This is a genomic window from Nitrospira sp. CMX1, from assembly GCF_054902215.1.
Genome location: NZ_JBUBKD010000010.1, coordinates 57,672 through 115,342 on the forward strand (window position 1 = coordinate 57,672; position 57,671 = coordinate 115,342).

A 57,671-nucleotide genomic window follows, 5' to 3' on the forward strand; every position below is an offset into this window, starting at 1 on the left:
GTGCACATCAGGCACACTCAAGCTCCACCGCAGTCGATCGGCGGACTGATAGGGGTAGAACTGCACATTCGACAACCCTCGACGGGCAACCTCCGAAACAACCCACTCCCGCGCGATCCCGTCGCCGATGAACAAGAAAACGACGTCGTCGAGTCTCTTGACCTTCTCAGCCGCATCGATCATGGTCTTGAACTCGTGGACGCGGCCCATATTTCCCGAGTAGCCTAGGACAAACTTATTCTTGAGACCCCATTCAACGACAAGTGGGTTGTCATGCTTATGAATCGGCCGAATAGCTTCGCCATCCGCCCAATTTTCGATGATCGTGATCCGATCAGGTGGAACTCCTTCGTCGCGCAGTCGCTTCGCCATGATCTCGCCCAATACCACATTGCAACGGCTCTGCCGCAACGATCGGTTGCGAAACTGCTTGAGCATAGGAGCCGCAAAGCGCATGCCGTACACTTCCATTGAGGTAGCGATCTCAGGAAAAAGATCCTGTACCCAATTGACGAGTACGCCACCCCTCAGCTTCACCGCCCAAGCTGCAAGGACGGACATCATCGGCGGATCGGTCTTGGACACCACGACATCTCCGCCACGCACCGATCGAAGCAGCCGCCACGTGGCGCCAACGTAAAATGTCAGGTAGTCAGCCAGGCGTCCCCCTAGTCGACCTCGCCCGAATCGCGAGGTACGCACTCGATGTATGCGAACGCCGCGAATCCATTCATGAGCAGGAAGGGTTGCCTGGGGATTCTCATATAATTGACAGCCGGTAATGACATGAATCTCCTGGCCACGAGACGCGAGGTCAAAAGCCAGGTCGCTAAGGAGTTGGCTCGTCGCCGAGTGATCGGGATAGAAGTACCGGTTGATAAAAATCGTCTTAGCCATATCGATCGACGACAAGCTGAGTCGTCCGCTCCTTTCTCTTACCGTGAGCCTTCTTGTTCCTGCCGCACACGCTCTTGCATTTTGAGTACGATCAGGTATTCATACATGGACAGGAGTCTGCAGTAGGTCAATCCCTCCCAACCGTCCAAAAACCCCATTCGCAACAGATACATGTAGAGAAAGCGCAATGTCGGCCGGAAGGGAAGACGAAACGCCAGCTCTTTCAGCGCTCGACGTCGTCGCGCTCCATCGTGGAGGCTGAACAGACCTTCCCAATCTTCAAACCCATTCCTGATTGTCTTGATTCCCTCATCAGCCTCCTGAGATGAGTACTTATTGTGCTTTTCAAACCAGGCTTCGAGACCTTTATTGAAGCTGTAGTGGTGGAAATGCTGTTCTAACCGCCCCTCGGTCCCCTGCACGACCGGTACCGGGTTGACCAACCGTTCCCACTGAATTTTGTCTGGACGGAAGAGACGAAGAACCCAGACAGGGTAGATTCCACAATGCTTGATCCACCGATCACAAAAGAAGTTCTTGTACCGCACACGGTACGCGACATGTTCAGCTTCGGGATCGCCCGTCACCGCAAGCATCTCGTGGCACAATTCCATCGGTACAATTTCATCCGCATCGGAGTAGTAGACCCATGGATGTTTGAAGCGAATATTTCGCACCGCCCAATTCTGATGTGCCGACCAATTATCAAATCGACGTTGGATGACTTGCGCTCCCATCTCCTCTGCTATTTTGACGGTCCGATCCGTGCTGAACGAATCGAGTACGACAATGTCGTTCGACCACTTCACCGACTGAAGGCACTTCTGAAGATTGTCTTCTTCGTTGAGCGTCAGAATGAGGACCGAGATACTCATCGGCTCTCCCGATCAGCCGTATGGGTATAGTTCTTCAAGATGCGAGCAGGATTTCCTGCAACGATCGTCCAGGGCTCAACATCCCTGTACACGCTCGATCTGGCTCCCACCACCGCGCCTTCTCCGATGGTCACACCCGGCCCAATGAACGCATCGGCTGCAACCCAAGCCCGTTCCCTGATCACGATGGGTGAGGTCACCACCGGTCTAGAGGCGACGCGATAGTCGTGCGTGGCGGTGCACAAGAAGCTGTATTGGCTGACAACCGCTCTGGGAGCGATCACGATTCTGTCGACGGAGTAACAATCGACGTCAGGCCCCAGGCAGCTAAGAGAGCCCATTTCGAGGTTCCACGGCGCCCAGATCTTGACCGAAGGGTGGGTGTAGGCATCTTTGGCAATTTTGGCGCCGAACCCGCGCAGCAAAAACCGTCTCCACCCGTGGAACACTTTTGGACTCGGACGATACGCCAAGAGCCACACAATTCGCCAAACAAGTCGCAAGCCTTGATTCAGACGAGAATGCGGACTCGGATAATTTCGAGGCTCTGATGCCTCTTTGAAAAATCGATCCGATCTGCCGCCGCTCCGGTCTCCATCATGGTCTTGCACGATACCTGTGACATCTGAAAGATGTTCATTGGTTGACGTTGGCATCCCCATCATTCACCCACCGGCAGGTACCCTTTTAGAGAAGAACGCATTCCGGTTTGTCTCTCTCTCCGCTCATCCAGGAGTACACAGAGGACATGCGTTCTGCATGTGAGGCCCACGAAAATTCGTCCTCCACGAGTCGCCTCCCTCGGGACCCCATTATTGATCGCTCTCCGCTCGACATCGCCATAAGCGACCTCAGACCTTGCATGATTCCCGATGCTGTCGTATCGATACACAAGGCGGCTCCGGCTTCAAACCCTTGAGGGAGATTGCAGGCTTTCGTCATCATGACCGGTAACCCATAGGACCACGCCTCCAGCACACTGACGGGCAACCCCTCGCTGTAGGACGGCAGCACAAAGGCCGCCGCCGACCGAAGGACGGATTCCTTCTCATGCCCGAACTTCGGGCCGAGGAATCGGACTGAGGCCTGCAGTCTCTGATCGACGCAATACCGCCGCAAGTCCGCCTCATGATTTCCTTGATCCCATCCGGCAATCCAGAGCGCCCACTCCGCAGCAGTGGAACGAGCCTCCTGCCGCAGCTCCCGCCACGCTGCCAATAAGTTGATAAGCCCCTTCTTGGGATGCAGGCGCCCGAGAAAAAGCAGAACTCTTTCCCTCTGTGCGGAGGGGCTCACGCTCAACAACGGCAGGTCGACACCGCACGGAATCACGCATACCGGAGTCGCGAGCCCATAGCGACGAATCGCATCCGCTTCCGGTGCACAGAGTGCATGAAGGCACGCAGCGTTCTCGAGATGACGATGTTCATACATCACACCGGCGATCCGCTTCTTCCAGTACGAGTGCCCGATCGCCCAGGAGTCCAGCATCCCATGCGTGCTGACGATGTACGGCTTCTTGGTGAGCTTCGCCCACTTGACCGAGGCCACCGAGGGGTACATCCACAAGCCATGATTGTGCAAGATGTCAGGAGCCGCAGTGCGGAGCGCCGGAAGCAGATCCGGCGCGTACCCGAACGGTTTGTATCCCCTGTGACGAAACACGTTGATATTGAGGGGACTCCACGTCTCACGATCTTCTTCGAAACACTCGTCGGTCAACCCGAATACGCTGACACAATTTCCTCGCCGATGCAGTTCCAGTGCACTCCGACGCACGACTTCATAAATCCCCCCCCCGGTTCGAGAGACGGAGGCAGCCACCATTCCCACATTCATGAGTTCCCCACGTTTCGCGCACTTGCACGGCGGTGGATGAATGTTGTGTTCCACCCATCAATGTAGGTCAATCGATAGCCACCGGATTTGACTCGAACCACCATTGTCTGGATACGGGACAAGTAGTCGTCGTCTAAAGGGCGATATCCTTCATCGAATTCGACGCAGAGCACAGACGGTCGGACGTCACTCGCCAGCATGGAGGCCAGAATTTCATATTCCGCACCTTCAACATCGAGCTTGAGCAGGGCTAACTCCGAATGGCCGAGCATCTGCATCACGGTTCGGAGCGTTCTGCAGCTGGCTTCAAAATAGTCGCTCGTGCGCTGCAAGTTGACGATCGAGTGCGATACATGCGCCGGATCCTCCGGCACATAGAAACGCATCGTACGGTCTTCGCTCCACAAACCGAGAGGATGGAACCGCAATCGATCCATGCACGCCACATCGGTCTTGTAAAATATGCCCGCTTCATTGTTGATGGCAGTTGGAACACGATCAGCCGTATTGGCCCGTAGAAGTTCCACATGCCGTTGCGCCCTCGGCGTCGGGTCGAAACTGTGAACTTCACACCCGTACCGATTGATGAGATCGATCTCGAAACTGATGTCTTCACCCGCACCGACCCCATAGCACAGCGACTCAGGACCCAAGAGTCCACAGGGCACGAACCATCCGCCATAGCCAGTTCCGATCTTTTCATGTGTCGGCGCGGCCGCATCCCTGAGTCGGCCTAACTTGCTCTGCGCGACATGTTGCCCGACCCGTCTGTACAGTGCCTGTGCCTGTTTGAGAAGGAGCATCGCCTGTTTACCTTACGGAATGTTCAAGTTGTACCGACCGTGAAACAGTTTCCGAGCACGCTTGCTCGGTTTCGCCGGGAGATGGAAGAGGGCAATATTTGGCAATGGCATCGATGAACAACGCGGCGTGCGTGCCTGAGTTGTATCGACGAGTGATCATCGCCCGACAGGCCGAGACCATCGTCGGTTTTTGCGGTTTCGGAAATAACGCGTCGACGATCTTCCGCGCACAATCCGACAGATCGCCGTTCCGATAAAACCATCCGGTTTCTCCATCTTGTACCGCCTCCCACTCCGGAAAATGTTCCTCAACGTGATCATGAAGCAACACGGGCGTGCCGTACGCGAGCGCGTGCATGACCGAGAGACCGGCACCCGATGGAACAACCGCGAGATCGCTGGCGGAGAGGACGAGACCGAGTCGAGACTCGTCGTACATTGCTCCCAGAAAATGGACCAATCTGTTGAGTCCTAACTCGTTCGCGAGAGATTCCAATTGCGGACGATCGCTTCCCTCTCCAACCAACAGGAGATGAACGTTCTTGCCTTCACTCCCGACGAGGTTCAGCGCTTGCAGGAGCCATGGCAAGCGCTTCACCGGCTGGAGCCGACCGGTAAAGGAGATCGCCCGCTCATCGGCTCCGATGCCGAGCGAACGACGGAATCGCTCACAATCCGCGGACGTGATGCGTTCAGACACCGCTGATTGTTCTGCATTGTCCAAGGAGTTATAGATCACGTGCAATCGATCCGCAGCGAGTCCCTTGGAAATCAAGAGCTGCTTCGCGTGATCGCCATAAAGCAATAGGCCGCGCGATAGTCTGTACAACAGTGCCCGAACCGTCCACTTCACCCCCGACTCATCTCCCTGAAGTCCATGCGTCCAGAGCAGGACGGGTACCCCCATGATTCTACCGGCTATTGTCAACATCCAAGCAGTCAGGTCGTAAGGACTCCCCTGCGCGACGATGAGATCCGGACGTCTCCGCAGCACCGCAGACAACACAGTCGGTTGCCACGATAGTGAGAAGCCATAGGGAAGTCTGATAACGTATTGCGTGGCGGCCTGGAATTCACACTGTCTCGGTGCTTCAGCGAGCGGAAGAAAAGGGACAACCGCACCTGGGTCAGCTAACAGCTGAAACTGAAATCGAGGATCAGTCCCCAGCGCGTCATAGAGGTGCCGCCGGTAATGTGGAATGCAGGCTTGCTGGAGCATGACGAGAGGCCTTCTATCTTTTTTGACGTCACTCATCATGGAAGTCGCATCAGATTCGTGCCTGAAGTAAATCGTCATCTGCAAATCCGGGGCTGTCTGTTTCTGCTCCGACCTCGTCATCTTCACCGATGACCTGCTCTGATGCCGATTCGTTATATGAATATGTTGGACCAAGAATGCTCAGCAGGAACAATAACGATGTCGGGTTTCCCGTATTGATGAAGTACCGTTCGAACATCGCGAGTACGAAGTATCCGCATGCCAGCCCTAGAAGGACGCTGTAGCTGAACGTCTGAGAATGGTCTTGATTTCTCCGCCAGATGTTCCTCATTCCTGAAACCGTTGCGAATAGGACGGACACAAACCCGATCAACCCGATTTCCGCCAGCAGCGCCAGGTACCCGTTATGCGCCGACGTGTTGACCTTCAACACCGTTTCATGAGCTCGAAACCCTACGCCGAGAATCGGATTGGCCAGAAACAGATTCCACGTGGCTTTCCAAGTCTCAAGGCGGCCGGAGCCGCCCGATTCGAGACCGCGGTGGCGGTCCTGAATCGCAAAGAAGTCGGAGACGCCCCTCAGCACTGCGTCACCGTAATACGCTGCTAACGCCCCTCCAACGAAGATGCACAAGAACAAGACCGTATACCCACTCGCTTGAGCAATCCGTCGACGCGCAACGAGCGTGACTGCAAGCCCGATCAGCACAGCCACAGCCGAAGCCCTGGCGCCGGTCAGATAGATCACGGTGCCCATCGCGATGAGAATCGGAATCCGTACGATCATCCGCCTGATGATCATGGCGGTGAGAAAGACGGATGCCGTGATCAGCGCAAAGGCCGCCGGATTGAGGATCCCCTTACCGCCTCCGAGTCGAACGCCGGGAGCATGGTCGTACAGCGCAAATCCGCAGACCAGGACACTCCCAAGCAGGGCATAGACCTTCATCCCCGTCTCATATTGTGCCGCGTTCAAGCTGGTATTGAATTGCAAGACCACCACAATGGTCAGAATCGTAAGAACGGTATACTGCACTGATTCGAGGGGCGCGTGACTGACGAACGACGAGAGCCCGCAGAAGAGGCCGAACAGGATGAGCGACGCGATGGTTCCTGGGTTGAACCCCCCGGGAACAAAGCGACTTCGGCTGAACAAAAAATACCCGGACGGCCACAAGATCGATGCGAGCATGATCGCCTCATAAGTGTGGTTTCGACGACCTTCGACGTTTCCGAACAGCGATCCGACAAAGACTCCGGTCAGCCAAAGACCCAAGACGAGGCCGACCCACGTGTGCCGATCACCCTCAACAAACAGCTCGTCTCTCTCGGCCAACGCAGTCATGTTGCCTCGGAGAGTGCGACAAGGCGACAGAGCAACAACCAGCCGAGCATGCTTGTATCCGTCACTTGAGCCGCGACGCACGACATAGCCAGTCCCTCGACTCCGAAGAGAGGAATCAGCGAGCCTCCCCAGAGAATCAGCGTCACCCACCGGATCCCATGTCCCGCAATCGGCGTTCGATAGTCGGATAGTGAATAAAATGAGTTCCGAATCACTCCGTACAAACTCGCGAACGGAAGTCCCCAGACCAGTATCGACAAGATATGGGCCGTCAACCTGGCGTCGGCCGTGGAAAACTTCCCCCTCACCAACGCCAGCTTGATCAAGGGTTCTGAGACGAGAACCATGAACATACTGCACAGCAGCGTCACTCCGAACAGTACCGCTCCATATCGGATCAAGACTTGACGTCCCTCACGGAAACCGGCGTGAAACGCCCGCGCCAGCTTGGGGAACAGCGTCGTGTTGACCGGCGCCGTGAACAGCGCCAAGGGCACCGCTACAACCGATCCTGCGTAAAAGAATGCGGCGATCTTGCCGGTACCTAAGCTCGAGGCAAAACTCCGCTCCGTCATCGCAACCGCCTGAAAGAGGAGTTCCCCAACCAGCACGATAAGCACCGGCCTCCACAACTCGTTGATTCCGACCGCGCGAGGCTCTGCGACAATCGTGGGGGCCGAAATAGAAACTCTGTTGAACGCTGCGATGAACCACAGCAGCACGAGGAAATGCCCTGCGGCGAAGCCCCAGACCATGGCATCGATCCCCCAGCGATCGGCAAACAGCAGCACTGAGGCAACCGTAGAGAGCGACACGACCGCCCCACTGAGAAAGACAGGCAGAAAGCTTCCCCTCACCGAGAGTCCACCGCGCATAAGTCCGGCTAATCCGGCACAGACGATCGGAAACAGCAGGATTCTGATCAGCCGCACCCCTGATTCGCATTGTTCAACGGTGAAGTCAGGAAACACAGCCTGGAGCACTGATCTCGACCCGAACAGGAGCAGTGTGAGAGCGACCACATTCATCGAGATCAAAACAAGGGAGGTCCGTGTAATCAATGACCTCACATGGCCCCGATGTTCGGACGCCATCTTCGAGACAAAGACGTGTTCGATGGCGTTCCCCACCTGGACACCGAATAGTAGGTGAAACCCCATGACTGCGACCAACACGTCCAGATCGCCGCTTAGTCCGAACGTCGATGCGATGACGATTTCACGTACCAAACCAGCCAGAATCACGACCCCGGACGCGACCGAGTAGATCGGAATCTGTCGGAGTAGGCTCAGCTCTTTCAGATTGGCCTTCAGATTTCCCCACCAGGGCCGCCAGATGGTTGCACTCAGCATCGTGACACCAATCGGCTAGGCGTGACGGACCGGAAGACAGATTCCGGTCGGTGGCCGGTCTGGGCCGCACACCAGTACTCGAGCACCAGTGCGGTAAAGGTGAGCTGTGCCAAAGGGCCATGTTGAGCCTGGTTCGCCATTACGTGGGCCGTTTCCGGCTTGAGAATGGAATGCTGAACGAGCAGCCCATCTTCAAGAGCATGGCCATAACGAGCCCAGGTACCCTGCATCCATTCACGCCCGGGCGGTTGAAACCCACGCTTTCGCCGATGGAGAAGCCACTCCGGAACCAGCTCTTTCACCGCTGCTTTGAACCAGGCTTTTGGCGGAAGATCATGATCCGGACAGGCTTTGCGCAGGCCGATCACCGTCTCCACCAACCTAAAGTCCACCAGTGGCAGTCTGAGTTCGACCGAGGACGCCATACTGAGTCGATCGTTCTGAGCGATTCCGTTTTCAGCCAGATACGTCTCGCAAAGCAGTCGAGTAAAGAGAATGTCCGGCCTCGACCAAGGATGCGGGACGGTATAGGGTTTCCACAGGGCCAACTCATAGACGGAATCAAGGAACTCCTCCGTCAAGATCGACGGAACCGAATCACGGATTGTCCGAAATAAGGGTGATTGTTCGTGGAAGATGATGCGTTCACGAGGACTCTGTAAATCCCGCAGATATTCGAGATACGAGGATCGCAGTCCCGCTCCCGATCGGCACCAGTCGAACAAATCCCACCGTGACCTCACCGATGGGCACTTCAGGCTGACATACTGACCGAACTTCGGTCGTACCTCCGACTGCCAACAGGCCTTTCTCATTGTCTGTCCGAGCGCATCGGTCACCCATGGATACCCCCAAAAGAGCTCGTCCCCCCCCTGCCCCGAGAGCATAACTGGAACACCATGTTGGTGAGCAGTACTCATAACGGCGCTGTACCCGTAGCCGGCAATGTCGGCGATCGGATCATCGGTCTGCCAGACCAGCGAAGGAAAGGCATTGACCATGTCCTCCGTCTTGATCTCAACCTCATGGACAGGAATCGATAGATAGTCCGCTATGGCCTTGGCCTCCCGGCGCTCGTCAAACCTCGGACGCCCCTCGTATCCGACCGTGAACGCAGTCAGCCGTCCCGGGTACGCTCTGGCAACCAATGCCGCCAAGGCGCTTGAATCCAACCCTCCGCTAAGGGCCACACCCACCGGCACATCGGACCGCATGATCAGTTCGCTCACCCGCTCTAATTCGGTTCGAATGGTCGAGACCGGGTCGTCGTCCAGCCGAGGTGCATCGTCCATGCTCCAATACCGGGACTCTCTCAACGACCACGGATGTATGGAGATCGTCAGTGCCGTCCCGGCAGAAAGCTTGCGGACCCCTTTGATCATGGTCATCGGCTCGGGTACATACTGAAAGTGGAAATATTGGTAGACCGCCTCACGATCGAGTTGAAAGTCGACGACACCCGCGCGAAGCAGGGCTTTCAGTTCCGAAGCAAAGTAGAGCGCGTCGCCCTGTTCGAAGAGATACAGGGGCTTTTCACCCATCCGATCCCGGGCAAGGAATACGTTCTTTCGACGTTCATCCCACAAAGCAAAGGCGAACATGCCACGAAGATAATCGACGCACCGTTCGCCGTATTCTTCATACAGATGAACGATCACCTCGACATCACTGCGTGACCGGAAGCGATGCCCTTGTGATTCCAACTGAGACCGGAGTTCCACAAAATTGTAGATTTCTCCGTTCGCGATCAATGCGAGTGATTTGTCCTCGTTGTACAAGGGCTGCCAGCCACCGGACAGATCGATGATGCTCAAGCGACGCATGGCCAGCGAGACGTGAGATCCAAGTAAAGATCCGGCCCCGTCCGGCCCTCGGTGAACCATCGCGTCGCTCATGTACAACAGCCGCTCCTGCTGCAGCGACGTCATGGGTTGTGCGCTGACGATACCGGCGACTCCGCACATGACAGGACCAACCTCCACTCGGATAGCGTGCACTGTACCCTGTACCGTTCACGTCCTGGATACAGGCTGCTCAAATCTGTGTTAACAAATCGTTAATGCTGGGCTGCTTGGAAGATTTTTGGTTAGTCATGTGATACGAAAAACGATGGTTGATCATCTGGGGCTGAAAATCCTGTCAGTGAGGTAGGTCATGCACGGGTACGGAACTAAGCGACATACGACCCAGCGGATAGCTGTTGCCTCTCTGATCATCAGTAGTCTCCTCTCTTGCAGTGGACAGGAGAATCTGACACCGACCGCTCAACCGGCGAGTGGTGGCCAATCGGCCAACTCCTTCGTCACCCCCCATCAAGTCCTCTGGCGGTCTGACGGGTCGAGCCCAACCCAAGGGCGTGAATCGATCAATAATTGGCCGAGACTCACGAGCGACACGGCGAGCTGTGATCTGAGTCAGGTAAATGACCACAACACATTGCCTCCGCATGCACCGTTTGGAGGAAGCACGACCGTCCACTATATCAAGGCGGTTTGCACCGGCGGAGCTAGCGGCGGGAAAATCCAGATCGTGGTCGATATGGAAGACCGTCCGCTTCAGGGACTCGGCAATTTCGGGTTCTTCTGGTATCAGCCGTCAATCGACGTTTCGACGGCCATGACCTTGGAAGTCGCGACAAACCCCAGCTTCTCTCGATATTTCATCTTCCACTGGTGGAGAAACCTCATCGGACAACGAATGATGGACGGATGGAATCCCATCACGTGGCAAGCAGGCGACCAGGTCAACAATGTCGGCGAGGCAGCGATGACCCAGGTTTTTACGACCTTCCGAATTGTCATCGATGTCTTGCCCAATAAGTCAGGAACGTACTACTTCAGCGATCTTATGTATGGCTATTATGCAAAACCCCATATCAATATCTGGGGCGAGAACAACTTCGCCAGTGTTTATACCCACCTGTTCCCCGAAGCCAAAAAGCGAAACCTCATCGGCTCCTATTGCCCGGTCACGGAAAGTCTCAAGGATCCCGGGCGCGTAGTATTGGAAGGAGGATTCACCAATACGCAGTTGCAGGAGATGGTGACGGCCGGATGGACCATTGGGGGGGAGTCGACGGAGGGGCTCAACTACATAGATTTCCACACACTTGAAAGTGCCGCCGCCGATATGGATAGGCACCTCGCTGACCTACAGAAATTGGGCTACCAACGCCCGATCTTCTGGTGCTACGAAGACGCCAAGCACAACGCCGCGCTCGATGCCGAGCTGGCGAAACGCAACATAGTGGCCGCCTACAGCGGCAACAGTTTTTCGGACAATACCGGACGGTCACTCTATGGTGGTCTCACTAATCCCTACAACCTCTGGTCTGTCTCTGGTGACGCTCGTTCAGTAGAAGAAGTCATCGCGGCAATCGATCATGCCGTGAAATACGGTGAGCAACTTGGGTTAGAGTGGCAACGGTATGATCAGGACTTCCCTGCGATTGCCGACTATCTCGTCAAGCTACGAAATGAAGGGAAGATCGAGATCGTCACAGTCGAGGAAATGATCGCGCGGCATGGAAAGAAAAACGGGTCACAAACCGGATCACCGCCGGGTGTCCCTCCCCCGACGCCCTCGTCGCCGACCACACTCTTACCTTTTGACCAAGTCGAACACTCCTACACCCAATCACCGGCTCGGTTCTCCGGCCTTTGGGCACAGGCACAGACGCGCACCGTTCGGCTTGCCTTGATAGGCGATTCGCAAGAGACATCCCCGGAAGGGAGAGGCGATGTCTATGTGCCACGCCTCCAATACGAAGCCTGGAAGCGATACCACAATGTGCCTGAAACCGTCATGAGCGGCTATTTTTCTTATGGTGATGGCCAGCCCTATGGAGATTGGCTGCTTAGAGGAAGTGCGGCCAGCCCTGGGGCTTCGCCGACTCGCATTGCCATGGACCATCTCTTACCCGGAATCTATGCCGCTGCCCACGCTGCACCGGCCGGCCCTCAATCAGTGAACGGACAGTGGTATGGCCAACTCATGGTACTTGAGCCCGATGCCAGCAGCGTCAACCCGTCGACAGAAATTCCGACCACGACTCAGTATTTTTGTACGCAGGGCGCAGTACGGGCGGAGATTTTTGCCGCAACGCATCCGCAGTCCGGTGGTATTCTCTATAAGGCTCGGCCGTCGGATTCTGTGCCTAGTTATTCCGCGACGGCCACTCTTGAAGAAACGGCGCCTCTCTCGCTGGCCGATGCAACATTTATCGTCAAGTCGTTCACAACGGCCCCACTGCCGTTCAACGGCAAACGACACCTCCAACTGGAACTACTCGGCACTCTGACTTCGGCGGTAACGGACATTATCGGTGCCCGCTTGAAGAGCGACCAGTGCCCGCAGGGCCTCGTCATTCAGGATCTCAGTACCGGCGGATTGTCAACTAAGGAGTTTCTCAACACTTACCGCGCAGCGGCGCAATTGTTTCGTGCCATGGGGTTCGACGCGGTGATCCTTCATTTAGGCGCCAATGATGCCGGCGAGGGCGCCACCGCAGAAATGTACCGGATTGACACAGAACAGATGATCGCTCGACTCCGTTCATGGGCTGGCCGCCCGGACCTTCCTGTCATTCTCATGAGCGATCCCTATCGCCAAGGATTAAGTCCGGCGCAGGAAGCGGAATATGCTCGATATCCTGGGGCATTGCGCGCCATCGCCGCTGTGGACCCCGCCGTGCTGGTAATTAATTCTCGACGATTGATGAATGAACGAGGATGGAACGGCGTGCCGTCCAACCGATTGTCAGAACTGCTCCTCGATGGCCTCCACTACACGCCTCGCGGGGCCATTGAATTGGCCGAAGCCGAGATGAAAACCCTATTGGGTCCGTAAATGTGAATACTCGAGCCGACCAACTCCTTCACGAATGTCGGCTCATAGACGAGAGCTCCCGGCGTCAACGAAGGCAACTTGGTCCGACTGTTCGACCAACCGTCGTGCTCCTTTCCCGTTACGGCAATCGAATACAAGTGTCCTTCAACGACCAACAGTCGAACAAACCCATCTTCAATCGCCTGCTCTGGGATATTCACCAACTTTTCCGATCGAGACCGCACGCAAGGTTGCGCTTCTCGGGAGTATGCATGGAACAGAGGCAGTTGCGACGACCCTTCTTGAAGACCTTACCCCAAAGGCACAAAATATTTATCGTATAGGCGTGGAGATCCCGAATGTTGGGATCCTCCAATCGGCTGAAAAGGATCGGGCTCTATTCAAGAGCAGTCCTTCGAAAGAATGGCTTCCATTGACCGCCCTGAGTCCACAGACGAGCAAGACCGGAACGACCTTATCCTCCTCAACTGGTCCAGGCTCGGGGTACCCCGACACGGCAGGTTCGTGGGCGGAGGAGCATTTTACTTCAACAGCTCTGGTACCATCAGAGGACATCAAGTCGTCCCGGACCTAAATGCCTTTGGCGGGATGAAAGTCTTGATCCTCGATGACGTGGGCTTGTTCGTGGAAGGAAAATTCAATCGCGCGACGATCACGAATTTTGATGGCATGTTCGGGCTGAGCGGGGAGTATAGGGCGTTTACGCCCTAACCGGACTCGTCTATCACTTCTAACGTACTCCTGCGATCACGGCACCATTTAAGTCCGGCTCCTACGTGATCAGTCGGGGTTTCCTCATGCCCCACGGTTGAGCCTTTCTGCCTGAATTCAGTTGAAACTCAGACAGATTTAAGCGGAAACTCATCGGAGCACTTCTTCCTGCAGGTCTGCCATGTCTTCGGCCGCCTCACCGCATTCCCGCTCGATCAATGCCATGCGGGAACAAGAGATCAAACTCTCCGTCGACCGGTCGTTTCGCTGGCCGGAACAATACGGTACGCCTCTCCCACGGCGACACCTGATTTCCACCTATTACGACACCGCCGCCTATGACTTGGCCCATGCTCGGATCACTCTTCGCCACCGAATCGAACGCGGGAAACAGTCCTGGCAGCTCAAGATCCCGTTGGGCGATGATCGGCAGGAGGTGGAAGCGTCCGGTACACAGGGTAATCCTCCAGCCGCGCTCCGCACGTTATTGATTCTTCACCTAGGACATCGCCGCCTGACGCCGGTCGTCACCCTGCGCGTCCGGCGAGCCGGTCTCCTGGTACGCCAGGGCCGCATACCCATCGCGGAACTTGCGCTCGACCACGTCGCGGTCGTTACACACGGTGCTGTGATCCAACACTTTCGCGAACTCGAAATTGAACAGCGCCAGGGCGATAAGAATTCCCTTCGTGCCCTCGAACGGCAGTTGCGAAACGCCGGGGCATCCGATCATGACGGGCGGCCAAAACTCTTTCGTGCCCTCTCGCTCCAGATCTCCGCTCCACCCCTGCAGCCTGAGGCAAACGCGCCGGTGATCGAACATCTGAAGTGGGCACTGACCCAGCATGTTGAATGGCTCCTCGCTCATGATCCCGGGACGAGGCTCGGTACCGAGAGCGAGAGTGTGCATCAATTCCGCGTCGCTATCAGACGACTGCGCGCGGTGCTCCGCGCGGCACGACCGACCCTGCTTCCGGCCTGGGTCAGATCCCTGGAACAGGAGCTCACGTGGCTCAGCGAACTGCTGGGACCAGCCCGCGATCTCGACGTCCAAATCGCCTACTTCATCCAGGAATCAACCGAATTGAATGCCCGAGATCGCAAGCTGTTGGCACAATTTATCTCCCACCTCCGCGCGCAACGAGCGGTCGTTCAGCAGATGCTGCTTAGCGAATTAACGAGCGCTCGATACTTCGAACTCATTCGGCGGCTGCAACAAGCTGCCCGGGATCCCTCGATCATTGATTCTCCCTTGACGATCCGCGAGCTTGCTAACCGGCAATTCAAGAAGTTGCGCGAGACAATCCGACACCTTCGATCCTCGCCCTCGGCTGTCGCCCTGCACAAGGTCCGTATCAAGGTAAAACGCGCCCGCTACGCTGCGGAGCTTGCGCGTTGCTCTGTGGGCAAACCCGCCAGCCGCTTCATGAAATCCGCTCGTAGGGTTCAAGAGGTGTTAGGAAGCCATCAGGATGCAATCCAAGCGGAGCGCTACATCCAGCAGTTTGTGAAGTACTCGACAAGTGTTCGGGCCGGCTTTCTTGCCGGGCGTATGGCCGAGCGGCAACGTCACCGACGAGACACGATCCGCAAAGAATTGAACCCGCTGTTTAAGGCCATGCTAAAGCAGGGGAAGAAGACATGGGGATGAACCACATCCAGTTTGCCTTAGAGAACCCGATCGTAGATCCCACAATCAGACATGTCAGACTTGCAACTCCTTGGCCTTCACCAACATCACGCCCAACTCGTCTGAGTGCACCCGGTAAGGATCCACTATAGTCCTTATCAGTTTGGATCGCGCTTGGACACGGACTTTCATGGGAGCCTTTTGTTCTACCGAGTCCCTTATTCATTCGTCGTTCCCCACGTCATCCTGGTTTAATCGACGACTAGCCTGATGACGAGTAAAGAACCCCGCCCTTCCTGGCGAGGCATCCAAATGCGAGTTTTGTGACGCCCCCCCAAAGCGGCGAGAGCCTCCGCGATGATATGTCTCAAGGATTGCCCCAAATACTTGGTGCGCCCGGCAGGAATTGAACCTGCGACCTACGGGTTCGAAGGGGCCTGAGCTGTTCCACTGGCTCCAACCCAGTCCAAAAGATTCCAAACCGTCGCTAAATCAACTCACTTCGAAGCCCCTGAAGTCTCTGAACTCCATCTTTTTCTCGTTCTGGAAGTTTTTGGATTGCGTTCACGGACGCGAACACGGACAGATCACGGACAATGATTATCTCGAATTTGATAGGGCAAGGTGGAACAAGATGCAACCGCTCGTCATTGTTCTACTTTGTATAGCTGTATTTGTCTCCTCCGAATGGAACGAAGTTTTTGCTCGTCTTATCGAACCGCCAACAAAAAGCGCTTTCATGGCCTGTAGTGATTGGTCCGTTATAACGGATAATCACCTGAAAGAACACTTCCCGTGTTTCTCTGGTGACCGAGATCCCGCCGGGAGGAAATTCGCGCAGTTCTCGGTCTTCACTTGGGAGAAAAACGGATGATGACACAACAGAGTGGTCAAAAGTAGCGGAAATGGGTGGATCGTCCGGCTCAGCACCTTGACTTGTGGAAATTCCAACTTGCAGTTTCTCGATGATCGCAGGCAGTTCTCCGTAGTTGACGATCGTATATTGAGTATATGAATCAAGAATTTCGTGTTCAACGTGACTAACTTTGACGACATAAATGTAGGGACGTTGAGAGGAGACCAGTGTTCTAGCGGTGGCGCTTGCAGCATCAGCGGACTGCTTAGCAATACCCAAGGATACCTGCATGTCCTTGGCCTGCTGGTCGGCGGTTTTCTTAGTAACTCTGGCCTGGATAAAAGTAGCGACCCAGAGAAGAGCTGTAAAGAAGGCCAAAATTGCAGTAACTCTGACAAGGCTCTCAGTCGAATTCCTCAACTCCTCAGTGGCATCTACCAATTTCTGGTCCTGCACCACTTTTTCTTTTTTATACTGCTCCTCTCTTGCGGCATTGGATTCAGCGTCTTGGCTGGGCAGTATCTTTATCGTGAGAGGATTACTATCACTGCCACGCTGTTCGGCCTCGGAATTCTGACCGCTCTCAGCGGCCTTGGTATTTGGATGCTCTTTTGAATATGAAACACCACAAAGTAACACCATACCCAGTAAGACAACTGTTCGCCACACGGTCAGCACACCCAGATCTCCGCGTTAAAGATGTTTATGTCGAGGCAATTCATGTCAGCATCCTAGCGATAGAGCGAGCACGTGTCCAATCGTCTCCGCTGCGGTACAATCTTAAACTCTACGGTCAGATACAAATCCTTTACCGCTGTCGGACTCGTTGGAGGAAAGAAGGGCTATACGCCGTATGACTGACGAAGAACCGCTTGCCGGAACCTAATTCGGTCCGGAGTCGAGGAATCAACGGCCATGAAGATCAGCGGCCATCGGACCAGGAGTACCTTCGACCGCTATAACATTACCTTGGAGAACGACATTCAGGAGGCCATGGTGAAGATGACGGAGTACATCTCAACCTTGCCGGTCGAGAGCGAAGTCGTGCGCCTGACAGAGGTCAAGTCATGTTCGTGAAGACACGAGGACAAACGCCAAAGCCAACGTGACTACTGAAATCGACTCCCTACAAGTCCGAGAAACTTCGACTACCAACCCTTGACCTCAAAGTGCCAGTTGACGGCTAAGATATCTTTCGTCAAGTATTCTGGATCTCGAATCAGGACGATGATGTCTACAGGAGTTCTTACTTTGCCTTATTTGGGAATGCTGGACTGACTCCATTGAATCAAGGGAAAAGAAACGAGGGTTCCCAAGACCCAAAAAGCATTATTCAGGTATCTGTACGATTCTAATTCTGAACGGCTGGCAGTTATGAGCTTCCTAAGTAGCAGCGTTCTGAAGCGGATTTCGGTGGCTCTATGGGTGTGTGTCATCCTTATGATTCGGTTTCTGCCTCATAGCGTATTGGCGGAAACCGTTCGGGACATGCTGACCGTCGCAGTAGCCATGGTCGCTACTTGGCTCTATCGCTTAGGAAACAGACGCCGGGTGCAAGAAAGAAGAGTTACGGCAGCTAGAGCCGAATTGAACATTAATCAGCTGTCTTCTGAACGGATCATTCTATACTTGCGTTCTTTTAAAGACGATAAGAAGGCCGCCATATTACCTTCGACTACAAGAACTGATTCAGATGGCTTTCCCACTGAAGTTGTAACCTTGGACTACACTGAAGAGGAACAACTGAATGCAGTTATGGGAGAATTCGGCCATTTTATAACGATATGCAGACCAGACGAGGCCCTTCCACATTCTGGTGCTTCACGCCTGCGAGTAGGACACGAATGGCAGAAGCATGTTCAAGAGTTGATGGTAAAATCGCTTTTCGTCGTTATCAGGCTAGGAGCTACGGACGGGCTTTTGTGGGAACTTACAACGGCCGTACGATATCTGGAACCATGCCGCCTACTTTTATTGGTTCCCTTTGGCGAAAGGGAATACAACAAATTCTGCAAGAAGCATCAGGATATGTTTCCCAAGTCTCTACCCAGTTATGACGAGAGAGAAAAGGTAGGCACGTTGCGAGGAATAATCTGTTTCCAAGAAGACTGGACGCCGGAACTTCTCACTCTCAAAACAAGCGCCCTTTATCCACCAACGCATTCGCTTCAATCAGCGCTAAGAGTTGCTCTATTGCCATTTATCGATAGGTCAAACGTTCCGTATCAGCCTTTGCACCTCTCGACAGCAGTGATCTTTCAATGGTTATTATTAGGCTCTATGGCGTGTTGGTCTTGGTTCGTCACAATTTCCGAATTCCCCAATTTATCCCCTTGGGCAATCGGTTTGGCAAGTGCGGTCTCTTTGACCTTTATTTGGATCATATGTGCTGGCATGCATGCCTATTACTGCCTTAGGAGTAAGTTTCCCGGACGATCCTGACCACACCGCTTGGAGCTACATAACAGGAGGAAGGCGATGAATACCGAAGTATGTTCTAATGCTGCTAGTAGGAAACCAGAGAATAGGCTTGCACGACGCGAAGGTAATGATTTTGCCAGAACACGGACAAAAACACGGACAATTGGCACCTACGCGATAACTTCCATATCGCAAGTGTTTGAATCTATGGTGCGCCCGGCAGGAATTGAACCTGCGACCTACGGGTTCGAAGCCCGGCGCTCTATCCAACTGAGCTACGGGCGCAACCAGACTCAACATGAATCATGTTCGGGCAAGGCTTGTCAAGGTTGAGCGACGTAGATAGAACAGCTACATACTCGCCAGAATTTCATCGGCAACCTGAGTAACAGACTTTCCCTCCGTCTCAATCACATGATCAGCCGCTGCTTGATACTTCGGAGTACGCTCCCGCAGCACCTCTTGAATCTCATCCACAAACGACTTGGTGCCGGTCAGCGAGGGCCGTTGCGTGTCGGACCCGATTCGGGTGGCAATGGTCGCAACGGAGGCGGTCAGCCAGAACAGCGTCCCAGTGCGCTTCAACACTTCGACATTTTGGGGCCTAAGGATGGCTCCCCCGCCGGTATCGAGCACCAACCCGTCCTTCCCGGCCAGATCCTGGCAAATTTTGCTTTCCAGATCACGAAAGAACTCCCACCCATGTTGTTCAACGATCTGAGGAATGGTTTGTCCCGCCGACTTTACAATCTCGGCATCGGTGGAGAGCAATTCGCGACCGAGGCGGGTCGCCACAATTTTCCCGACCGTGCTCTTCCCCGTACCACGATAACCGATCAGCACCACGTTCATTGGAAATGCGACTCCAAGACCGCGCGCATCACGGCAACCGGCGCGGATTGATTGGTCCAGAGCTCAAATTGCGTGACGGCCTGATTGAGAAACATTTCCAAGCCGGGAATCGTCTTGCACCCGACGCGCTTGGCATCTTTGAGCAACTGCGTCTCCCGTGGGTTATAGACGATGTCCATAACAGCTAGTCCTTGATGGAGGAGCGATGCAGGGACACAGGTCGCCTCGGCGTTGGGAGACATACCGACCGGGGTACAATGAATCAGGACATGCGAGTCTGGAAGCACCTGGCGAAGAGCGGCCTCATCTAAAGGAGAATCTTCTACCGTGACTGCCCCCACAGACCGAACATCTTGAGCCAAGCGAGTTCGCTCCAAATCCTCAATGCCTAATAACGTCAATTTCTCCACGCCGGACTCAGCAGCCAGCGCAACAGCGATCGCTCTCGCGGCCCCTCCGGATCCAAGCACCACGACGCGTCGCCCCTTCAGCTCGACTCCACCTTCACGTAACGCCCGCAATGCACCAGTCGCATCGGTGTTGTATCCGGTCAGCTCGCCATTTTCAGCGACAATGGTATTGATCGCTCCAATCCGCTTCGCCGTGGGCTCCACCCGGTCAAGGAACTGTATCGCAGCCACCTTGTGCGGGATCGTCACACTCGCCCCTCGGAAGTTGCCCAGGGCCCGAAGCCCTTTGACGGCATCGCCGATGGCCTCCACCTGCCACGCAAGATAGACGAAATTGAGCCCTACTGTTCTAAACGCCGCATTGTGAATGGCCGGCGAGAGCGAGTGGCCAACCGGCTTGCCGATCACCCCGCAGAATTGTGTCTTTGTATCGATTTCCATTATGCGATCCACGTGAGTGCCTTCCCCATTACTCCATGCAATCATTAACTCTTGTTGACAGTCATGCCCCCGTCAATGGGGAAGGTTCCCCCGGTCACCCACGCCGCCTCATCCGACGCGAGATAGAGCACCATATTCGCCACTTCTTCAGGCGTCCCAACCCGTCGAATCGCATACTGCGCCAGAATGGGTTGCAACCGATCCGGGTCGGCCATCAAGGAGGCCGCCATCGGTGTATGAATAAGACCGGGATTCACGACATTGCACCGGATACCCTCCTTCGCGTACTCGATCGCCAGGGCACGCGTCAACGCGTCGAGCGCACCTTTGGATGCCGTATAGGCGGCCAGCCCGAAGAGCCCAACGAGACTGGCAATGGACGAAATATTCACGATCGCGCCTCGTCCTTGCCTCTGCATAGAGGGAAGGACGGCTCGCGTCATGCGAAACACTCCGGTGATATTGATGTCCAACACCTTCGCCCAGGTTGCATCGTCGGTTTCATGGAGTCGTTTCCCAAAATCTCCGATTCCTGCGTTGTTGACGAGTACATCAATCCGCCCAAAACTATCGAGGGTTCGCTTGACCACGTCCAGCACATGCATCTCATCTGTCACGGAGCCGGCAACCCCGAGTACCTTGCCCTTGTTCAATCGGATCACGCTGGCGACACGATCTAACTCCTGCTGCCGACGTCCTGTGATGACGATCGAGGCGCCCTCGTCGGCAAACCGTTTTGCGATGGCTTCACCGATCCCGGCATTTCCTCCGGTCACGACGGCCACCTTGCCTTCCATCCTGTTCATGACTCCTGCTCCTCTTCCATTTCGTCAGAAGTATCCTCTGACGCTTCGACGGTGGGCCTCAATTTGTTCATCATTGGACCCAACAAGCCCGGCTCCACCTTGCGCGCCACGGTGATGAATCCCGAATGGGCAACCATTCGATGATCCGGCCTCACACTCCGACCTTGGATCGACCAGGTCCGCAGCAGCGTCTCAAAGGTTTCAATCATCCCGAACACAGTCGCCCGTTCAAGCGCTTCGACGGTTTGCATCACTTGCGGAATCGTTGGAACAAAACTCAGATAGATGCCGCCTGACCGAAGGGCGTTGGCGGCATGCGGAATCACCTGCCAGGGTTCCGGAAGATCAAGCACGACTCGATCAAACGGCACCTGATCGTCCAGGAGGTCGATGCCCTCATACGCGCTCTTCCGGAAACAGCGCAAATTCGCAGGGTTCATATAGCGAGTAATATTGGTCTGCGCCGTCTGGGAAAAGTCTTCCCTGATTTCATAGGTCACGACCAAACCGCTTGGCCCCACCGCGCGCAAGAGCGCCATGGTCATGGCTCCTGACCCAGTCCCCGCCTCGAAGACTCGCGCCCCGGGATAGACGTCCGCCCACATCGGAATGATCGCCAGATCCTTGGGATAGAGGACCTGAGCCCCACGAGGCATTTTGAGCACATAGTCACCGAAGGTCGGCTTGAGCGCCACCATCTTCTTCCCGCCGGAGAGCGTCACGATGGACCCGTCCGGACGGCCGATGAGCGCATCATGGGCGATCCGTTGTCCGCTGAATTGGTACGTTTCTCCTGCCTTCAAAGTGAGGGCATACTGCCGTCTTTTTTGATCGACAAGATGGATACGGTCGCCACTGGCAAGCTGAGACATGGCGCGCATTCTAGGAGGTTCCTTCCTCGGTTTGCAACCGATGGCCCTTCCTTGACAGGGTACTGAGGGGCTCGTAAGATCTTCTTATCCTTAGATACTTCCGACAATGCTTCTTCAGAGTCGGCACAGGAGCTGTTCACATCGGCATGGCCTCACAACAGCGATTGTGAGCCTCGGAGTAGCCTTCTGCCTGATTCTCCCTCTGGGTCCTGCTCATGGCGCGGAGATCGTGGTGGCAACCTATGAAGGGGTTATTAACCCTGTCGCGGCGGAATATCTGCACGATGCCCTCACATTCGCACAGTCGTCTGGTGCCCAGGCCCTCGTCCTGAAACTGGACACACCAGGAGGGTTAGACACCTCCATGCGCCTGATGATCAAAGAGATGACCGCCTCCACCACTCCCGTCATCGTCTTCATTGCGCCTTCTGGAGGCCGTGCCGCCTCTGCCGGCGTCTTTCTCACGATGGCTGCCCATGTGGCCGCCATGGCGCCCGGAACGAACATCGGAGCGGCCCACCCGGTGGCCATGGGCGGCAGTGAGATGGATAGCACGATGAAGGAGAAAGTCGAGAACGACGCCGTGGCCTATATCAAGAGTATTGCAGACCAACATGGTCGCAACGTCTCCTGGGCTGAAGAGGCAGTTCGAAAGAGTGTCTCTGTCACGGAGCAAGAAGCCATCAAGCTCAAGATCATCGACATCGTGGCTGAGAACATGCCTGCGCTATTGAAACAATTGAACGGCCGAAAGGTCAGTCTTCCCAACGGTCCGATCACGCTCGCCACCGATGCCGCGACGCTTCACGACTTTCCCATGGGGACACGCCTCGAATGGCTCAAGATCCTGAGTGATCCCAACATCGCCTATCTTCTGATGTCGATCGGGACAATCGGGATCATGGCCGAACTCTATAGTCCCGGAGCGATCCTCCCTGGAATTATCGGCGCTATCAGTTTGATTCTGGCGTTCTATTCACTCCAGTCGCTTCCCGTAAACTATGCCGGGGCCCTGCTGGTCATCCTCGGCGCCGTCTTCCTATTACTAGAGATTTCGATCACCAGCTATGGGCTGCTGGCATTGGGTGGCTTGGCCGCGATGACCTTGGGCGGCCTCCTGCTCATCAAGGGTGATGCGCCCTACCTCCAAGTGTCCTTGTCATTTTTATTGCCGACGGTCCTGACCCTCGGCGGCTTCATCGGAGTCATAGCGTGGATGGCCGTAAAGAGTGGTCGCGGCAAACCGGTCACCGGAACAGAGGGCATGATCGGCTCGCTCGCCATCGCCAAGACAGACTTGAACCCACATGGTCAAATCACGGTCCACGGTGAAATTTGGGATGCGATCAGTCAACGTCCGATTCGACAAGGGGAGACGGCTGAGGTGGTGTCGGTCGAGGGACTGACGGTGACCGTGGCCCCGCCTCACCGATAACCGCTCCCAAGATAAGGAGTTGCGATGTCACTGCTGCTGCCGTTCGTCTTATTAGGCCTTCTGCTCTACGCAAGTTTTAAACGCGTCATGGAATATGAACGGCTCGTGGTGTTTGTTCTCGGCAAGTTCCACACGGTCAAAGGCCCCGGAATCAGATTGGTGATTCCGGGACTGCAGCAAATGGTCCGAGTCAATCTCCAAACCGTCACCATGGAAGTCCCCTCGCAGGATGTGATCACGCGCGACAATATCTCGGTGAAGGTCAACGCCGTCATTTTTCTTAGAGTCGTAGATCCGCAACGCGCCGTCCTGGCCGTTCAGGACTACCTGTACTCCACCTCACAAGTCGCTCAAACCACTTTGCGTAGCGTGCTAGGGCAGAGCCAATTCGATGACTTACTGTCGAAGCGTGACGACATCAACGCCGAACTGCAGCGCATCATCGATCAGCAGACTGAACCATGGGGTGTGAAAGTCGCCGCCGTTGAGGTGAAGAATGTCGATATCCCACAGGACATGCAACGGGCCATTGCCAGACAGGCCGAGGCCGAACGGGAACGCCGTGCCAAAATCATCCATGCGGAAGGAGAGTTTCAAGCTGCACAGAAACTCGCTGAAGCCGCCAACGTAATCGGACAGAACCCTGCTGCCCTTCAACTCCGTTATCTTCAAACGCTCGTGGAAATCGCAGCCGAGAAAAACTCCACGACGATCTTTCCGATCCCCATCGATACCCTGGCCCCGTTCATTAAAGGTCTCTTATCAAAATAGTGTGGCGTATTGGTACGGAACTGATGCGAATTCCACATAGATGCCGCATTCTTGCGACAGTCGCCTCTGATTCTTCTCATTAACCTACGCTAATCTTTTCGATTTATCGGGCTGATCCCCAGACTCATTTCTCATATTTCATCCAGCATCCCTTTTGCTTCTTTGAGCCACTGCATACAAACATACATGGGTGAATCTTCTCAGCTGAACCGGGCTCCAACTATTACAAGACGATGTTCAACCTCATAGGAAGGGTGACACCATGAAAGAGGAATTGCGAGTCGAAGAAGAGATAGACGTGCAACAGAAGCTGGCCTCTGACGTCGATGCCGATGACGCCAGAGCAAGCGGAATGCTGGGTCGAATCGGTCGCGGCGAGGGTGAGGGGTCCGGGCCGAAGGGAAAATCCCGACCGGCCATGCGGACGAGCCAGGCAGCCAGTCCATTTCTTCTAGAGTCGTTATACTTTCGCTCGTTCGGCGCGCGGGGACTCCTGTCGCGTGAGGAAGAAATCCTGATCGCCAAGCGGGTGGATCAGGGAACCAGACGCATTCGAGCCGCTTTGCGGCAAGCCATCAGAACGTTGCTCAAGGTTCGACGGATCCCGGCTTGTGAGGAAAATGCAAGCGTGCTCCAATCGGTTCGACGATTAAGTGGCCTGTCTGCCACAGCCTTAGACAATGCGGAGAAAGCCTTGAATGCCGTTCTACATCCGTCTGATCCTACTCTTCATCCCACGGCCTCCGTTGCGAAGCCATTACAGGCCATGCTCGATGAAATACGCGCTGCGCGAATGATCCTGGAACAGGGCAAGGATGAACTTGTGCGGTGCAATCTTCGGTTGGTCGTCGACGTCGCCAAACATTACACGGGTCGTGGGTTGACCTTGCTGGACCTTGTACAAGAAGGCAACATCGGGTTGATGAAAGCAGCGGAACGGTACCAATACCGAAAAGGGTTCAAGTTCAGTACCTACGCGACCTGGTGGATCCGCCAAGGTATCACTCGGTCGCTTGCAGACCAATCTCGAACGATCCGTGTTCCGGTTCATCAAACCGAAGCCTCGCACCGTATTCTTCGGGTGATGCGGAGGCTCTGCCAGCAATTGGGACGACCGGCACGCTTGGAAGAGGTCGCTCACGTGCTGCGCATGCGGCCTGAACGACTTCGGGAGACGGTACAGGCCTTCCAGGAACCGATGGCTTTGGAGACGCCGATCGGCGATGGCGATACCCAGTTCGGTGACATGATTCCGGATCACCAAGCCGTCCCACCCGATGCCAATGTCCACCGGAGTGAACTGACGGAACAGCTCGATCGTATCTTAGGCACACTCACCCCTCGTGAGCAGACAGTGATCAGGCTGCGTTTCGGCATCGGGTATGACGAAGGGAGTACCCTTGAGCAGGTCGGGCAAAGTCTATCCGTCACACGAGAGCGCATCCGCCAGATTGAGGCGAAAGCCTTAAAGAAACTGAAGACCCCTGCGATTAAGGAACTGTTCGCAGCGATCAGGTAGGCTCTTGACTGTGTAGGGTTTCAAGAACGGTTCGATTCAAGACGCACCATGACTTCCCTCCGCATGGTGAGTTATGCCAGAATAACTCACCATGCGGAGTCCCGGACACTCACCCTCCTACTGGTACTACCTGACAGTGGCATCTGAGGGATGTGACTGTCTTTCAAACACGAACTGGTTCTTCGGATCTGCCATCCTATGATCCACACCACTCCTGAGGCGACCTCCTTGGCGAGCGGTCGTCAGACACAGGAAAGAACCGTTCGTGTCTTCTCAGAACCAGTCCCCTATCTCGCAGGCTGGGACCTGCAATGTCGCTTGCATGAGGAGCGGCTCCTCGGACTCCAACCTGATACCGTTCTCATCCTTGAACATCAGCCAGTCTATACATTAGGGAGAAGGACCCGAGTCGGTGATTGGGGTGGAGATGAAGGAACATTATGTCAAACTGGCGCTGAGCTGCACCGAGTGAATCGTGGCGGATCCGTGACATTCCACGGTCCTGGGCAAGTTGTGGCCTACCCTATTCTCAAGGTCGATCGCTATGCGACAGGGCCGAGGCAGCTTGTCCGACTGTTCGAAGACGTTGTTATTCGAGTGCTCAGTTCCTGGAATATCACCGGTAATCGTCTCGAGGGCAAGCCGGGTGTTTGGGTGATGACTCCGGAACCCCAGAAGATTGCGTTCATCGGAATACGAATCGAACGTGGGGTCACGTTGCATGGCCTGGCCGTCAACGTCGATCTCGACCTGACTCCATTTCACCGAATCCATCCCTGTGGACTGAATGACTGTCTGGTCACCTCAATGACAGCACTATGTCACACCCCAATCTCGGTTGCTGCCGTCAAGCAGGTACTGGCTCAGACCTTTACAGAAGTGTTTTCTCTTTCTGAAACCAAGGCGGAATGATACACCGGTCTACGAGCGCGGAGGGATTGCCCGCAAAGGAGGCACATGCAGGAGCTTGATACACCAACGTTCCGTCTAGCGGTGGCGCAGTTCGATCAAGCCGCGGAGGCCATGGGGCTTGATACGAACCTCCGTGAACGACTGAAACTCCCTCAACGCTCCCTCGTTGTCAGTCTCCCAGTGCGCATGGACGATGGACGTGTCGAGGTCTTCACCGGCTACCGCGTTCAACATGATTCCTCACGAGGGCCTTCGAAAGGAGGCGTGCGTTACCATCCGGATGTGAGTCTCGGCGAAGTGGCCGCCCTGGCCATGTGGATGACATGGAAATGTGCGCTCGCCGGTCTTCCCTATGGTGGGGCAAAAGGCGGGGTGCAAGTGGCTCCACGGAGCCTCTCACCCGGCGAACTTCAACGGTTGACGAGACGTTATGCCGCAGAAATTTTTCCACTGATTGGGCCGGATAAGGACGTCCCGGCTCCGGATGTCGGCACCGATGCGCAGATCATGGCCTGGATGATGGATACCTATAGCCAGCAGGTCGGCTACGCGGTTCCAGGAGTCGTGACCGGCAAACCACTCTCTATTGGTGGCAGCCTTGGTCGTGAGGAAGCCACCGGCCGAGGAGTGGTGTATGTCACACTGGAGGCCTTACGCCATCTAAAGCTGTCGGTCGAGGCCGCAACTGTGGTCGTGCAAGGGTTTGGTAATGTCGGTTCGCACACGGCGCGCATCGTGCGAGAACAGGGGGCACGTGTGGTAGCCGTGAGCGATGTCTCAGGTGGAATCTATAATCCAAAGGGATTGGACATCGCACAGTTGATACGGCGCGACCCCGGTCAACCACTGCATCAGACCAAGCTCGGGGACGCCATCACAAACGAGGAATTGCTACAACTGGAATGTACCGTGCTGATTCCAGCCGCCCTGTCTGAACAAATCACGGGGAAGAATGCCGATCGCCTGAAGTGCCGTATCCTTTCCGAAGGCGCAAACGGTCCGACGACGCTGGAGGCCGACCGTATCCTGGCCGACAAGGGGATCTTTGTGATCCCGGATATTCTTGCCAATTCGGGCGGCGTCATCGTCTCGTACTTTGAGTGGGTGCAGGACCTCCAGCGCTTTTTCTGGAGCGCCGCCGATATTCAAAACCGCCTGCAAAATATCATTACCTCTGCCTTTCACCGCACCCTGCGGTTCTCCAGCGAACGTCACGTTTCGATGAGGATGGCAGCGCTCATGAGCGGAATTGACCAGGTCGCCCAAGCACATCTCCAACGGGGGCTCTACCCCTGAGTCACTCAACTGGTGGGGACATGCCTTTTCCTCTCCTCACGTGAGGGTTGCTCCCCAGCCTCACTGTGCGTTAGGGTGTGGACCTACGGTGAGCTGATCGACCAAGGAGCCGCTCATGGATCGTGACATGATTGTCACTGCGTGGGAGCACCATTGCGCCGATGGCTGGCCCCAGTTTTCAAGCCCACATCAAGGGCCATTGATGACCATCGACACCGTAATCGGTGGTTGTGTTGTCTTCTATCTCGACAGTCCTGATGGTCTCGATGATCAACGACGTGCCATTCTCAAGGACTGCTTGCATGATTTGGAAGACTTGACCGACGAGATCGATCTTGAGTGCCGACCCTACTTTCTCCGACTTGGACGCCTTGGAAGTATGTTGCTGGACACAAAACCACCTCTAGCTTGACCCACAGCGCCAGTAGGATGCCCCCCCTATCAATTGAGTAGAGACTTCGCACTGTACCTTGAGGCTTTCTTGCAGGTCCGACAGATGATTCGCTACAATTCATCAGAGAGATTTCGCCAATCTATCTTCTGACGACGGTTGACAGTGCATTCAGAATAGACCACCTAATTCCACGATAGAGAGTGATGCCACCATGCACAGGACTCCCCTTCACGTCGCATTCGTCGTACTCATCAGCCTTCTCTCCATTTCCAGCTTCACTTCGGCTGAACCTTATGAATTAAGCGAGCACGACGTCACGGAACCGAAGGCCATTTCCAGCAGCACCGTGTCCCTCTTTGGGGTCAAACTCGGTGATCCAGAAAACAAAGCCGTCGAAACCCTTGAGACGCTGGTGAATCGAAAAGCACTTGGCATTAAAGTCGAACAGGAAGCCACGTTCATCTTCCTGCTTGATCAGCGGAAACCAACTGGGCCAATGGCCGGTGTACGGATCCAAGACGGCAAGGTCGACCTACTATTCATCAATAACCGATTTGCCCATCGAACAAGGGGAATCTTCCGCAATGTTCTCAATAGCGAAAGCCCTGATGACATTAGGAAATTACTGGGCAAAGAAGAATACGGCGATGAAAACGTGATGGGAGCCGTCATGGCCTACGACTCGCAGGGTTTCCAAGTAAACTACCTCGGCAAAGACATCAACATCGAGTTTGCCGCCCCACGCTAACTCCCACTGTGCGGTTCGGCTTCCTCCGCTCCAGGCCTAGAGACACCCTTCTTCCTATTCGCGTACAGATTGCCGTCGCCGCCTGTAGAGGCTATTAGATCGGATTGGTGAGACGAAGGCCGTAATCAATCAAACTCTTTGCGGTCGTCCACCGACGATTGGAATTCAGAATAACCAGCAACAGATCGCTGCCGTTTTGTGAAACCTTTGCTATGAGACACCGACCTGCCTTCGAGGTAAAGCCTGTCTTCACGCCTTCCACACCGGGGATTCGACCGAGCAGTCGATTGGTATTGTGCAAGACATAGGCGCGATAGCCACTGACCGGCGTGATGAGCTCCCGTTCGGCTTTGACCAGGTTTCGGAAGGTTGCATTTCGCATGGCCACTTCACTGAGTTTGGCGAGATCTTCGGCCGTTGAGTAGTGATCGGGACTATCGAATCCACATCCGTTACTAAAATGTGTATCTGCCAATCCAAGCGCCGTGGCCTTGGCATTCATTAACGTGACAAATTGTGCTTCGTCACCGCCGACATGCTCGACAGCCGCTAAGCATGCGTCGTTCGCCGAGACCATCATCATGGCCTTCAGCAGATCGCCCAAGCGGAATACCTCACCGACTTTGATCCGCAAATGCGTCTTCGGCGCCCGTGCGGCATTTTTGCTCACGGTTGCCAGTTCATCAAGCCGGGCTTTTTCCAGAATCACCAATGCCGACATGATCTTGGTCAAACTGGCGGGGGAAAGACGCTTCTCAGTGTCATGTTCAAAGAGTACGCGTCCCGATCGTAGTTCTTTGAGAAGAATGCTGTGGGCAGGGATGCGCTTCCAGTGAAGCACGTGAGGAACATAGTTGACGGATCGAACTGCATCCTGAGGGTTATGTGGAGTTCTTGCCGATACTGGGAGCGCGTCAATGGCATTCCATAGGAATGCGTACGCTACCAGGAGAATGACATGGTACAGGTTCCGTCTGCCGTTCCACAGACGATGAAGAGGCCGGATATGATCCGCTGTTACCAAATACCACCGCCTCGCTAGAACATGAAGGATTCCCGAACCTTGCCACCTTTGCTCCCGCTATCGATGACTTTGTGAAAGAAACGAAGAAGGTCGGCCAGATCAATCCAGAATCCACAGTTGAGGCATCGGGCATAGATTCGGCGATTCAGGAGGGTGTAATGGCGTTCGACCATCATAAACCCTCTGCACTTGAGGCATTGCATACACGTCCTGCTCTCTCTAACAAACTGGAGAACAACTACTTCGACCTGCCTGAAATGGGCGACGATAGAGCGCCATCAATCGATTCACGCATACCCTCAAGATGGTCAAAAAGGCCGTCCCGCAAGGCGCCATAGCGAGTGAAGAGGCGAGAAGGTACATACCATACTTTGCTTGACCCGCTTACCCATGATCGACGCAAACGGATCAACACCTTACGTCCCCTCTTCCGCATTGAGCCTCTGTGCGATGCGAGAACACTGCTGATGGACTTTTTCCGCATCCTTCTTAATTATCGAATACGATTCATGATTAATGCGACACAGCCGGCGAGTAGCCCCCCACCGATGAGCGTTGTACCAAAATAGACAAACACATTCGTCCCCCCGGAAGGCTGGGTCCCCTCCCATAAGTCACGAACCCCACCCTGGACCATCAGGACTGAGAGGGTCAGCAGAGCCCCTATCATGAACCACCAGGTGAAGGATCGAAACGCCATTCTTCTGCTCGTAAATCCTGCTCTTTCCAGCTTTTTTAACTCTAGCGAAGGGGGCCTAAGCTGTCAAGAAATAGCCTGGGATCACTCGTGGTTATCCCTTTGGAGTTATCCCTTCGGATCAGACCGTGCAAGGGACTTAAGCCCACGGTGAAGAAAGATAGAGACGCTGCCGCTTCCATTGTCTGCAATAGCAAGTCCCGGCTCTTCTCCTCCTGTCGTGGTGACACGGAACGAGGAGAGCGCAAACGGACCGGACTTTGTTCGATAGTTCCTCGGGGGATAGTGAAAGGTCCCATCACCTTTCCCAAACAGAATCGATAGGTCGCTCGATTGGAGATTCACGATCGCCACATCAACGAGCTGATCGCCATTAAAATCTCGGGCCAGGCCGAAATTGGGGCCGGCATCCGCACCGGCGTCTTTCCCTGGCCGAAACGTCGCATTGCCGTTTCCTAAAAAGGTCGTAAAGCTATCCTTTTCCCCATTGATAACCAGCAGATCGCTATTGTGGTCGTTGTTGAAATCTCCGAAACTCACACCCAAGGGTCGCCGGCCAGTAGGATAGTCCTTGGGATCGCGAAAGGTCCCATCCCCGTTGCCGAGCCAGATCGATACGGCATTGGACATCGGCCCTCCGTTGGTGACGACAAGATCGACCTTGCCATCGCCATTGAGGTCGGACAGAGCCACAGACGTTGGCGTGTCTCCATGTTCATATTGCACACCGTGTTGTAACTCACCCTTCCCATTTCCAAGAAATACCTTGACCTTATCGTTCCGAAGAGCTACGGCCAGATCGACGTGATGATCGCCATTCACATCTTCGGCCGCCAGTGACACTGGACTTCGATGGACGGGATAGCGGGGCCCTTCTTCAAACTTTCCGTTCCCGCGGCCAACCAGGAGGGCCACTTCATCTCCGCCAGAGCAAGCTAGAACGACATCAGCATGTCCGTCCTCATTAAAATCATTCATGGCAAGGGCACGAGGCTCCTGGCAGACATGAAGCTGCGTTTGTGCCTTAAATGTCCCGTCGCCATTGCCGAGTAGGATAGAAACGGTGTTACTTGAAATATTCGTCGTAATGAGATCGGTAAACGAATCGTGATTAAAATCACCGGTGGTAATGGTCGTCGGGTTCTTGCCGACCGGATAACTGGCAAAATAATAAAACGGATCAGGTGGTAGATAGGGCTCTGTCTTGGAACAGGCCAATACACCCGGTCCAAGGAGGAGACCGAACCCCACCATACCGCAGATAAACCTACTCCAATCACATGTCATTTTCGTGCAGAGCGTGTGACGAACATCGTGTCGGACCGTTCAGAACTCCAAGGAGATTGACGATAAGCTATTTCGCCCCTTTAGTTATCAGTGCTCCCAAACTCTCAGAAACAGCACTCCTCGTTCTCTCCTGATCGTCAGCAAGGCTATCGCGTCTCCTCAGCCCACCGGCTTCGTTGCACAGGCCAAGCATCCACAAGGAACCCCTGTTGTGCATCTCTCCTCAACTGGCGATCCACGGCTTCCTGCTCAGGCAGGGAAAAGGTAACGCATACCGATTCCCGTCCTCGTGAAACTGCTCACAGGGATCTGGGACAAGTAGAAGACGCGCTTGCCTTCTCTGCACAACAACCATGAGAGCAAAGGCAGATGAACCGCGGGAAAATCTGTTCACCAACCAGGCACCCGGCCAGAAGACCTAGTATACAGATGCCCTATTCAGACCCGCAATCGACAATGCACCGTCATCAGGGCTTTGAATTTCAGCAGCGGTTTACGTTATGATCCATGGATATTCTTTGGAGGATCTTATGAGCAAGATGGTGAATGTCGATATCACAATGTATGGAATTGCTGAAATTCTGAACTGGTGCCATGATCGAAACAAGGGGCGAGTTCCTGGCGTTGATACAGCTGGCTTTAAGAAAATGCAAGAGTTATTAGCCCAGAAACCTCAATCAGCCGACTATTTCACTCTCGACCAATTCTGGAAAAAGAAGGTCAGCTTGCCCTTGACTGAAGACGAAGTGGCGACGATTGATCGGTGTCTCTACGACATTCCTAATTTGGACAATGAGCCGCTACCTCAAATCCGTCATAAATTCTGGCCCCAGGAAACGGCGGCACACTAAGAGCTTCAGGGTCATCGAGTGAATCAGGGCGCCACTCCTGTGGCGCCTATCCTCAACAATCTGCCCCCTGACTGGATAACGTAGCTGCCGACGCTCCCCTTATTCAGCGGGCTGGTTCATCGAGAGCCTCAAAGATCCTCCTTGTCGGCTATCACTCCCCTCCTGTTCATTCAAGAAAACCATCCGGTACGGATGGAAATCCCAACGACTTAAATACAGGCTCTTCACTGACCTGAAATCTACCATAGGCGAGCGAAGGGGACCCGACAAGCCGTCTTGGGGAAGTTACGGTGAGGAAAATAGGCGCAGCCTATTCTTAGCGGGATACTCAGCATGAAAAGATTGGAAGGCCAAGGAAGGTATCTATTTGAAATATCCCGCAGGCTAGAGAGTACCTTCCCCTTTGAGATATCTCCGAAACCGATCCATGAGCTCAGCTCCCAGCGTGCCTCCCTCAGGCTTCTTGGTTGCGGGATCGGCAAAGTGATTGCGGATCTCCTGAAGACGCTTTTCGGCTTGGTCGTTGCTCTGTAGACGTTTCGTTTTCTTCAGTGCCGTCTCAAAAGCATCAAATGTCAGCTCTTGATAACCGAATGAGCGGATACGTTTCACAGCTTTCATCATCGCCTGGTTTCGAAACGTCGTCAAATGGTCGGAGTCGATCTCCTTCAATCCCAGCCTCCGAGCCCGCCGTTCCGCCGCCTTCCTGATTCCACTCCTGACAAAGTCCGGAGATGTTTGCAGCCGTTTCCATGCCTCATCCGTCCAGCCGATGTTCGCCTGAGGGGTATCCCAGACAGCGCGTAGGGTTGATTCATCGATATGCGTCAGCTGTTTCTCTCTGGCCAGCTCCTCGGTATCCCGCTTGAGCATATCCGTCACGAAGTCTACCGCAATTGGTGGAGACTCCTTGATCTTGTCTTGAAGTAAGGCCAAGGCTCCTTCCGTCCACTCCATCGAAGGCCGGTCCTCTTCACGCGGGTCCCCGAGGGCCTCCACCTTTTCAAATAACTCGACGTTCACTTCAAGATGCCCACGCTCCTTGGCAACCTCCTCCGCAATCTGTTTGATCATAGCCTGCATGAATCCTGGTACGGTGGCCAACCGCTCTTTTGCTGCAGCCGTCCATGGAAGCTGCCCTTTCATCATCTCTTCAGCGACAGCTGCCATCCCAGATTCACCGCCCATTCCTCCCATCATCTGTCCCTTAAACCGATCAAGGATTTCCTCAGTAATTTCCTCATATCCCAGTTCCCGTGCTTTTTTTTCAGCCAACCGACGCACCATGCCACGGAGAAAGATGGGAGCGCGCTCCATGCGCCTCAGCGCGCCGTCGCTCCACCGAATATCGGTTGCTGCAAACTGAGATGAGTCTGACATGGATCTGGGTCCTTGTAAAAACACTGCGTCGTTATTGATTCAGTAACTCTTTGAGCTCTTTGCCGGCCTTAAAAAATGGGACCCGCTTGGCCGGGACTGCAACGGTCTCTCCGGTTTTGGGGTTCCGCCCTTCTTTCATGCGACGAGCTCGTAAACGAAAACTGCCGAACCCTCGAATTTCTGTCTTGTCTCCGTTTTTCAGCGAGTCTCGCACGCAATCAAAGATCGTATTGACGACGACCTCCGCCTGCCTCTTGGTCAATGTAGTCACTTGTTCCGAGACTTTCTCGATGATTTGTGCTTTCGTCATAGGCCCTTCCCTCCGTTCGATGATCACCGCATCGTTGATGACGTCGTTAAAACGCCATCAGATATTTCAGGCTGACACCTGGGTGCATATCCAATTTCGGGAACATCATGCTCAATTTCGAGTCCAGCATTTCACGAAGGGAAAACCGGCGGCGCGGCTCAACGATTTTTGGCTCTCCCTGGATCCCTACCACATCCGCAGCCAGTTGGATGGCATCGTCCAGGTCTCCAAGTTCATCAACGAGCTTCGCGTCTTTGGCCTGACGACCGGTGAAGATCCGCCCATCCGCCAGCGCTTGAGCCGTTCGCAGTTCCAGTGAGCGGCCTTCTGCCACAGCTTCGATAAATTGTCTGTGGACGTCATCCATCACCCCTTGCAGTAAGCCTCTCTCCTCGGAGCTCATCTTGCGAAGCGGAGACCCCACATCCTTAAATTTCCCGCTTTTGATGACAACCCCTTCCACACCGATTTTCTGAAGCAACCCCTCCACATTCGCGGTTTCCATGATGACACCGATACTGCCGGTCAATGTCCCAGGATTTGCCACGATCCGATCCGTCGCGGCAGCAATGTAATAGCCCCCTGACGCCGCCACACTCCCCATCGAAGCAATCACCGCCTTATTGGCCTTATTCCGCACTCGTTTGACCGCATCATGGATTTCCTGCGACGGCACCACCCCGCCCCCTGGCGTATCAATCCGAAGGACGATCGCCTTGATGGAAGGATTTTCGCTGAAACGTTTCAGTTCTCCGACCGTGGTTTGGGAGTCCATGATGACGCCCTCAACACGGATCACGGCGATCCGGTCCTCACTCGACAAGTCAAGGTCGGGATAGAATAGATTCATCAGGACCATCGCACCCACCCCTGCCGCAAAGAGCCAAAAGACTTTGCGAAGCAGATGGCGTTTGGGTGGGCGCACGTCCTGTGTTATATCATCCGCCATAGTACCCACCGGCCAGGTTTAGTGAACGTCTATTCTTGATCGTCAGTTTGTGCCCGCTTTCGGCTCTGCTTCGCCGCACGACCAAGGCTCTGATCAATCACGCCCTGCGACGAGTGGTAATCGTCAACCTGCTTACGTTCCCAGTCAAGTTGATGATCGCGAAGGCTGAGTGCGATCTTGCGCTCTTCCCGATCGACTTTAATTATCTTCGCGGTCACGTCCTCCTGCAACTTAAACTTTTCTTCCAGCTTCTGGGACGAATCAAGGCCGGATTCGCTGACATGGATCAACCCTTCCACGCCGCCGTCCAATTCAACGAAGATGCCGAAGTCCGCGACCTTGGATACTTTACCGGTCACCGAATCACCGACATGATACCGTGCTGGAATCGCCTCATCCCATGGGTCACGTGTCAACTGCTTATATCCGAGTGAGAGTCGTTCCTTCTCCTTGTCGATCCGTAAGACGATCGCCTCGACTTTCTGCGCTTTCTTAAAGAGCTCGGACGGATGCTTGATATGCTTCGTCCAGGACATATCCGAAATATGGATCAGCCCATCGATGCCTTCTTCTAGTCCAACGAAGACTCCAAAATCCGTCAGACTCTTTACTTTTCCTTCGATGCGGGTCCCAATCGGGTACTTGCCCTCGATCATGTCCCAGGGATTCGGAGCGGTTTGTTTCATACCCAAGGAGATCTTCCGGCTTGCCGGATCGACGTTGAGCACGGCGGCTTCCACTTGGTCTCCCACCGCCACCACGCGCGACGGATGTCGAACTTCATGGGTCCAAGACATCTCAGAGACGTGCACCAATCCTTCTACACCTGGTTCAAGTTCGACAAATGCGCCGTAGTCAGTCAAACTGACGACCCGACCACGGACCCTGGTCCCGATAGGATACTTGCCGGCCACGTTCGTCCAGGGATCAGCGCTCTTCTGCTTGAGCCCCAGAGAAATACGTCCGGTCTCCCGATCGTACTTCAATACCGTCACCTCAACTTTGTCACCGACGGTAAACAGCTCCGAAGGATGTCCGACTCTGCCCCACGACATATCGGTAATGTGAAGCAACCCATCGATTCCGCCCAGGTCGATAAATGATCCATAGTCGGTGATGTTCTTCACGGTTCCCTGGATCAACTGACCTTCCTTGAGAGTGGCCAGCGTCGTCTGCCGTTTCTTATCCCGAGTTTCTTCCAACAGCACGCGGCGCGATACGACCACATTCCCTCGTCGATGGTTGATCTTGATGATTTTGAGGGGGAAGGTCTTTCCAACGAGTCCGTCTAAGTCTCGTACCGGATGAAGATCGATCTGCGAGCCCGGCAAGAACGCTTTCACGCCGATGTCGACCATCATACCGCCCTTAATGCGGGATACGATCTTGCCCTCGATACTCTTTTCTTCCTTATACATATTCTCGAGCTCTTCCCAAATCTTCATCTTGTCGGCTTTTTCTTTGGAAAGTACGAGATTGCCGTCAGCATCCTCACATTCTTCAATATAGACTTGGAGCCGGTCTCCGATCTTGAGGTTCGCCAAGTCGTCCGACGAGAATTGATCGCTTGGGATCATCCCTTCCGACTTGTACCCAATATCAACGATGACTTTGTCCTTGGTCAGAGCCACCACCCGACCTTCGGTGATGGTCCCTTCCTCCAGGTTCCGGAAGGTTTCTTCATACAATGCCGCCAAGGCATTGCGGTCTAACTGTTCGTCGCTACTGTTGGATACTGTGCCCATATGAACATCCTACTCTTCCGACTTGCGTCGGGTGCTGATGGTGAAGTCGCCGGGCTCACTCAGCGTTGTGAGCGTCGGCGGTCGGCCTGCCCGGTGCGTCGACGACCAGGTCACCCTTCCTTGTTGGAACGGGAACTTGACCTAAGGCTGCGATATGCTCAATCACCGTACGGCTGACCAGTTGATAAAACTGCTTTGTCTCCGTTCGTTCTTTCTGTTTTTCCACATCAAATGTAATCGGAGCCCCAAGCCGTACCGTCACTCGACGCCATCGAGGCCAAGAGGCGCCAGGAGGAAGTACGTCAAAGGTTCCTTTCAAATAGGCCGGAACGACCGGACATCCGGTCTGCGACACGATCACTCCAATACCTGCCTTGGGCTGTCTGAGATGACCATCCTGAGTGCGTCCTCCCTCCGGGAAAATCACCACAATATGGCCGGCTCGAATCAGGTTAATGGCCTTCCCGAACGCTTCCCGATCCAGACGGCCCAGCTTCACCGGAATCCAGCCCAATGATTGCAACAGGCCGTTTAACACCGGGACTGGAAACAGGTCATGGCGCCCTAAATACCAGGCCCGACGATTCATCCCGCAACCGAGAAGCGGAATGTCAAGGTAGCTGGCATGGTTGGCGGCAACCAGCAGACCTCCGGTTCGAGGAACCTGGCCCTCGACACGGTAGCGAAAACAGAGCCGGGCAACGCCACGCGCCAGGACCCATAACAGCCCATAGATGATCCCGCTCACAACCCAGTCGACACAGCCGCGATCATCTGCTCTACAACCTGATCGGGATTCAGAGTAGACGTATCGATAAATCGTGCATCCATTGCCGGAGCCAATGGGTCGATGGAACGAGTCCGATCTCGTTGATCGCGAGCCGATAGATCTCGGGACGTGGTTTCAAGCGATCCTCCCCGCCCTGCCGCGACCAACTCACGGTGCCGCCGTGCCACTCGAACTTCAGCATCAGCGTCCAAGAAGAACTTGAACGAGGCAGCAGGAAAGACCTTGGTGCCGATATCACGACCTTCTGCCACCACAGATCCTCCCTGGCCGATCTGTCGTTGGATCGGCAGCAGCCATTCACGAACGGCTGGAATGGCGGAGACAAGAGAAGCGGCGGCCGTCACTTCTGGCGCACGCAGTTGACCCGTGACATCGGAACCATCGACCAGCACCTGCATCGCGCCCTGATGAAACTGCATTTGAATGGAGATGGTCGGCAGGAGAGTGGCGACTTGTGTATGGTCCGTGGGATGAATCCTTGACTGCAAGGTTTTCCATGCGACAGCCCGATAGAGTGCCCCTGTATCAAGATAGAGATACCCGAGTCGAGCCGCCAGCAATTTGGCGACCGTACTCTTCCCCACGCCAGCTGGCCCATCAATCGCAATAATCACACTTCCCTCTTCGCATTGAACCGTCACGCCGAGTGGGCCAAGAGATCGGTCAGCACCGCCTCAAAATTGGGGAATGACGTCTCGACACACCCGGTGTCCGCAATGGTCATACCCTGTTCCGCCGTCAATCCACCAATGGCCAATGACATGGCCACCCGATGGTCTCCATGGCTCCGTGCATTGCTGGCAGCCTGCAACCGTCCGTTCTCTCCGCTTCGCCCTAAGCCTCGAATCACCATGCCATCCGGTCGCTCCTCAACCAGCGCCCCCATGGCCTTCAGTTCCCCGCTCATGGTCGCAATCCGATCACTCTCTTTGACTCGCAACTCTTCCGCGCCTGAAATGACGGTGTCCCCTTCCGCGACCGCAGCTGCTACGCACAAGACCGGGAATTCATCGATGGTCTTGGGAATAAGCTCATGGCCGATCGTCACTCCCTTCAGGACAGCAGACTGCACACGCAGATCCCCAACGGGCTCTCCAGCCGCCTCGCGCAAGCCTAATACCTGAATATCAGCCCCCATCTTTCTCATGACGTCGATGAGGCCTGTTCTGGTTGGGTTCATCCCGACATTGCGAATCGTGACGTCGGATCCTGGCACGATCGTGGCGCCGACCAGAAAGAAGGCGGCAGCCGAAAAATCACCGGGAACCGTCACATCCACGCCTCGCCATCCAACCGGCGGCCTCCCGTCTAAGACCAGCGTTCCCTCTTCCTGCCTGAGAGGAATGCCGAAGAACTGAAACATCCGTTCCGTATGGTCCCGTGATAACCGTGGTTCTCGATACCGAGTCTGCCCTTGAGCAAAGAGGCCGGCGAGAAGAATCGACGATTTAATCTGAGCGCTCGCCACGGAGGAGTGATAATCGATCCCATGAAGGCCCGCACCGGTAATCGCTAAGGGAGCCAATTCTCCTCCCTTGCGGCCGGCAATGATCGCCCCCATCTCGCGTAGCGGCTTGACCACCCGCCCCATAGGACGCCGCCTGATCGATTCATCCCCGGTCAGGACAGAAAAGAAATCCTGACCGGCCAACAGGCCGGTCAGCAGTCGAATCCCCGTTCCGGAATTTCCGCAATCGATCGGTCCCTGTGGTTCGGTCAGCCCCCAGAACCCTTTCCCGGACACGGTCAATTCGGTCGGCATCTCCACGATGGGAATACCAAGGGCCTGAAATGCCCTCATCGTGTTCAGGCAATCTTCACCGCGACAATAGCCGGAGACGGTGCTCGTTCCTTCCGCCAAGGCCGTGAGGATGATCACCCGATGAGTGAGAGACTTGTCGCCGGGAACGGTCGTGGTTCCCCTGAGTGGACGGCCAGGACTGATGGTTAATGTGGTCATGAGTGACGCACGGTCGAGCTCGCAAGTTTTTCGCGCTCGCCTTTTGCCCGTTCGAGAGCTTTTTCGATACCGGCCGCATCTCCGGCTTGAATCAGATGTTTCAGTTCTCCCAAGGCCCCTGTGTACCGGTCGATATACGCCACCACATTATCGCGATTCCACAGAAAAATATCTCGCCACATTTCCGGAGAACTCGCGGCAATCCTCGTCGTATCCCGCAATCCTCCTCCGGAATGGGCGGCAAGATCCAAGAACGGCAACTCCTGGTCACGAAGCTCTGACAATGCATTCATGAGTGCAAAGGCCGCCACGTGGGGCAAATGACTGACGGCCCCGAGGACTTGATCGTGGAGGTGTGGGTCCATCGTCAACATGACCGAACCGGTTTCTTCCCATAACTGTCTCACCCGTTCGAGCGCAGTAGCATCGGTCCGTTTCGTGGGAGTCAGAATACAACGTGCTCCTTTGAATAGCTGATCGGAGCCGGCGGCAACTCCCGTCTTCTCTTTCCCTGCGATGGGGTGGGCCCCGACAAAATGAACCCCGGCAGGCATGGCGGCCTCCGACCGTTCGACCAACGTCCCTTTCACACTCCCTACGTCACTGACGATCGATCCGGGAGCAAGGCAATGGGCCCATTCCCGTAGATGTCGCTCGTACGTATCGACAGGCGTTGCCAGAACGATCAAATCTGCGCCACGCACACCCTCTTGGGGATCAGCCACATATCGATCAATCGCACCCAACGCCACGGCGGTTTTCAGATTTTCCACTCGACGGCCAATACCCACCACGTGGTCGGCCAATGCCCTGCGGCGGAGGATCATACCGAGCGAGCCACCGATCAGCCCGACCCCGACAATTGCGACTTGCTTAAAATGGACCGACATCGAGATGTTACAACTCTCTTCCTACGGCTTTCGCGATATTCTTCAGATCCCCCATCAGTATCTTGAATTTTGACGGCTTGATCGATTCTTCGCCGTCACAGAGCGCGCATTCGGGATTTGAATGAACCTCAATAAGCAGCCCATCCGCCCCGGCCGCGACCGCCGCTTTGGACATCGGTGCCACAAGATCCCACTTGCCTGTGGCATGGCTGGGATCCACGATGACCGGGAGATGAGAGAGCTCTTTCAACGTTGGAATGGCCGCCAGATCCAGGGTGTTGCGGTACTGAGTCTCGAACGTACGAATACCCCGCTCGCACAGCATCACATTCTGATTTCCGCGTGACATGATGTACTCGGCAGACAGAAGAAACTCTTTGATCGTGGCCGACAATCCTCGTTTAAGGAGCACGGGCTTGTCATAGGCGCCGACTTCCTTCAACAGCTCGAAGTTCTGCATGTTCCGAGCACCAACCTGAATAATATCCGCCTTTTCCAAAAACAGTTCGATATCACGAGTATCCAAGATTTCACTGACCACAGGTAAACCCGTTTGCTTTCTCGCCTCGACGAGATAGTCCAGCCCTTCCCGGCCCAGTCCTTGAAATGAATAGGGCGACGTTCGCGGTTTATAAGCTCCACCACGCAGAATCGTGGCCCCCGAAGCTTTGACTTCATGGGCAATCCCGACCGTCAGCTCAAGTCGCTCCACTGCACAAGGACCAGCCATGATCGCGAGTTTCTTGGCGCCGATTTTGACACCCCCGACATCGATGATCGTGGGCTCTTTTTTGAACTCGCGACTGACCAGCTTCCAAGGTGCCAGGATGGGCAGTACGCTTTCGACACCTGGAAGGGCCGTTAAGGGCTGATTGTGCAGGATACGATCGTCGCCGATGACCCCGATGATGGTGCGCTCCTGACCCGTCGAGATTTGTGATTTGAGGCCAAGATCCCGAAGTCGGTCGATAATGTGGTCGACTTCGCTTTCCGATGCTTCCGGTTTCAATACGATGATCATAAGTCCCTCTTACGACTCTTCTCTACCGTCACCTAAGACCTTGCCAAGCGCCTGAAGGAAGGCGGTATTTTCGTCGGGTTGGCCGATGGTGACTCGCAGCATGGTACCCTCGATATGCCGTACAATAATGCCTTCTCGCAAAAGTGCGTCAAATATCCCGCGTCCGTCCCGTTTGGCGTCAAAGTAGAGAAAATTGGTTTCCGTTGGGATCGGTATGAGTCCGAGCGTCCGCAGCCCCTGCTCCACCTGTTCGATTCCGGCGGCATTGACCGCCCGACTCTTCGCCACATGCTCGTCATCACCCAAGGCAGCCAGCGCGGCTTTCTGGGCAAGGCTATTAGCATTGAACGGAGGCCGAACTCGATTCAAGTAGTCGATGACCTCCGGCGTGCTGACGCCGTACCCGATTCGCAATCCGGCCAGCCCATAAATCTTCGAGAAGGTCCTCAGGACGATCGCGTTCCGCCCTTGCTTCACGTAGGCCATGGCATCTGGAAATTGAGGATGGCGGACATATTCAAAATAGGCCTCATCGAACACCACAATCACATCGTCCGGCACTCGTGCCATCAGCCGGTCGACCGCATCCGCCGGCACCATTGTCCCGGTAGGGTTGTTGGGATTACAGAGAAACAGCAATCGCGTTCGTGGCGTGATGGCCTGGGCCATTGACTCAAGGTCGTGAGTCCAGTTGACGAGAGGGACGATCACCGGCCTTCCATGGACGGCCGTCACCTCCATCTTGTAGATCACGAACGTGTGATCCGCCATAACGGCTTCATCGCCGGGAGCTAAAAATGTTCTGGCGAGCAAGCCGATGACCTCATCAGACCCGTTCCCGAGGATAATGTGCTCTCGTGTGACTTTCCAACGATCGGCAAGGGCCTGTCGCAGTTGGTAAGCTCCCCCATCTGGATAGCGATGGAGCGTATCCTGCACTCCGTTCAGAGCCGCCACAGCTTTTGGCGAAGGCCCGAGTGGATTCTCGTTGGAGGCCAGCTTCACGACCCGAGTCAGCCCGAACTCCCGCTGGAGCTCATCTATCGGCTTCCCCGGCACGTAAGGACTGAGCGATCGGATATCAGGGTGAACTTGGAGTGCCATAATCAGCCATGAGCCGGATAAGAACCCAAAATCTTCATGAAGAGACAACGCGCCTTCACTTCTTCTACGGCCTTGTTAACCCGATCGTCACTGATGTGTCCCTCGACATCCACAAAGAAGATATATTCCCACGCCTTGCGTTGCGAGGGGCGCGACTCGATCTTTGTCATGCTAATGCCATAGGAGGCGAACGGACGAAGCAGATCGTAGAGGGCCCCGACTTTATCCTTCACCGACAACATCAACGACGTCTTATCTTTCCCCGTCTGTTCCGACGGTTTTTGCGAAAGCACCAGGAAACGGGTAAAGTTATTCAGGTTGTCTTCGATTCTGGCCCTAATTACTTTTAGACCATAGAGCTGACCGGCCAACTCGGACGCGATGGCGGCGGATGCCGGGTCATCGACGCACATCTCGGCTGCTCGGGCCGTACTCGCCACCTCCACCGTTGGAACATGGGGCAGATTGGTCTCCAGCCAGTTCCGACACTGCGCCAGCGCATGCGGATGTGACTGAATCTTCTTCACCTCTTCCATAAGTCCCGACTTTGACAACAGATGGTGGGAGACCTCTTGGAGAATCTCTCCGTAAATCAGCAGGTTGGAATCGATAAACATGTCAAGAGTGTGATTCACCACCCCTTCTGTCGTGTTCTCGATCGGCACCACCCCAAAATTAGCCCGACCCCGCTCCACTTCGTTGAAGACCTCTTTAATACTCTGGACGGGTACATACTGGACGGACGAACCGAATTTCTGCATGCAGGCCATATGGGTAAAGGTCGCCCTCGGCCCGAGATAGGCCACCTTCTGCGGAGCTTCAAGCGACAGGGAGGCCGACATGATTTCTCGATAGACAGACCGAATAGCCTCGCTGGGGAACGGACCGGTATTGAGCTTGGTAAGCCGTTGGATGATTTCAGCTTCTCGACCGGCGGTGTGGAGGTTGGCGGCGGCATCCTTCTCTTTTTTGAGCCGTCCGATTTCGATGACGCTCTTTGAGCGTTCATTGAGAAGCCGAATGATTTCGTCATCGATCCTATCGATTTCCTTACGGTATTCTGACATGTCCTTGGGCATACGGCGTCTCGTTTCAAACACCCGTTTACAGGAGGGCTTCATCCCGTTGAGGGACGGGGACCATCAGGAGACAAGTGGGGAATTCTACAGGATCGGTGGAAACTATTGCAAGAACAGCTCGTGTCTGCGGGCAGCGCCCGACAGAGTGAAATGTGCAGGCCTACATCAGCAAGTGGGAATGCCGCTTGAAATGGTCGTACGCCAACTTCGTCACCTGACGACCACGTCCGGTACGATCTAGGAACCCTGCCTGGATGAGATAGGGCTCATACACATCCTCGATTGTACCCTTATCCTCTTGGACAGCGGCGGCTAGAGACTCAACTCCAACCGGTCCACCGTTAAATTTCTCGATAATAGTCAGGAGCACTTTGCGATCCATGTCGTCGAACCCTGCCTCGTCGATCCCGAGCCAAGCCAACCCTTCCTGAGCAACCTGCTGAGTGATATGCCCATCGGCCTTGATCTGGGCGTAGTCTCTGATGCGTTTGATGAGCCGATTGACAATCCGTGGCGTCCCTCGCGCCCGTCGTGAGATTTCCGTCGCCCCACCGCGATTGATCCCGACCCCCAGGACACCCGCTGATCTCACGACAATAGCCTCCAACTCGGACGGTTCGTAGAACTCCAGCCGATAGACCAAGCCAAAGCGATCGCGGAGCGGGGAGGTGAGAGATCCGGCCCTCGTCGTCGCTCCCACCAGCGTAAACGGCGGCAGATCGAGTTTCACGGTCCTGGTCGCTGGTCCTTGCCCGACAACCAGGTCCAGCTGGAAATCCTCCATCGCCGGATAGAGCGCCTCCTCCACGGAGGCAGGAAGTCGATGGATTTCATCGATGAACAACACATCATGTTCTTGAAGATTCGTGAGCACTGCGGCAAGATCGCCGGCATGAGCAAGGACCAATCCCGAGGTTGACCTCAATGCCGCGCCCATTTCTCGTGCAATGATATGTGCAATAGTCGTTTTGCCAAGACCAGGTGGGCCGTAAAAGATGGCGTGGTCAAGCGATTCTCCTCGCTGCCTCGCCGCCTCGATACAAATCCGAAGCGACTCCTTCATCTTTTCTTGACCGATATACTCCTCAAGCGTCTGGGGCCGGAGAACATGCTCCAGGCCTCGCTCCTCGTCCGTTGCGTGGTTGGTGACAAGGCGTTCAGTCATAGCCGAATATCGATTGCTACTTGGGACTTGGCATCTGTTGGTACTGTGGGGGTGGCGGCAGAGCCCCCTGACCAGGTTGGGCTGTACTGCCACAATCCGGAGGGCATGTTTTGTATCCCTGAGAGGCGTCCGGGAACGTCGTCTCCATTTTCCGCAACTGGCACTGGGTCAGCCGCCCCCCATCACTACTCCCACAACGCGCGGGAACCGAGGAACTGCCGATCTGTGCATACCCTTCAGGGCACGTCCCACACACCCCCAGCATATTCGCCCCGAGTGGCACGCATTGCACAAGCGTCCCATCGTTATCTTTGCAAATGTCTTGCGATTGCGTCACACCGGTCGTCGCATAGCCTTCCGGACATTTTCCGCAGGTCATCCGGATGCTTTTCGGCTCCGAGGATTCCTCCGCCAGGCTCACAGATGGAGAGAGGGAACTGAACAACGTCCCCATCGCCGCACAGTACAAGATGAGCCTGGCAGTACTCCCCGCACAAACTGATACCATGTATGCTACCCCCTTGCTAGTTCTTTGAGCCCTTCTCGAATAAGCTCCTTCAGCGCCAGAGAGCCTGAGGCAGCCTTTGTCACCCGCTTGAGGGCTTCTTTGGCATCTTGAGCGCGATAGCCCAAGTGTACCAGAGCGGACAACGCATCCTCGAAGAGATTATCGAATTCCGCAGGTTCTGCTGCGGCCGAATGGGGGTGGATACCTTGGATCTTGCCGACCTTGTCTTTGAGCTCAAGTGCAAGACGACCGGCCGACTTCTTGCCGATTCCTGGCACCGTCTCCAGCTTCTCGACATCCGTAGTCTGAATCGCATGAACCAAGTCTGTGACCGATAAACTCGACAGCACGCTGAGTGCCAGCTTGGGTCCGATTCCGGAGACGCTGGTCAACAGCAAAAACGCCTCTTTCTCGTTCTTCGAGAAAAAGCCGAATAGCTGGATCGCATCCTCCCGCAGATGCGTGTGGATGTGCAGCGCCGTATTGTCATCGAGGTTCGGAAGCGAATAATAGGTACTGAGGGGGATATGAACTTCGTACCCGACCCCCTGCACATCAATCGTCAGATGGGTAGGCGCTTTGACGGCCAACCGCCCCGTGAGAAAGGCGATCATCTCATCTTGCTATCCGAGGACAAGGACCATATGAGCATTCCTGGAGAATCAGCCTGCCGCCGTCGCGGCCACTTTCTCCATGACGTCATCCGGAATATCGAAGTTGGCATGAACCTTTTGCACGTCGTCATGCTCGTCCAAGATTTCCATGAGCTTCAGCATCTGCTCGGCGGCCTTTTCTTCCAATCGAATGGTATTCTGCGGAACATATGTGACTTCCGCCAGTGTGGTCTCAATTTTCGCGTCGGCCAGCGCTTTTTTGACGGCTTCAAATTCTTGCGGCCCGGTGATGATCTCGATCGCTTTCTCACCGGTTTTCACGTCTTCTGCTCCGGCATCTAAGGCCAAGGACAACAACGTATCCTCATCAATTTTCCCCGGTTCGATCGTCAGGAGCCCTTTCTTGTGAAACTGCCAGGCGACAGCACCAGCCTCAGCCATGTTGCCATGATTCTTGGTCAACAGACTCCGGATCTCCGCAACGGTCCGATTCCGATTATCGCTCGTAATGTCCAGGAGAAGCGCTGTTCCTCCAGGCCCATAGCCTTCCAGCGAAAACTCTTCATAGGTCACGCCGGGCAACTCCCCTGTACCACGCTGAATCGCTTTCTTCAAGGTATCACCGGGCATGTTGGCTTCTTTCGCCTTGGCGATGGCCAGGCGAAGCCGTGGATTCCCATCCGGATCCCCCCCCGAACGGGCGGCGATCGTCACCTCACGAATAATTCGGGTAAAAATCTTTCCACGCTTGGCGTCCTGAGCCCCTTTGTGCCGCTTGATCGTAGCCCAATGACTATGTCCACCCATGTGTGTCCTCCTCTATCCAGCCATGCGCTCAAGGCCGGTTAGAGATCTATGATAGAGCACGAATGACTTGTGAACGGCTACAGGTAGCACAGGCTTCGGAAAGGTGTCAAATCGCACAGATCTCTGAGGAAGGACGAGCAGTCGCTATTCAGAATCCACACGCGGCGGGAGGTTGGGCAGAGGAGAGGACCACTACATATGGCTACACCACATGGTGGTCATTCAAAATACAAAAGCAGTTGAATTCCGATGACAATGACACATCCAGCCCATGCCGCTTCCCAGCGTTTCATCGTCTGCGCCGAGGTGCCGGAAACCCATGCGACCATGGCACTTGAAATCGCTGCGCCGATACTGACCGTGCCGAGAAGAGCATGGTGTAATTCGATAGTGTGATTCGCTGGATGGTTCCCATGGGAGTGGACAAAGAGGAGCACGGCTCCTGCGAGGCCGAGAAACACCAGGGGGACAGCCCAAGCCGGGTGCCGTGCCAACCCGATACGGCGAATCGTCTCACTGACTGCGGCAGTCGCACTAAACACCCCATAGAATTTATGTTGAATGATCTCTGGATCTTGTCCGGAGAAGGTTTGGATAAAGCTGAGCGACCCGATCGGCCAGGCCTCATGGTCGCTCCAAATCAGTAAATAGGTCCCGAGGACTCCAAGCGCACCTGGCAGCACCAGACGGGTCCAGACAGGCAACTGGTACCGCAGCGCATGCCCTAACTCCGCCAGGCCAAACAGCAGGACGAACAACCCGGCGAATCTATGATTGAACTCGGAATAGGCGATCCCTTGGTCTGATCCCTCCCAACTGCCACCACCAGCGTCACGATGGGTTTCGTGGCGCTGCTCTGCTGGAGCGAGGATCGGATGATGTTCAGAAGAGAGTTGGGTGCGCACGTCGGCACCCAAGAAAGACGGTGTACTCACCAGTACCAGAACAGATAGCAGAGCAGCCCACCACTTCATGCCATCGAACCGTCGACCGAGTGACCGCGCATAGGGGAAAGGCCCACCCAGATGGCCGGATAGGCCTTTCGCTTCCCAAGAGAACGAGACCGTGCTTACATAAACTTCATAAACTTGTCTTTGGCATCATCCATCACCTGTGCCGTGATGGTCGCCAACCCACGTTCCTTGGCCATCCGCTCCACTTCTTTGCGGGCCATGGGACGGATGAAATCAGGGATGTTCTCCAACCGCTGTTCGGCTTCGCGTGACCAGGTCATACCTTCAGGGGAATAATTCTTGGAGTCATCCATGACCTGCAACGTGATGCTCTTAAAGCCCTGCTTGCGTGCATAGCCCTCGACACTCGCTTGCACCATCGGCTTCACGAACGCAGGCAACCGATCCAGTTTCTCCTTCGCATCAGACGTCCAGGTGAACTCAGAGGGCCCGCCGTTCGCAGGCTTACCGGAGTTGGTCAGGCCCATTTCCGCTACCATCGCGGAGAATGGACAGCCACTCGCTTTCTCAGGAGCCTTCGTTGGCGAAGCCGCCGTAGCAGCGACCGCTGGCTCTGCAGAACTGGGCTTTGGAGCGGGAGCCCCTTGGCCATTTCCTGCCAGACTCTGCAACCCTTCCATGGAAGCCGCCGGCTCAGCCTTCGCGCCGAGCTTCAGGCCGAGGGAATTCATCATGTTCGTCTCGCCGGCGTTCGTCACCATCGAGAACTTCGCGTTGCACGACGGGCAGGCAAAGAAGACACCGAGGGAACCTTCCTGCGGTTTCTCGACCTTCTCGAGACTCATATAAGTTTCACAGTTCAGACAGACGAATTTCATACAAACTCCTCACCACCTTGATTAAGTGGTTGTGACAGCGTTTCGAATCTCTCACACACAGGAATCTTACGCTATCACAAGGGTTTTCGGGGAGTCAAACCGACCGACCGGCAGTGTGACGAGGCAACGTAGCCATGACACACATTGGGCGTGTAGACGCCCTTTATCCTGCACACTCAAATTATGAGCACTCGCTCGAATCCCTCTGATCTTCACGCAGCAAGAATGGGATGATTGAGCCGACTGCTGGCGAACTTCCGGCAGGCTGAAATATCTTCAGCCTCGAGATCAGGTAATTCTTCAAGGACTTGTTGTTGTGAGAGGCCGGCGGCGAGCAAATCCAATACGTCGTCGACGCGGATACGCATCCCCCGAACACGGGAGCGTCCACCACATTGCTTGAGGTTGACTGTGATACGTTCGACGAGTCCAGCCACGGTGGAGTCTGCTGAAACGTCTGATTATTATCAACCGACGTGTGGAACTGCTGTACGAACCAACTTCACGTGACTCCCTCGGTGAGGAGACCGACAGGTGGGACTGCTAGTGCATCTCCGGCGTGGTACTTGGGGGCTCGCCGTCACCGAGCCACTGCTGATACTTCCTGTAGTACTCTACCTGCGCGCTGCACACCCAGTTTTCCCATTGGATGCGCCCGCCAAAGTTGGGGAGAAGGAACTCGAATTTGTCGATGTCCGCCTGGTTCCAGGTCGCCACCTGACTGAACCAGAAAACGCCCCGTTTGTGAAGAAACCGTTCTAACGCCGGCCCAACCCTGCGGATGTGTTTCAAATCATCGAGCGATACTCTGCCGGCTTGTCACTGATCCAACTGCTTAACAGCACCAGCACGGTTGAGGTCTACCGTAGGTTCACTCACCCTGTTGATTGATGTCTCTCTCTGTGTTTCGGCGGGAGTCTCAATACATTCCTCGGCGACCTGTTCCTTGGCCTGTGAAGACGCAGTTTCGGATTCTGCAATCTGCATAGAAAGATCGAGGCTCTCACGCGGGGGTTCGCCCTCGCCAAGCCACTGCTGATACTTCTTGTAGTACTCAACCTGCGCACTGCGCACCCAGTTTTCTCGTTGGATACGGCCCCCGAAGTTGGGGAGGAGAAATTCGAACTTGTCGATGTCCGCCTGGTTCCAGGTCGCCACCTGACTGAACCAGAAAACGCCCCGTTTGTGAAGAAACCGTTCTAACGCCGGCCCGACCCCGCGGATATGCTTCAGGTCGTCAGGTGACTCATTACTCGCTTGTTCCTCCTCCAACAGACCATTCGTCCTCTCGATCCGCACCTCCTCATTCGATACAGCAGAAGTTTCGACCCGTCCCTCGACGACTTGCTCCTCAGGCTGTAAAGATGTGGCTTGGAGCGCATCACTCTTCACGGGAAACTCGAGGCTCGCACGCGGAGGCTCGCCGTTGCCAAGCCACTGCTGATACTTCTTGTAGTGTTCGACCTGCGCACTGCGTACCCAGTTTTCTCGTTGGATACGCCCCGAAAAGTTGGGCAGGAGAAACTCAAATTTGTCGATGTCCGCCTCGCTCCAGGTCGCCACCTGCTTGAACCAGAAGACGCCGCGTTTGTGCAGGAACCGTTCTAATGCCTGCCCGACCCCCCGGATCTGTTTCAGATCATCGGGCGACTCGGTGTCTGCTGATCCCTCTTCCGACTCTACCGCCCCGGCATGATCTAGGCCCCTTCTGCATTCACTCACCTGGACAACCCGTACATCACTATCCTTTCCAGTGAGAGTCTCGATCCGCTTTTCGACGCCCTTCTCCCCGGCCTGTGAAGGCGTGGCCTGGAGTTGAGAGATCTGTGCAGGAAGATCAGGACTCTCATTGGGCGGCTCGCCCTCACCCAGCCACTGCTGATACTTCTTGTAGTGTTCGACCTGCGCACTGCGTACCCAGTTTTCTCGTTGGATACGCCCCGAAAAGTTGGGCAGGAGAAACTCAAATTTGTCGATGTCCGTCTCGCTCCAGGTCGCCACCTGCTTGAACCAGAAGACGCCACGTTTGTGCAGGAACCGTTCTAATGCCTGCCCGACCCCACGGATGTGTTTCAGATCATCGGGCGACTCGGTGTCCGCTGATCCCCCTTCCGACTGGGCCACGGCCCCGGCATGGTCTAGCCCCTCCTTGTGTTCATCCACCTGGATAACCGGCAACTCCCTACTCTCTTCAATGGAAGGCTCCCCCTGCGTCTCGACGCCTTTCTCGCTCGTCTGCACAGACGACTTCCAGAGCTCAGCAATCTTCGCACGAAGCTCGGCAATCCCGGCCACCTCACCTTCTAACTCCTTGATCCGTGCCAGGTACTCTGAGTTGTCAACCGGCACCCTCACATCCTTCTCAACGGCAGCCTCAATCCGCGCCTCGACACCCTTTCCCCCAGCTCGAACGGACAAGGCCCGAAGCTCAGCAATCTGGACACGAAGAACGTCAATCTCAGCCACCTCAGCCTCTAGTGTCTGGATCCGTGCCAGATGCTCCGGATTATCGATCAACACCTTCTCACTCTGTTCGGAGGGAGATTCGACTCGCTTCTCGACGACCTTATTACCGGCCTGCACAGACGCGGCTTGAAGCTCGGCAATCTGCACACGAAGATCGTCGATGACGGCTACCTCGCCTTCTAATGCTTTGATCCGGTCCAGCTGCTCCTGATTATCGACCGGCACCAGTACTCGCCCCTCAATACCCCTCCCCCCAGTTTGAGAAGCAGTAGTTTGGAGCTGAGCGATTTGCGTAAGCAGCCCCGCAATCATGCCGACCTCACCTTCCAACGCCTTGATCCGCGCTAGGTGCTCCGGATTGTCGATCGGCCGATCGACGGCCTTTTCAATCGGCACCTCCACCACCTTCTCAATGATCTTCTCGACCGGCACTTCAACACGTTTCACCACCACCCGTTCGACCGGCACCTCAACCCGCTTCTCAACCGTTCGAACCTCCGGCGGCTGATTCGTGAGCTTGGTGAGCATGGCAACCTTACTCGTGAGGCGTTCCACCTCTAGACGCTTGTCATCTATCACCGGTCCCAGCACCAGGCCCTTGATCCCCCACCCGAGGCACCCAGCTCCCACTACCGTCCCAAGCCAACATGTCCAGTGCGCAGACATCATGGCTGTTCTCCCTTGGCTCCGATGGAAAACTCGATTCTTCGGTTTTGCCAGCGCCCTTCATCGGTGGCACTCTCAGCGATCGGTCGCGACGCTCCGTACCCTTTGTGAGCCAGCCGTTCGGCTGCAATTCCTTGCGAGATCAGATACTCGACGACGGCCTTGGCACGCTGTTCCGAGAGCACCCAATTCGATTGCTCCGGTCCAACGTTGTCCGTATGGCCACCGACCTCAAAGGCCACGGTTGGGTCTTCCTGTAAAATCGCGGCCACGTTATTCAACACAGTTTTCCCCTCAGGCAGAAGGATCGCGCTGTTGAGTCGGAATGCAATCGCATTTCCGACCAGCAGTGCATCGATCTTCTTTTTCAACGCAGCCGCCGCAGATACCGGCGGCACTGGTGATGATGGCGGCTCAATGATGTTCGGGGTCGGTGGATGAGTCTCAGAGGGGTTCTGCAATGCAACCGGAGGCGGTGACGTCACCGCCCCTTTACCACAGAAGAAGAACGTCACACTAAGGATGAATACCCCGAGGAGTACCAAGAACAGGTCTTTACCCTGCATGACAGTCACCTTCGCTTAAGGAGAGCAAGGGAGCATGCCACAGCAGAATAGTGGTATTAGGGAAAACCGTCAAGGGGTCAGCCTCGCACCATTGTCTGAAAGGCGAGACATTCACGTTCTGGCTCTACCCCACAAAGCTTTGGACTGGAGGTACGTCTTGTTTCACGCAGCTCGGTGATGATGCCAACGGCATTCCCACGTTGGCATTGGGCACTTTGCACCGGTTCCTCCAGGTATTTCAATTCCTCAACAAGACGCACCGTGGCTGTGGCGAAATCTGTACCGAGCCTGAAAGAACAACGGCAGTATTCGGCAGTGACTCTTCTGCCGTCTTACTCATACGGGAAGCAATGTCAGAATCGACACGACTCGACGGTCAACGTGTTCGATTACGTCGGTTGCCGCTGCTCTAGATGGAATACTGAAAGACCGGCTTGGCCCCGATGGCCTGGGCTAAAACACCACGACGCTTTAATTCGTCGAGAATGCGTGCAGTGGCAGCGTCAAAATCTGTGGGGCCAACAAAAACCACATCCGTATTTGGTGGAAGCTCCTCTGCGGCCTTGCTCATGTGCACCGCGATAACCGGCGCGGGATGGACGAGGGTCCTAATGGCCTCTGAGGCTTCTCGATAAGCCAGTCCGAAGGGGTTCGTAGTCGAGACGACAATCAGACCGGTATCCATGAGCAGACGCGCCACTTCACCGTAGCGCCGTGCCATCTCTGTGGTCTGCCCCCGCTCTTCTTCGCTGAGATCCGCATCCAGCCCTCGGCGCAGATTTTCTCCGTCCAAGAGATAGGCATGGCGCCCATCCGCCACGAGGCGTCCTTCGAGTCTTCTGGCCAAGAACGATTTGCCAGTATGTCGGCCGCCGGTAATCAAGACGATCGCCGCTCGATGGCCGTATTGCTGTGCACGATCCTCGACGGTGACTTCACCCTTCACCCACGCAAAATCACGCCGTCTGGCTTCTTCGCGGAGAAATTCCTGATCATCATGCACCAGTTCCGTGACGATCCCCCCACCCGCGATATCGTACTCGTCGACCAGGACAAACCGTCCTGTCGCTTCGAACGACGCTGATAGATCGAAAGCAACCGGAGCTTTCGTGCGCAAGGTCAGTTCGGCCACTTGGTTCTTGCCGACACTGCTACTGCCCTGCTGCTGAGCCAGATCCATCGTGTCGATGATTCGGTGGATCGAAGCCACCTCGCAATCCACCTCCTTGGTGGCGACGCGCAACAGATACTTTCGGCCCTTTTCCAGCGGCCTCTTCCCGAGCCAGAACAAGTTGGCTCGAAAGGCAGTCGAGACGCTTGGCAGGCTTTCTTGATGCGACGCGATCTCACCCCGCTCCACAAAAATCTGCTCATCGAGCGTGATGCCGATGGATTGACCGGCCTGGCCCTCAGTCGGCTGCGGCTCGATATTGAACGCCTCGACCGTCCTGATATTCGCGCGCTTGTTCGAGGGCGAAAAGACCAGGTGATCACCGACCTTGAGACGTCCTGCAGCAATACGCCCGGTGATGATACGACGGGCATCGAACTTATAGACATCCTGCACGGGCAGTCGAAGGGGCTGCTCCGAACGAGCTGTCTCTTTCCGGAATGCGCTGAGTGTATCCAAGACCGTGGGACCGCTGTACCAGGACATCTGTCCACTGCGATTGGCGATGTTGTCACCGAGCTTGGCACTCACTGGGATGAACTGAGACGGCACGGCTTTGAACTGACCCAAGAATTCCCGATACTCTTTTTCGATTCCGTCGAATACATCCTGCCGATAGCCGACCAGATCCATCTTATTCACGACCACCGCAAATTGCCGCACGCCGAGCAGTGATAAGAGATATCCGTGCTTCTTTGACTGCTCCTTCACACCTTCCAGGGCATCGATCAGCAGCAAGGCTGCCTCGGCGCGCGCGGCACCGGAAATCATGTTCTTCAGGAACTCCTTGTGTCCGGGGGCATCGATGATGATGTACTGCCGCCCCTTCCACATGAAAAATGTACGGGCCGTGTCGATCGTAATCCCCTGCTCCTGTTCTTCAAGAAACGCGTCAAAGAGAAACGCGAATTCAAACTCTTTCCCTTGCTGCTTGCAGATGGCCTGTACTTTTTCCAGCTTCCCATCAGGGAGCGACCCGGTATCGGCATAGAGTCGACCCAACAGTGTGGACTTGCCATGATCCACATGACCAACGATCACGATATTGAGATTTTCTGATGGCTTGGTTGATTGCGTCGTCATGACTCCTGACACTCCTTCACCGATTGCTCAAAATGATCGTTCAGCAAGGCCGCAGGGAGCGAGGGTCCGGAGGCGTACGAGATGAGTACGTTGACGGAGCCGAGCGACCGAGAACGAAGCTGGATGCTTATTTCAGCATGCGGTTCACATGTATCCATCTTTTCGCAGCAGCTCCATTCCTCGTCCTTCGTCCTGTGCTCGACCTGAGCGTTCGGCCACCGTCGTATGCCGTAACTCGTCGATAATGTCATCCACCGTCTTGGCCGTCGACTTGATCGGGGTCGTGCAGGGCGCACAGCCAAGGCTGCGGTAGCGTGTGCCATCGCCTTTGTCGAGATAGAGATCGATGAAGGGAATACTTTCGAGTTTGATGTATTCCCAAATGTTGATTTCTGTCCAATCCAGGAGCGGATGAATGCGAATGTGAGTGCCCGGCGGGAACGTGGTTTTGTACTGATCCCAGAGTTCGGGCGGCTGATCGCGGAAATCCCAATCGCCATGTTTATCCCTTGGCGAGAAATACCGCTCCTTGGCCCTCGTCCCTTCTTCATCAGCACGGACCCCAAGAATCACCCCGGTATAGCCCTTATTCTCCAACAGTTGCTTGAGGCCGTTCGTCTTCAGCGCCGTACAACAGACGACCCGACCCATCGTATGGTTCATGCCGGTTGCCAACGCTTCTTTATTTTGGCCAACGACCAAATCTAATCGCCATTCACGTGCAAGTCGGTCGCGATACTCGATCATCGCCGGAATCTTGTAGCTGGTGTCGACATGGAGCAACGGGAACGGCACATGGCCGAAGAACGCCTTGCGGGCGAGCCACAGCAGCACGGTGGAATCCTTGCCCATAGACCAGAGCATGGCGAGATTGCTGAAATGCTTGTACGCCTCTCGAAGGATATACACACTTTGATCTTCCAGTTGACGAAGGTGTTTCATAACGTCTGTTCTTTCCGATTCTTGTCCTAGGCCGCCACCGACTGCCTGACGAGATCCTCAAGCTTACGAGCCGCCGCGCCGCCATCAATCGCAGCGCGAGCCGCCGGGAAACAAGCCGCAAGCGACACGCCCTTCCCGACGGCGTACAGTAACATCGCGGCATTCATCACCACCCAATCCTTTTGACCGCCCTGTACTCGATTCTGGAGGATTCGGCGAAGGAGATCCGCCTCCTTCTCTCGCTGATCCGGCGGAAATCCTGCCATCTCCCGGGATGGGGCGAATGCCAAGCCGAAATCCTTGGGCGCCACACCGATCGGGGTAATCCGTTCATCGCGCAATTCCAATACCCTGGTCGCCATTGAAGCCGACAACTCCGGATCACCCTCGACCCCACGCACAACCAGCGCATGGGGACATCCGAGGATCCGTAGGGCTTCAGCGGTCTTTTCAAAATGAGGCGGATGCGACAACCCCACCACTTGCACCTTCGCCCGAGCCGGATTCAGCAATCTGGCGATCGGGTGAAACACGTTCCTGACGCCTATCGTCTGACGCATTTCTAGAAAACGATAGACCGGCGGGTGGTAGAGTCCGATGTCCAGGTAGGCGAAGCCGCTTCGGTTCACCTCTTCGGCAACCTGCTTGGGTTCAGCATCTACTCGAACCCCCAAAGCCTTTAATACCCCAGCCGCGCCAGGCCGCCCAGGAATACCATCATAGCCATGCATCAGGACTGCTGCCCCAGCGGCTGCCGCCACGATCGAGGCCGCGACGATTGCATGAAACGTGTCCTGCTTCCCCGCGTACGTCGGCACATCCACCAACGCCAACTTCCGTGAGACGGCAAGTGGTGGCACATATTGTCGAGCGGCAGCGGTCAGTCCTGCTAACTCCGTGACGGACTCCATCTTGAATCGCATGGCGATGAGGAAAGCCCCGACTTGGGCCGGGCTTGCTTCACCCTCGACTAAGGCCTTCATCGCTTGCTTACACTCGTCCCATGTAAGGTCTTTAGACGCTTTGGGACCCTTGGCAATTTTTGCGAGAATCTCGTGAAATGCCATGTTACGACCTGTGGAGCCCGCACTCTGTCTTGGCAAAATTCTTCCAGCGCCCGGCCCGCGGGTCGTCGCCAGGCGCCACAGGGGCAGTACAGTAGGTGCAGCCGATGCTGGGGTAATTCTGATCATGCAGCGGATTGTAGGGGACTTCGTAGACCTTGATGTAGGTCCAGACATCGGCCAATGTCCATCGAGCCAACGGATTGATTTTCACTAACTCGAATTTCTGATCCCACTCGATCAACCCGGCATTCACTCTTGATGGGGCTTGGTCGCGCCTGATACCAGTGATCCATGCACTGTACCCCCTAAGGACACGGGTCAGTGGTTCAACTTTCCGAAGGTGGCAACACCGATCGGGTTCACGTGTCCACAGCTCCTCACCGTAGGATTCCGCTTGTTGCTGCGGAGTCAGCAGCGACTTCACTTGGATGACTTGTGCCGGCCGGAGCTCGTACTGTTCGATCACTCGCTCTCTCGTCGCATAG

The 57,671-nt window shown here is 55.2% G+C and carries 56 protein-coding genes and 1 tRNA gene (2 of these 57 cut by a window edge); 14 read left to right on the top strand and 43 right to left on the bottom strand.

What is annotated here, in order from left to right:
- The 9 genes in view from ACYX34_RS01555 to asnB are tightly spaced (at most 49 nt apart) and all read right to left on the bottom strand, a layout consistent with a single transcriptional unit that may run on beyond the window.
- On the bottom strand, positions 1 to 897 hold the 5' portion of the coding sequence (locus tag ACYX34_RS01555; protein WP_462074794.1) for a glycosyltransferase family 4 protein. It extends 378 nt beyond the left edge of the window; the window shows 897 of its 1,275 coding nt (coding positions 1–897); it begins with the start codon at positions 895 to 897; its stop codon lies beyond the left edge, outside the window.
- A 38-nt stretch (positions 898 to 935) separates the two neighbouring features.
- The gene (locus ACYX34_RS01560) at positions 936 to 1,772 is read right to left on the bottom strand and encodes a glycosyltransferase family 2 protein (RefSeq protein WP_462074795.1); all 837 of its coding nucleotides are present in this window, start codon (positions 1,770 to 1,772) and stop codon (positions 936 to 938) included.
- Entirely contained in the window at positions 1,769 to 2,428 is a 660-nt protein-coding gene (locus ACYX34_RS01565; RefSeq protein ID WP_462074796.1) for an LbetaH domain-containing protein, read from the bottom strand. The genes ACYX34_RS01560 and ACYX34_RS01565 overlap by 4 nt, the downstream gene beginning before the upstream one ends.
- Before the next feature lie 31 nt (positions 2,429 to 2,459).
- Positions 2,460 to 3,611: a glycosyltransferase gene (locus ACYX34_RS01570; protein WP_462074797.1), complete on the bottom strand. Its 1,152-nt coding sequence runs from the start codon at positions 3,609 to 3,611 to the stop codon at positions 2,460 to 2,462.
- Positions 3,608 to 4,414 (bottom strand): FkbM family methyltransferase, encoded by an 807-nt coding sequence (locus tag ACYX34_RS01575; protein ID WP_462074798.1) that lies wholly within the window; start codon positions 4,412 to 4,414, stop codon positions 3,608 to 3,610. Before ACYX34_RS01575 ends, ACYX34_RS01570 begins: the two co-directional genes overlap by 4 nt.
- A 7-nt stretch (positions 4,415 to 4,421) precedes the next feature.
- Positions 4,422 to 5,633 carry a glycosyltransferase family 4 protein gene (locus tag ACYX34_RS01580; protein ID WP_462074799.1) on the bottom strand — a complete coding sequence of 404 codons (1,212 nt, stop codon included), beginning with the start codon at positions 5,631 to 5,633 and terminating at the stop codon, positions 4,422 to 4,424.
- A 49-nt stretch (positions 5,634 to 5,682) separates the two neighbouring features.
- A complete protein-coding gene (locus tag ACYX34_RS01585) occupies positions 5,683 to 6,978 on the bottom strand; it encodes an O-antigen ligase family protein (RefSeq protein ID WP_462074800.1) in 1,296 nt (431 codons plus the stop codon).
- Positions 6,975 to 8,330 carry a lipid II flippase MurJ gene (locus tag ACYX34_RS01590; protein WP_462074801.1) on the bottom strand — a complete coding sequence of 452 codons (1,356 nt, stop codon included), beginning with the start codon at positions 8,328 to 8,330 and terminating at the stop codon, positions 6,975 to 6,977. Before ACYX34_RS01590 ends, ACYX34_RS01585 begins: the two co-directional genes overlap by 4 nt.
- Entirely contained in the window at positions 8,324 to 10,294 is a 1,971-nt protein-coding gene (asnB, locus tag ACYX34_RS01595) for an asparagine synthase (glutamine-hydrolyzing) (protein ID WP_462074802.1), read from the bottom strand. The genes ACYX34_RS01590 and asnB overlap by 7 nt, the downstream gene beginning before the upstream one ends.
- Before the next feature lie 190 nt (positions 10,295 to 10,484).
- Here asnB and ACYX34_RS01600 point away from each other — a divergent pair, with 190 nt between their 5' ends.
- The 3 genes from ACYX34_RS01600 to ACYX34_RS01610 all read left to right on the top strand — a co-directional run bounded on the left by ACYX34_RS01600 (position 10,485) and on the right by ACYX34_RS01610 (position 15,540).
- Positions 10,485 to 13,178: a GDSL-type esterase/lipase family protein gene (locus ACYX34_RS01600; protein WP_462074803.1), complete on the top strand. Its 2,694-nt coding sequence runs from the start codon at positions 10,485 to 10,487 to the stop codon at positions 13,176 to 13,178.
- A gap of 588 nt (positions 13,179 to 13,766) precedes the next feature.
- Positions 13,767 to 13,889 (top strand): hypothetical protein, encoded by a 123-nt coding sequence (locus ACYX34_RS01605; RefSeq protein WP_462074804.1) that lies wholly within the window; start codon positions 13,767 to 13,769, stop codon positions 13,887 to 13,889.
- A 181-nt stretch (positions 13,890 to 14,070) separates the two neighbouring features.
- A complete protein-coding gene (locus ACYX34_RS01610) occupies positions 14,071 to 15,540 on the top strand; it encodes a CYTH and CHAD domain-containing protein (RefSeq protein WP_462074805.1) in 1,470 nt (489 codons plus the stop codon).
- Between the two features lie 634 nt (positions 15,541 to 16,174).
- Here ACYX34_RS01610 and ACYX34_RS01615 read toward each other — a convergent pair.
- Positions 16,175 to 17,053: a hypothetical protein gene (locus ACYX34_RS01615; RefSeq protein WP_462074806.1), complete on the bottom strand. Its 879-nt coding sequence runs from the start codon at positions 17,051 to 17,053 to the stop codon at positions 16,175 to 16,177.
- Between the two features lie 237 nt (positions 17,054 to 17,290).
- Here ACYX34_RS01615 and ACYX34_RS01620 point away from each other — a divergent pair, with 237 nt between their 5' ends.
- Both ACYX34_RS01620 and ACYX34_RS01625 read left to right on the top strand, forming a co-directional pair.
- Positions 17,291 to 17,452 carry a hypothetical protein gene (locus ACYX34_RS01620; protein ID WP_462074807.1) on the top strand — a complete coding sequence of 54 codons (162 nt, stop codon included), beginning with the start codon at positions 17,291 to 17,293 and terminating at the stop codon, positions 17,450 to 17,452.
- A 411-nt stretch (positions 17,453 to 17,863) separates the two neighbouring features.
- Positions 17,864 to 18,817, top strand: a complete 954-nt coding sequence (locus ACYX34_RS01625) for a hypothetical protein (RefSeq protein WP_462074808.1) — start codon at positions 17,864 to 17,866, stop codon at positions 18,815 to 18,817.
- 187 nt (positions 18,818 to 19,004) lie between these two features.
- Here ACYX34_RS01625 and ACYX34_RS01630 read toward each other — a convergent pair.
- From ACYX34_RS01630 to ACYX34_RS01650, 5 genes are all read right to left on the bottom strand, one after another.
- A tRNA-Arg gene (locus ACYX34_RS01630) sits at positions 19,005 to 19,081 on the bottom strand.
- Positions 19,082 to 19,147: 66 nt separating this feature from the next.
- Complete coding sequence (locus ACYX34_RS01635) at positions 19,148 to 19,648, bottom strand: shikimate kinase (RefSeq protein ID WP_462074809.1); 501 nt, start codon at positions 19,646 to 19,648, stop codon at positions 19,148 to 19,150.
- Positions 19,645 to 20,511, bottom strand: a complete 867-nt coding sequence (locus tag ACYX34_RS01640; RefSeq protein WP_462074810.1) for a shikimate dehydrogenase — start codon at positions 20,509 to 20,511, stop codon at positions 19,645 to 19,647. The genes ACYX34_RS01635 and ACYX34_RS01640 overlap by 4 nt, the downstream gene beginning before the upstream one ends.
- A 32-nt stretch (positions 20,512 to 20,543) precedes the next feature.
- On the bottom strand, positions 20,544 to 21,305 hold the full coding sequence (locus ACYX34_RS01645; RefSeq protein ID WP_462074811.1) for an SDR family NAD(P)-dependent oxidoreductase: 762 nt from the start codon (positions 21,303 to 21,305) through the stop codon (positions 20,544 to 20,546).
- Complete coding sequence (locus ACYX34_RS01650; protein ID WP_462074812.1) at positions 21,302 to 22,177, bottom strand: tRNA (adenine-N1)-methyltransferase; 876 nt, start codon at positions 22,175 to 22,177, stop codon at positions 21,302 to 21,304. The genes ACYX34_RS01645 and ACYX34_RS01650 overlap by 4 nt, the downstream gene beginning before the upstream one ends.
- A 166-nt stretch (positions 22,178 to 22,343) precedes the next feature.
- Between ACYX34_RS01650 and ACYX34_RS01655 the strand changes: the two genes are divergently transcribed.
- The 7 genes from ACYX34_RS01655 to ACYX34_RS01685 all read left to right on the top strand — a co-directional run bounded on the left by ACYX34_RS01655 (position 22,344) and on the right by ACYX34_RS01685 (position 29,252).
- Positions 22,344 to 23,612: an NfeD family protein gene (locus ACYX34_RS01655; RefSeq protein ID WP_462074813.1), complete on the top strand. Its 1,269-nt coding sequence runs from the start codon at positions 22,344 to 22,346 to the stop codon at positions 23,610 to 23,612.
- A gap of 24 nt (positions 23,613 to 23,636) precedes the next feature.
- Positions 23,637 to 24,383, top strand: a complete 747-nt coding sequence (locus ACYX34_RS01660; RefSeq protein WP_462074814.1) for a slipin family protein — start codon at positions 23,637 to 23,639, stop codon at positions 24,381 to 24,383.
- A gap of 262 nt (positions 24,384 to 24,645) precedes the next feature.
- Positions 24,646 to 25,902 carry a sigma-70 family RNA polymerase sigma factor gene (locus ACYX34_RS01665; protein ID WP_462074815.1) on the top strand — a complete coding sequence of 419 codons (1,257 nt, stop codon included), beginning with the start codon at positions 24,646 to 24,648 and terminating at the stop codon, positions 25,900 to 25,902.
- A gap of 198 nt (positions 25,903 to 26,100) precedes the next feature.
- Positions 26,101 to 26,814 (top strand): lipoyl(octanoyl) transferase LipB, encoded by a 714-nt coding sequence (gene lipB, locus ACYX34_RS01670; protein ID WP_462074816.1) that lies wholly within the window; start codon positions 26,101 to 26,103, stop codon positions 26,812 to 26,814.
- Between the two features lie 45 nt (positions 26,815 to 26,859).
- Positions 26,860 to 28,110, top strand: coding sequence for a Glu/Leu/Phe/Val family dehydrogenase (locus ACYX34_RS01675; protein WP_462074817.1), 1,251 nt, complete (start codon positions 26,860 to 26,862; stop codon positions 28,108 to 28,110).
- Between the two features lie 115 nt (positions 28,111 to 28,225).
- Entirely contained in the window at positions 28,226 to 28,522 is a 297-nt protein-coding gene (locus ACYX34_RS01680) for a hypothetical protein (protein WP_462074818.1), read from the top strand.
- Between the two features lie 193 nt (positions 28,523 to 28,715).
- Positions 28,716 to 29,252, top strand: a complete 537-nt coding sequence (locus ACYX34_RS01685) for a hypothetical protein (RefSeq protein WP_462074819.1) — start codon at positions 28,716 to 28,718, stop codon at positions 29,250 to 29,252.
- 94 nt (positions 29,253 to 29,346) lie between these two features.
- Here ACYX34_RS01685 and ACYX34_RS01690 read toward each other — a convergent pair whose 3' ends face one another.
- The 4 genes from ACYX34_RS01690 to ACYX34_RS01705 all read right to left on the bottom strand — a co-directional run bounded on the left by ACYX34_RS01690 (position 29,347) and on the right by ACYX34_RS01705 (position 32,260).
- The gene (locus ACYX34_RS01690; protein ID WP_462074820.1) at positions 29,347 to 30,093 is read right to left on the bottom strand and encodes a D-alanyl-D-alanine carboxypeptidase family protein; all 747 of its coding nucleotides are present in this window, start codon (positions 30,091 to 30,093) and stop codon (positions 29,347 to 29,349) included.
- Positions 30,094 to 30,290: 197 nt separating this feature from the next.
- On the bottom strand, positions 30,291 to 30,479 hold the full coding sequence (locus tag ACYX34_RS01695) for a hypothetical protein (RefSeq protein WP_462074821.1): 189 nt from the start codon (positions 30,477 to 30,479) through the stop codon (positions 30,291 to 30,293).
- A 290-nt stretch (positions 30,480 to 30,769) separates the two neighbouring features.
- Positions 30,770 to 30,976, bottom strand: coding sequence for a hypothetical protein (locus tag ACYX34_RS01700; protein WP_462074822.1), 207 nt, complete (start codon positions 30,974 to 30,976; stop codon positions 30,770 to 30,772).
- Positions 30,977 to 31,081: 105 nt separating this feature from the next.
- Positions 31,082 to 32,260 carry an FG-GAP repeat domain-containing protein gene (locus ACYX34_RS01705; protein WP_462074823.1) on the bottom strand — a complete coding sequence of 393 codons (1,179 nt, stop codon included), beginning with the start codon at positions 32,258 to 32,260 and terminating at the stop codon, positions 31,082 to 31,084.
- A 530-nt stretch (positions 32,261 to 32,790) separates the two neighbouring features.
- Here ACYX34_RS01705 and ACYX34_RS01710 point away from each other — a divergent pair.
- Positions 32,791 to 33,111 (top strand): hypothetical protein, encoded by a 321-nt coding sequence (locus ACYX34_RS01710; RefSeq protein ID WP_462074824.1) that lies wholly within the window; start codon positions 32,791 to 32,793, stop codon positions 33,109 to 33,111.
- 384 nt (positions 33,112 to 33,495) lie between these two features.
- On the opposite strand, the gene ACYX34_RS01715 is transcribed toward ACYX34_RS01710, so the two are convergent.
- From ACYX34_RS01715 to ACYX34_RS01800, 18 genes are all read right to left on the bottom strand, one after another.
- Positions 33,496 to 34,491 (bottom strand): PCP reductase family protein, encoded by a 996-nt coding sequence (locus ACYX34_RS01715; RefSeq protein WP_462074825.1) that lies wholly within the window; start codon positions 34,489 to 34,491, stop codon positions 33,496 to 33,498.
- Between the two features lie 31 nt (positions 34,492 to 34,522).
- Positions 34,523 to 34,801: an HU family DNA-binding protein gene (locus tag ACYX34_RS01720; protein ID WP_086416651.1), complete on the bottom strand. Its 279-nt coding sequence runs from the start codon at positions 34,799 to 34,801 to the stop codon at positions 34,523 to 34,525.
- Positions 34,802 to 34,847: 46 nt separating this feature from the next.
- On the bottom strand, positions 34,848 to 35,750 hold the full coding sequence (sppA, locus tag ACYX34_RS01725) for a signal peptide peptidase SppA (RefSeq protein WP_462074826.1): 903 nt from the start codon (positions 35,748 to 35,750) through the stop codon (positions 34,848 to 34,850).
- 29 nt (positions 35,751 to 35,779) lie between these two features.
- Complete coding sequence (locus tag ACYX34_RS01730) at positions 35,780 to 37,495, bottom strand: 30S ribosomal protein S1 (RefSeq protein ID WP_462074827.1); 1,716 nt, start codon at positions 37,493 to 37,495, stop codon at positions 35,780 to 35,782.
- 55 nt (positions 37,496 to 37,550) lie between these two features.
- A complete protein-coding gene (locus ACYX34_RS01735; RefSeq protein WP_462074828.1) occupies positions 37,551 to 38,243 on the bottom strand; it encodes a lysophospholipid acyltransferase family protein in 693 nt (230 codons plus the stop codon).
- A complete protein-coding gene (gene cmk, locus ACYX34_RS01740; RefSeq protein ID WP_462074829.1) occupies positions 38,240 to 38,899 on the bottom strand; it encodes a (d)CMP kinase in 660 nt (219 codons plus the stop codon). Before cmk ends, ACYX34_RS01735 begins: the two co-directional genes overlap by 4 nt.
- Before the next feature lie 23 nt (positions 38,900 to 38,922).
- On the bottom strand, positions 38,923 to 40,245 hold the full coding sequence (aroA, locus tag ACYX34_RS01745; protein WP_462074830.1) for a 3-phosphoshikimate 1-carboxyvinyltransferase: 1,323 nt from the start codon (positions 40,243 to 40,245) through the stop codon (positions 38,923 to 38,925).
- Positions 40,242 to 41,135, bottom strand: a complete 894-nt coding sequence (locus tag ACYX34_RS01750; protein ID WP_462074831.1) for a prephenate dehydrogenase — start codon at positions 41,133 to 41,135, stop codon at positions 40,242 to 40,244. The genes aroA and ACYX34_RS01750 overlap by 4 nt, the downstream gene beginning before the upstream one ends.
- 7 nt (positions 41,136 to 41,142) lie before the next feature.
- Positions 41,143 to 42,156 (bottom strand): 3-deoxy-7-phosphoheptulonate synthase, encoded by a 1,014-nt coding sequence (gene aroF, locus ACYX34_RS01755; RefSeq protein WP_462074832.1) that lies wholly within the window; start codon positions 42,154 to 42,156, stop codon positions 41,143 to 41,145.
- Between the two features lie 9 nt (positions 42,157 to 42,165).
- Positions 42,166 to 43,260 (bottom strand): histidinol-phosphate transaminase, encoded by a 1,095-nt coding sequence (gene hisC / locus ACYX34_RS01760; protein ID WP_462074833.1) that lies wholly within the window; start codon positions 43,258 to 43,260, stop codon positions 42,166 to 42,168.
- A gap of 2 nt (positions 43,261 to 43,262) precedes the next feature.
- Complete coding sequence (gene pheA, locus ACYX34_RS01765; protein WP_462074834.1) at positions 43,263 to 44,339, bottom strand: prephenate dehydratase; 1,077 nt, start codon at positions 44,337 to 44,339, stop codon at positions 43,263 to 43,265.
- Positions 44,340 to 44,499: 160 nt separating this feature from the next.
- Positions 44,500 to 45,504, bottom strand: coding sequence for a Holliday junction branch migration DNA helicase RuvB (gene ruvB / locus ACYX34_RS01770; protein WP_462074835.1), 1,005 nt, complete (start codon positions 45,502 to 45,504; stop codon positions 44,500 to 44,502).
- A gap of 16 nt (positions 45,505 to 45,520) precedes the next feature.
- The gene (locus ACYX34_RS01775; protein WP_462074836.1) at positions 45,521 to 46,012 is read right to left on the bottom strand and encodes a hypothetical protein; all 492 of its coding nucleotides are present in this window, start codon (positions 46,010 to 46,012) and stop codon (positions 45,521 to 45,523) included.
- A gap of 5 nt (positions 46,013 to 46,017) precedes the next feature.
- Complete coding sequence (ruvA, locus tag ACYX34_RS01780; RefSeq protein ID WP_462074837.1) at positions 46,018 to 46,626, bottom strand: Holliday junction branch migration protein RuvA; 609 nt, start codon at positions 46,624 to 46,626, stop codon at positions 46,018 to 46,020.
- 48 nt (positions 46,627 to 46,674) lie between these two features.
- Positions 46,675 to 47,433: a YebC/PmpR family DNA-binding transcriptional regulator gene (locus tag ACYX34_RS01785; protein WP_462074838.1), complete on the bottom strand. Its 759-nt coding sequence runs from the start codon at positions 47,431 to 47,433 to the stop codon at positions 46,675 to 46,677.
- A 218-nt stretch (positions 47,434 to 47,651) separates the two neighbouring features.
- Entirely contained in the window at positions 47,652 to 48,368 is a 717-nt protein-coding gene (locus ACYX34_RS01790; protein WP_462074839.1) for a hypothetical protein, read from the bottom strand.
- 134 nt (positions 48,369 to 48,502) lie between these two features.
- A complete protein-coding gene (locus tag ACYX34_RS01795) occupies positions 48,503 to 49,225 on the bottom strand; it encodes a PCP reductase family protein (RefSeq protein WP_462074840.1) in 723 nt (240 codons plus the stop codon).
- 212 nt (positions 49,226 to 49,437) lie between these two features.
- Positions 49,438 to 49,662, bottom strand: coding sequence for a DUF433 domain-containing protein (locus ACYX34_RS01800; RefSeq protein WP_462074841.1), 225 nt, complete (start codon positions 49,660 to 49,662; stop codon positions 49,438 to 49,440).
- 97 nt (positions 49,663 to 49,759) lie between these two features.
- On the opposite strand from ACYX34_RS01800, the gene ACYX34_RS01805 reads away from it, so the two are divergent.
- Positions 49,760 to 49,987, top strand: a complete 228-nt coding sequence (locus ACYX34_RS01805; protein ID WP_462074842.1) for a hypothetical protein — start codon at positions 49,760 to 49,762, stop codon at positions 49,985 to 49,987.
- Positions 49,988 to 50,044: 57 nt separating this feature from the next.
- Here the strand turns inward: ACYX34_RS01805 and ACYX34_RS01810 are convergent, their stop codons facing one another.
- From ACYX34_RS01810 to ACYX34_RS01835, 6 genes are all read right to left on the bottom strand, one after another.
- Complete coding sequence (locus ACYX34_RS01810; protein ID WP_462074843.1) at positions 50,045 to 52,360, bottom strand: hypothetical protein; 2,316 nt, start codon at positions 52,358 to 52,360, stop codon at positions 50,045 to 50,047.
- Entirely contained in the window at positions 52,357 to 52,923 is a 567-nt protein-coding gene (locus ACYX34_RS01815) for an OmpA family protein (protein ID WP_462074844.1), read from the bottom strand. The genes ACYX34_RS01810 and ACYX34_RS01815 overlap by 4 nt, the downstream gene beginning before the upstream one ends.
- 409 nt (positions 52,924 to 53,332) lie before the next feature.
- On the bottom strand, positions 53,333 to 55,177 hold the full coding sequence (locus tag ACYX34_RS01820; RefSeq protein WP_462074845.1) for a GTP-binding protein: 1,845 nt from the start codon (positions 55,175 to 55,177) through the stop codon (positions 53,333 to 53,335).
- A 144-nt stretch (positions 55,178 to 55,321) separates the two neighbouring features.
- Complete coding sequence (cysD, locus tag ACYX34_RS01825) at positions 55,322 to 56,119, bottom strand: sulfate adenylyltransferase subunit CysD (RefSeq protein WP_462074846.1); 798 nt, start codon at positions 56,117 to 56,119, stop codon at positions 55,322 to 55,324.
- A 26-nt stretch (positions 56,120 to 56,145) separates the two neighbouring features.
- The gene (gene trpD, locus ACYX34_RS01830; protein ID WP_462074847.1) at positions 56,146 to 57,186 is read right to left on the bottom strand and encodes an anthranilate phosphoribosyltransferase; all 1,041 of its coding nucleotides are present in this window, start codon (positions 57,184 to 57,186) and stop codon (positions 56,146 to 56,148) included.
- A 1-nt stretch (position 57,187) separates the two neighbouring features.
- On the bottom strand, positions 57,188 to 57,671 hold the 3' portion of the coding sequence (locus ACYX34_RS01835) for a phosphoadenylyl-sulfate reductase (RefSeq protein ID WP_462074848.1). 212 nt of this gene lie beyond the right edge of the window; the window shows 484 of its 696 coding nt (coding positions 213–696); its start codon lies off the right edge, out of view; the stop codon is at positions 57,188 to 57,190.

Excerpts from the sequence above, each read along its gene's own strand:
- ACYX34_RS01675 (WP_462074817.1), top strand. The coding sequence starts at position 26,860 with ATGCAGGAGCTTGATACACCAACGTTCCGTCTAGCGGTGGCGCAGTTC.
- ACYX34_RS01645 (WP_462074811.1), bottom strand. The coding sequence starts at position 21,305 with ATGAACAGGATGGAAGGCAAGGTGGCCGTCGTGACCGGAGGAAATGCC.
- ACYX34_RS01565 (WP_462074796.1), bottom strand. The coding sequence starts at position 2,428 with ATGCCAACGTCAACCAATGAACATCTTTCAGATGTCACAGGTATCGTG.
- ACYX34_RS01775 (WP_462074836.1), bottom strand. The coding sequence starts at position 46,012 with ATGGTATCAGTTTGTGCGGGGAGTACTGCCAGGCTCATCTTGTACTGT.
- ACYX34_RS01820 (WP_462074845.1), bottom strand. The coding sequence starts at position 55,177 with ATGACGACGCAATCAACCAAGCCATCAGAAAATCTCAATATCGTGATC.
- ACYX34_RS01680 (WP_462074818.1), top strand. The coding sequence starts at position 28,226 with ATGGATCGTGACATGATTGTCACTGCGTGGGAGCACCATTGCGCCGAT.
- ACYX34_RS01815 (WP_462074844.1), bottom strand. The coding sequence starts at position 52,923 with ATGCAGGGTAAAGACCTGTTCTTGGTACTCCTCGGGGTATTCATCCTT.
- ACYX34_RS01625 (WP_462074808.1), top strand. The coding sequence starts at position 17,864 with ATGCTGACCGTCGCAGTAGCCATGGTCGCTACTTGGCTCTATCGCTTA.
- aroA (WP_462074830.1), bottom strand. The coding sequence starts at position 40,245 with ATGACCACATTAACCATCAGTCCTGGCCGTCCACTCAGGGGAACCACG.
- aroF (WP_462074832.1), bottom strand. The coding sequence starts at position 42,156 with ATGATCATCGTATTGAAACCGGAAGCATCGGAAAGCGAAGTCGACCAC.
- ACYX34_RS01730 (WP_462074827.1), bottom strand. The coding sequence starts at position 37,495 with ATGGGCACAGTATCCAACAGTAGCGACGAACAGTTAGACCGCAATGCC.
- ACYX34_RS01785 (WP_462074838.1), bottom strand. The coding sequence starts at position 47,433 with ATGGGTGGACATAGTCATTGGGCTACGATCAAGCGGCACAAAGGGGCT.
- ACYX34_RS01590 (WP_462074801.1), bottom strand. The coding sequence starts at position 8,330 with ATGCTGAGTGCAACCATCTGGCGGCCCTGGTGGGGAAATCTGAAGGCC.
- asnB (WP_462074802.1), bottom strand. The coding sequence starts at position 10,294 with ATGTGCGGAGTCGCCGGTATCGTCAGCGCACAACCCATGACGTCGCTG.
- ACYX34_RS01715 (WP_462074825.1), bottom strand. The coding sequence starts at position 34,491 with ATGTCAGACTCATCTCAGTTTGCAGCAACCGATATTCGGTGGAGCGAC.
- ACYX34_RS01810 (WP_462074843.1), bottom strand. The coding sequence starts at position 52,360 with ATGATGTCTGCGCACTGGACATGTTGGCTTGGGACGGTAGTGGGAGCT.
- ACYX34_RS01605 (WP_462074804.1), top strand. The coding sequence starts at position 13,767 with ATGAAAGTCTTGATCCTCGATGACGTGGGCTTGTTCGTGGAAGGAAAA.
- ACYX34_RS01720 (WP_086416651.1), bottom strand. The coding sequence starts at position 34,801 with ATGACGAAAGCACAAATCATCGAGAAAGTCTCGGAACAAGTGACTACA.
- ACYX34_RS01650 (WP_462074812.1), bottom strand. The coding sequence starts at position 22,177 with ATGTCTCAGCTTGCCAGTGGCGACCGTATCCATCTTGTCGATCAAAAA.
- ruvB (WP_462074835.1), bottom strand. The coding sequence starts at position 45,504 with ATGACTGAACGCCTTGTCACCAACCACGCAACGGACGAGGAGCGAGGC.
- ACYX34_RS01795 (WP_462074840.1), bottom strand. The coding sequence starts at position 49,225 with ATGAAATTCGTCTGTCTGAACTGTGAAACTTATATGAGTCTCGAGAAG.
- ACYX34_RS01570 (WP_462074797.1), bottom strand. The coding sequence starts at position 3,611 with ATGAATGTGGGAATGGTGGCTGCCTCCGTCTCTCGAACCGGGGGGGGG.
- ACYX34_RS01620 (WP_462074807.1), top strand. The coding sequence starts at position 17,291 with ATGAAGATCAGCGGCCATCGGACCAGGAGTACCTTCGACCGCTATAAC.
- ACYX34_RS01685 (WP_462074819.1), top strand. The coding sequence starts at position 28,716 with ATGCACAGGACTCCCCTTCACGTCGCATTCGTCGTACTCATCAGCCTT.
- ruvA (WP_462074837.1), bottom strand. The coding sequence starts at position 46,626 with ATGATCGCCTTTCTCACGGGGCGGTTGGCCGTCAAAGCGCCTACCCAT.
- ACYX34_RS01700 (WP_462074822.1), bottom strand. The coding sequence starts at position 30,976 with ATGGCGTTTCGATCCTTCACCTGGTGGTTCATGATAGGGGCTCTGCTG.
- ACYX34_RS01600 (WP_462074803.1), top strand. The coding sequence starts at position 10,485 with ATGCACGGGTACGGAACTAAGCGACATACGACCCAGCGGATAGCTGTT.
- lipB (WP_462074816.1), top strand. The coding sequence starts at position 26,101 with ATGATCCACACCACTCCTGAGGCGACCTCCTTGGCGAGCGGTCGTCAG.
- trpD (WP_462074847.1), bottom strand. The coding sequence starts at position 57,186 with ATGGCATTTCACGAGATTCTCGCAAAAATTGCCAAGGGTCCCAAAGCG.
- sppA (WP_462074826.1), bottom strand. The coding sequence starts at position 35,750 with ATGGCGGATGATATAACACAGGACGTGCGCCCACCCAAACGCCATCTG.
- ACYX34_RS01705 (WP_462074823.1), bottom strand. The coding sequence starts at position 32,260 with ATGACATGTGATTGGAGTAGGTTTATCTGCGGTATGGTGGGGTTCGGT.
- ACYX34_RS01665 (WP_462074815.1), top strand. The coding sequence starts at position 24,646 with ATGAAAGAGGAATTGCGAGTCGAAGAAGAGATAGACGTGCAACAGAAG.
- ACYX34_RS01635 (WP_462074809.1), bottom strand. The coding sequence starts at position 19,648 with ATGAACGTGGTGCTGATCGGTTATCGTGGTACGGGGAAGAGCACGGTC.
- ACYX34_RS01580 (WP_462074799.1), bottom strand. The coding sequence starts at position 5,633 with ATGCTCCAGCAAGCCTGCATTCCACATTACCGGCGGCACCTCTATGAC.
- ACYX34_RS01660 (WP_462074814.1), top strand. The coding sequence starts at position 23,637 with ATGTCACTGCTGCTGCCGTTCGTCTTATTAGGCCTTCTGCTCTACGCA.
- ACYX34_RS01560 (WP_462074795.1), bottom strand. The coding sequence starts at position 1,772 with ATGAGTATCTCGGTCCTCATTCTGACGCTCAACGAAGAAGACAATCTT.
- ACYX34_RS01750 (WP_462074831.1), bottom strand. The coding sequence starts at position 41,135 with ATGTCGGTCCATTTTAAGCAAGTCGCAATTGTCGGGGTCGGGCTGATC.
- ACYX34_RS01575 (WP_462074798.1), bottom strand. The coding sequence starts at position 4,414 with ATGCTCCTTCTCAAACAGGCACAGGCACTGTACAGACGGGTCGGGCAA.
- ACYX34_RS01710 (WP_462074824.1), top strand. The coding sequence starts at position 32,791 with ATGAGCAAGATGGTGAATGTCGATATCACAATGTATGGAATTGCTGAA.
- ACYX34_RS01610 (WP_462074805.1), top strand. The coding sequence starts at position 14,071 with ATGTCTTCGGCCGCCTCACCGCATTCCCGCTCGATCAATGCCATGCGG.
- ACYX34_RS01695 (WP_462074821.1), bottom strand. The coding sequence starts at position 30,479 with ATGCAATGCCTCAAGTGCAGAGGGTTTATGATGGTCGAACGCCATTAC.
- hisC (WP_462074833.1), bottom strand. The coding sequence starts at position 43,260 with ATGGCACTCCAAGTTCACCCTGATATCCGATCGCTCAGTCCTTACGTG.
- ACYX34_RS01585 (WP_462074800.1), bottom strand. The coding sequence starts at position 6,978 with ATGACTGCGTTGGCCGAGAGAGACGAGCTGTTTGTTGAGGGTGATCGG.
- pheA (WP_462074834.1), bottom strand. The coding sequence starts at position 44,339 with ATGCCCAAGGACATGTCAGAATACCGTAAGGAAATCGATAGGATCGAT.
- cysD (WP_462074846.1), bottom strand. The coding sequence starts at position 56,119 with ATGAAACACCTTCGTCAACTGGAAGATCAAAGTGTGTATATCCTTCGA.